The 46028-nt window shown below is 37.5% G+C and carries 45 protein-coding genes, 2 tRNA genes and 2 pseudogenes (1 of these 49 only partly in view); 35 read left to right on the forward strand and 14 right to left on the reverse strand.

All coding sequences use genetic code 11. The annotated features are described in order from the left end of the window. The 5 genes from MP477_RS15415 to MP477_RS15435 form a co-directional block, all read left to right on the forward strand. Nucleotides 1-806: the 3' portion of a hypothetical protein gene (locus tag MP477_RS15415; protein ID WP_257191091.1), read on the forward strand. The gene continues 67 nt to the left of window position 1, outside the view; 806 of the gene's 873 nt are visible here — the last part of the coding sequence; its start codon lies beyond the left edge, outside the window; its stop codon occupies nucleotides 804-806. Nucleotides 807-1080: 274 nt separating this feature from the next. Beyond that, nucleotides 1081-2022, forward strand: coding sequence for a thioredoxin-disulfide reductase (gene trxB, locus MP477_RS15420; protein ID WP_230034832.1), 942 nt, complete (start codon nucleotides 1081-1083; stop codon nucleotides 2020-2022). A gap of 566 nt (nucleotides 2023-2588) precedes the next feature. Beyond that, the gene (locus MP477_RS15425; RefSeq protein ID WP_230034834.1) at nucleotides 2589-2966 is read left to right on the forward strand and encodes a VOC family protein; all 378 of its coding nucleotides are present in this window, start codon (nucleotides 2589-2591) and stop codon (nucleotides 2964-2966) included. 215 nt (nucleotides 2967-3181) lie between these two features. Next, nucleotides 3182-3394 (forward strand): glyceraldehyde-3-phosphate dehydrogenase, encoded by a 213-nt coding sequence (locus MP477_RS15430; RefSeq protein ID WP_230034836.1) that lies wholly within the window; start codon nucleotides 3182-3184, stop codon nucleotides 3392-3394. Nucleotides 3395-3620: 226 nt separating this feature from the next. Next, nucleotides 3621-3705, forward strand: a tRNA-Ser gene (locus MP477_RS15435). Nucleotides 3706-4002: 297 nt separating this feature from the next. On the opposite strand, the pseudogene MP477_RS15440 reads toward MP477_RS15435, so the two are convergent. Beyond that, nucleotides 4003-4257, reverse strand: a pseudogene (locus MP477_RS15440) (alkene reductase); the annotation flags it as partial. A gap of 188 nt (nucleotides 4258-4445) precedes the next feature. Here MP477_RS15440 and MP477_RS15445 point away from each other — a divergent pair. The 13 genes and pseudogenes from MP477_RS15445 to MP477_RS15505 all read left to right on the forward strand — a co-directional run bounded on the left by MP477_RS15445 (nucleotide 4446) and on the right by MP477_RS15505 (nucleotide 13318). Further along, the gene (locus MP477_RS15445; RefSeq protein ID WP_257191129.1) at nucleotides 4446-4727 is read left to right on the forward strand and encodes a helix-turn-helix domain-containing protein; all 282 of its coding nucleotides are present in this window, start codon (nucleotides 4446-4448) and stop codon (nucleotides 4725-4727) included. Between the two features lie 24 nt (nucleotides 4728-4751). Next, nucleotides 4752-5561 (forward strand): AraC family transcriptional regulator, encoded by an 810-nt coding sequence (locus MP477_RS15450; protein WP_257191092.1) that lies wholly within the window; start codon nucleotides 4752-4754, stop codon nucleotides 5559-5561. Between the two features lie 43 nt (nucleotides 5562-5604). Continuing rightward, the gene (locus MP477_RS15455; protein WP_257191093.1) at nucleotides 5605-6060 is read left to right on the forward strand and encodes a hypothetical protein; all 456 of its coding nucleotides are present in this window, start codon (nucleotides 5605-5607) and stop codon (nucleotides 6058-6060) included. Between the two features lie 30 nt (nucleotides 6061-6090). Beyond that, a complete protein-coding gene (locus tag MP477_RS15460) occupies nucleotides 6091-6960 on the forward strand; it encodes an SDR family oxidoreductase (protein WP_257191094.1) in 870 nt (289 codons plus the stop codon). 7 nt (nucleotides 6961-6967) lie between these two features. After that, nucleotides 6968-7921, forward strand: coding sequence for a zinc-binding dehydrogenase (locus MP477_RS15465; RefSeq protein WP_257191095.1), 954 nt, complete (start codon nucleotides 6968-6970; stop codon nucleotides 7919-7921). Further along, nucleotides 7922-8151: pseudogene (locus MP477_RS22845) on the forward strand (cupin domain-containing protein). It abuts the gene before it with no gap. A gap of 309 nt (nucleotides 8152-8460) precedes the next feature. After that, the gene (locus tag MP477_RS15475) at nucleotides 8461-9324 is read left to right on the forward strand and encodes an AraC family transcriptional regulator (RefSeq protein ID WP_257191097.1); all 864 of its coding nucleotides are present in this window, start codon (nucleotides 8461-8463) and stop codon (nucleotides 9322-9324) included. Nucleotides 9325-9336: 12 nt separating this feature from the next. Further along, on the forward strand, nucleotides 9337-9972 hold the full coding sequence (locus MP477_RS15480; RefSeq protein ID WP_257191098.1) for an SDR family oxidoreductase: 636 nt from the start codon (nucleotides 9337-9339) through the stop codon (nucleotides 9970-9972). 220 nt (nucleotides 9973-10192) lie between these two features. Beyond that, nucleotides 10193-10651: a nuclear transport factor 2 family protein gene (locus MP477_RS15485; RefSeq protein WP_257191099.1), complete on the forward strand. Its 459-nt coding sequence runs from the start codon at nucleotides 10193-10195 to the stop codon at nucleotides 10649-10651. Between the two features lie 5 nt (nucleotides 10652-10656). Then, nucleotides 10657-11043, forward strand: coding sequence for a nuclear transport factor 2 family protein (locus MP477_RS15490; RefSeq protein WP_257191100.1), 387 nt, complete (start codon nucleotides 10657-10659; stop codon nucleotides 11041-11043). An 81-nt stretch (nucleotides 11044-11124) separates the two neighbouring features. Further along, nucleotides 11125-12204 carry an NADH:flavin oxidoreductase/NADH oxidase gene (locus tag MP477_RS15495; protein ID WP_257191101.1) on the forward strand — a complete coding sequence of 360 codons (1080 nt, stop codon included), beginning with the start codon at nucleotides 11125-11127 and terminating at the stop codon, nucleotides 12202-12204. A 50-nt stretch (nucleotides 12205-12254) separates the two neighbouring features. Beyond that, nucleotides 12255-12533 (forward strand): putative quinol monooxygenase, encoded by a 279-nt coding sequence (locus MP477_RS15500; RefSeq protein WP_257191102.1) that lies wholly within the window; start codon nucleotides 12255-12257, stop codon nucleotides 12531-12533. 41 nt (nucleotides 12534-12574) lie between these two features. Further along, a complete protein-coding gene (locus MP477_RS15505) occupies nucleotides 12575-13318 on the forward strand; it encodes an SDR family oxidoreductase (protein WP_257191103.1) in 744 nt (247 codons plus the stop codon). 739 nt (nucleotides 13319-14057) lie between these two features. Here MP477_RS15505 and MP477_RS15510 read toward each other — a convergent pair. Then, nucleotides 14058-14627, reverse strand: coding sequence for a cytochrome b (locus MP477_RS15510; RefSeq protein ID WP_257191104.1), 570 nt, complete (start codon nucleotides 14625-14627; stop codon nucleotides 14058-14060). Between the two features lies 1 nt (nucleotide 14628). Beyond that, nucleotides 14629-15711: a catalase family peroxidase gene (locus tag MP477_RS15515; protein ID WP_257191105.1), complete on the reverse strand. Its 1083-nt coding sequence runs from the start codon at nucleotides 15709-15711 to the stop codon at nucleotides 14629-14631. A gap of 194 nt (nucleotides 15712-15905) precedes the next feature. On the opposite strand from MP477_RS15515, the gene MP477_RS15520 reads away from it, so the two are divergent. After that, on the forward strand, nucleotides 15906-16262 hold the full coding sequence (locus MP477_RS15520) for a helix-turn-helix domain-containing protein (protein WP_257191106.1): 357 nt from the start codon (nucleotides 15906-15908) through the stop codon (nucleotides 16260-16262). 771 nt (nucleotides 16263-17033) lie between these two features. Here the strand turns inward: MP477_RS15520 and MP477_RS15525 are convergent. Next, nucleotides 17034-17900, reverse strand: coding sequence for an AraC family transcriptional regulator (locus MP477_RS15525; protein ID WP_257191107.1), 867 nt, complete (start codon nucleotides 17898-17900; stop codon nucleotides 17034-17036). Nucleotides 17901-18054: 154 nt separating this feature from the next. On the opposite strand from MP477_RS15525, the gene MP477_RS15530 reads away from it, so the two are divergent. The 10 genes from MP477_RS15530 (at nucleotide 18055) to MP477_RS15575 (ending at nucleotide 27342) form a co-directional block, all read left to right on the forward strand. Continuing rightward, on the forward strand, nucleotides 18055-18798 hold the full coding sequence (locus MP477_RS15530; protein WP_257191108.1) for a (Fe-S)-binding protein: 744 nt from the start codon (nucleotides 18055-18057) through the stop codon (nucleotides 18796-18798). Further along, on the forward strand, nucleotides 18795-20165 hold the full coding sequence (locus MP477_RS15535) for a lactate utilization protein B (protein WP_257191109.1): 1371 nt from the start codon (nucleotides 18795-18797) through the stop codon (nucleotides 20163-20165). Before MP477_RS15530 ends, MP477_RS15535 begins: the two co-directional genes overlap by 4 nt. Continuing rightward, a complete protein-coding gene (locus MP477_RS15540; RefSeq protein WP_257191110.1) occupies nucleotides 20155-20757 on the forward strand; it encodes an LUD domain-containing protein in 603 nt (200 codons plus the stop codon). Before MP477_RS15535 ends, MP477_RS15540 begins: the two co-directional genes overlap by 11 nt. 78 nt (nucleotides 20758-20835) lie before the next feature. Beyond that, nucleotides 20836-22131 (forward strand): L-fucose:H+ symporter permease, encoded by a 1296-nt coding sequence (fucP, locus tag MP477_RS15545; RefSeq protein WP_373567432.1) that lies wholly within the window; start codon nucleotides 20836-20838, stop codon nucleotides 22129-22131. Continuing rightward, on the forward strand, nucleotides 22128-23765 hold the full coding sequence (locus MP477_RS15550; RefSeq protein WP_257191112.1) for a UxaA family hydrolase: 1638 nt from the start codon (nucleotides 22128-22130) through the stop codon (nucleotides 23763-23765). The genes fucP and MP477_RS15550 overlap by 4 nt, the downstream gene beginning before the upstream one ends. A gap of 18 nt (nucleotides 23766-23783) precedes the next feature. Continuing rightward, nucleotides 23784-24548, forward strand: coding sequence for an SDR family NAD(P)-dependent oxidoreductase (locus MP477_RS15555; RefSeq protein WP_257191113.1), 765 nt, complete (start codon nucleotides 23784-23786; stop codon nucleotides 24546-24548). Nucleotides 24549-24557: 9 nt separating this feature from the next. Beyond that, nucleotides 24558-25406 carry a fumarylacetoacetate hydrolase family protein gene (locus MP477_RS15560; protein WP_257191114.1) on the forward strand — a complete coding sequence of 283 codons (849 nt, stop codon included), beginning with the start codon at nucleotides 24558-24560 and terminating at the stop codon, nucleotides 25404-25406. Beyond that, nucleotides 25406-25735, forward strand: coding sequence for an L-rhamnose mutarotase (locus MP477_RS15565; protein ID WP_230041273.1), 330 nt, complete (start codon nucleotides 25406-25408; stop codon nucleotides 25733-25735). Before MP477_RS15560 ends, MP477_RS15565 begins: the two co-directional genes overlap by 1 nt. A 2-nt stretch (nucleotides 25736-25737) precedes the next feature. After that, nucleotides 25738-26559, forward strand: a complete 822-nt coding sequence (locus MP477_RS15570) for an amidohydrolase (protein ID WP_230041272.1) — start codon at nucleotides 25738-25740, stop codon at nucleotides 26557-26559. 3 nt (nucleotides 26560-26562) lie between these two features. Beyond that, nucleotides 26563-27342 (forward strand): SDR family oxidoreductase, encoded by a 780-nt coding sequence (locus MP477_RS15575; protein WP_257191115.1) that lies wholly within the window; start codon nucleotides 26563-26565, stop codon nucleotides 27340-27342. A 71-nt stretch (nucleotides 27343-27413) separates the two neighbouring features. Here the strand turns inward: MP477_RS15575 and arsB are convergent, their stop codons facing one another. The 7 genes from arsB to MP477_RS15610 all read right to left on the reverse strand — a co-directional run bounded on the left by arsB (nucleotide 27414) and on the right by MP477_RS15610 (nucleotide 31274). Beyond that, complete coding sequence (gene arsB, locus MP477_RS15580) at nucleotides 27414-28445, reverse strand: ACR3 family arsenite efflux transporter (RefSeq protein ID WP_230041270.1); 1032 nt, start codon at nucleotides 28443-28445, stop codon at nucleotides 27414-27416. A 6-nt stretch (nucleotides 28446-28451) separates the two neighbouring features. After that, a complete protein-coding gene (locus MP477_RS15585) occupies nucleotides 28452-28943 on the reverse strand; it encodes a GNAT family N-acetyltransferase (protein WP_257191116.1) in 492 nt (163 codons plus the stop codon). Nucleotide 28944: 1 nt separating this feature from the next. Continuing rightward, nucleotides 28945-29556: a low molecular weight phosphatase family protein gene (locus MP477_RS15590; RefSeq protein WP_257191117.1), complete on the reverse strand. Its 612-nt coding sequence runs from the start codon at nucleotides 29554-29556 to the stop codon at nucleotides 28945-28947. A 65-nt stretch (nucleotides 29557-29621) separates the two neighbouring features. Continuing rightward, a complete protein-coding gene (locus tag MP477_RS15595; protein ID WP_230041267.1) occupies nucleotides 29622-30095 on the reverse strand; it encodes a DUF6428 family protein in 474 nt (157 codons plus the stop codon). A gap of 62 nt (nucleotides 30096-30157) precedes the next feature. Beyond that, a complete protein-coding gene (locus MP477_RS15600; RefSeq protein WP_230041266.1) occupies nucleotides 30158-30490 on the reverse strand; it encodes a helix-turn-helix transcriptional regulator in 333 nt (110 codons plus the stop codon). 182 nt (nucleotides 30491-30672) lie between these two features. Then, nucleotides 30673-31014: a nuclear transport factor 2 family protein gene (locus MP477_RS15605; RefSeq protein ID WP_257191118.1), complete on the reverse strand. Its 342-nt coding sequence runs from the start codon at nucleotides 31012-31014 to the stop codon at nucleotides 30673-30675. Between the two features lie 89 nt (nucleotides 31015-31103). Then, on the reverse strand, nucleotides 31104-31274 hold the full coding sequence (locus tag MP477_RS15610; protein WP_230041264.1) for a hypothetical protein: 171 nt from the start codon (nucleotides 31272-31274) through the stop codon (nucleotides 31104-31106). A 197-nt stretch (nucleotides 31275-31471) separates the two neighbouring features. On the opposite strand from MP477_RS15610, the gene MP477_RS15615 reads away from it, so the two are divergent. From MP477_RS15615 to pelA, 6 genes are all read left to right on the forward strand, one after another. Further along, nucleotides 31472-31921 (forward strand): GNAT family N-acetyltransferase, encoded by a 450-nt coding sequence (locus MP477_RS15615; protein WP_230041263.1) that lies wholly within the window; start codon nucleotides 31472-31474, stop codon nucleotides 31919-31921. Nucleotides 31922-32088: 167 nt separating this feature from the next. Then, nucleotides 32089-32173 (forward strand) — tRNA-Ser (locus MP477_RS15620). A 548-nt stretch (nucleotides 32174-32721) separates the two neighbouring features. Further along, nucleotides 32722-34224 carry a serine hydrolase gene (locus MP477_RS15625; RefSeq protein ID WP_257191119.1) on the forward strand — a complete coding sequence of 501 codons (1503 nt, stop codon included), beginning with the start codon at nucleotides 32722-32724 and terminating at the stop codon, nucleotides 34222-34224. Between the two features lie 240 nt (nucleotides 34225-34464). Beyond that, nucleotides 34465-37470, forward strand: coding sequence for a LamG-like jellyroll fold domain-containing protein (locus MP477_RS15630; protein WP_257191120.1), 3006 nt, complete (start codon nucleotides 34465-34467; stop codon nucleotides 37468-37470). Between the two features lie 181 nt (nucleotides 37471-37651). Continuing rightward, nucleotides 37652-38833 (forward strand): DUF4861 domain-containing protein, encoded by a 1182-nt coding sequence (locus tag MP477_RS15635; RefSeq protein ID WP_257191121.1) that lies wholly within the window; start codon nucleotides 37652-37654, stop codon nucleotides 38831-38833. 7 nt (nucleotides 38834-38840) lie between these two features. After that, on the forward strand, nucleotides 38841-39863 hold the full coding sequence (pelA, locus tag MP477_RS15640; protein ID WP_257191122.1) for a pectate lyase: 1023 nt from the start codon (nucleotides 38841-38843) through the stop codon (nucleotides 39861-39863). A 503-nt stretch (nucleotides 39864-40366) separates the two neighbouring features. Here the strand turns inward: pelA and MP477_RS15645 are convergent. The 3 genes from MP477_RS15645 to MP477_RS15655 all read right to left on the reverse strand — a co-directional run bounded on the left by MP477_RS15645 (nucleotide 40367) and on the right by MP477_RS15655 (nucleotide 45347). Beyond that, on the reverse strand, nucleotides 40367-41485 hold the full coding sequence (locus tag MP477_RS15645) for a polysaccharide lyase family 1 protein (RefSeq protein WP_257191123.1): 1119 nt from the start codon (nucleotides 41483-41485) through the stop codon (nucleotides 40367-40369). A 251-nt stretch (nucleotides 41486-41736) separates the two neighbouring features. After that, a complete protein-coding gene (locus MP477_RS15650; protein ID WP_257191124.1) occupies nucleotides 41737-44226 on the reverse strand; it encodes a glycoside hydrolase family 95 protein in 2490 nt (829 codons plus the stop codon). Between the two features lie 305 nt (nucleotides 44227-44531). Then, on the reverse strand, nucleotides 44532-45347 hold the full coding sequence (locus tag MP477_RS15655; RefSeq protein ID WP_257191125.1) for an alpha/beta hydrolase: 816 nt from the start codon (nucleotides 45345-45347) through the stop codon (nucleotides 44532-44534). Between the last annotated feature and the right edge of the window lie 681 nt (nucleotides 45348-46028).

Genomic DNA, 46028 nt, shown 5'->3' on the forward strand with positions numbered 1-46028 from the left:
GAGATCATTATGAATTGAAAAAATCTGAAAATCAAAAAGCGGTTCTGGTTTTATTTCCTTGTTTTCCTTGTGATATTGAGCATACAAAGATGGAAGCAGGCTTCCTGAAAGATATAGAGAAAGATGGAATTACAACGCTGCTTTTAGACTATAATCAGAAGCTCTTTTTAACGGAAGCTGAAAAAGAAGAATACTCAGAAACTTTACTTTCTATATTGGATCGACATAACGTTGATAAGAAAAATGTTTTCATCGGTGGTTTTTCCGGTGGAGGTAATATCGCGTTTTTACTTTCAGGTTATTTAATAAAAAATAATAATTCTGTTCAGCCCAAAGGGATGTTCGTAATAGATTCTCCTATTGATCTGGAACAGCTGTATTATAATGCTCAAAAGGATATTTCAGCTAATATAGATGCTGATGCCGCTGAAGAAGGGAAATTTCTGGTTGAGCTTTTTGAAAAAGAACTGGGGAAACCATCTGAAAATCAAGGGAAATATAAAACAGCTTTACCTTACCTGATTTCGTCTAATTCAATTGAAAATATTCAATATTTAAAAGGAATTAAAACAAGGTTCTACTGTGAACCGGACCTGGAATGGCAACAGCAAAATAAAGGTAGAAAATGGGAAGATCTTAATGCGTTTGTGCTTAAAAAAGCTAATGAGTCATTACTCAATCTTGGAAGTCAAAAGTCAGAATATATAGAAACCAAAAACCGTGGAATAAGAGCTAACGGAAAAAAACACCCTCATTCCTGGAATCTTGTGGAGCGTGGAGAACTGGTGAGATGGATGCTACTGTGAGTTGGAAAACAGAACGTTGAAAAAATAGAGAATGAAATTTAACCAATAATTTTTTTAATTAAATAAATACCGGACATTCTGTATTTTAATTTTGCACTATCAACTATCAACTATCAACTATCAACTATCAACTATCAACTATCAACTATCAACTATCAATTGACAGCCGATATATCTGTTATTGACAAGTATCATTAAAATAACTTTAAAAAGACCATAAAAATTCCGAAATTAGCAGTCTTAATTTAATTAAATCTTTTCGAACAAGTAAATTATGGAGCAAAACATTTTAGATTGTGTGATCGTTGGATCTGGGCCTTCTGGCTTCACCGCTGCTATCTATGCAGCAAGAGCAGACTTGAAACCTGAATTATATACAGGTTTGGAGCCGGGCGGACAATTAACAACCACTACAGAAGTTGATAACTTTCCAGGGTATCCAGCCGGGATTACAGGTCCTGAAATGATGATGGATCTGCAAAAACAGGCAGAAAGATTTGATACCAAAGTTCATTATGAAATGATCACTAAGGCTGAGTTTTCTAAGGAAGTAGGCGGTGTTCACAAATTATATGCAGGAAACAAAGAAATTCTTGCCAAAACAGTAATTATCTCTACAGGAGCTACAGCAAAATATTTAGGTCTTGATGACGAGAAAAAATATGCAGGAGGCGGGGTTTCCGCTTGTGCTACATGCGACGGATTCTTCTACAGAGGAAAAGATGTAGTAGTAGTAGGAGCAGGAGATACAGCCGCTGAAGAAGCTACTTATCTGGCTAAATTATGCAGAAAGGTAACCCTATTGGTGAGAAAAGATGTTTTCAGAGCTTCAAAAGCAATGATCCACAGAGTGGAAAGCACTCCTAATATCGAAGTGAAGTTCCACCATGAGTTAATCGGGATAGAAGGAGAGAACAGCTTGGTAGAAAGAGCCGTAATCATTAATAACCAAACTCAGGAAATTTCTAAAGTAGAGGTTGAAGGAATTTTCATTGCTATTGGTCATAAACCCAATACAGATATCTTTGCAGGTCAGGTAGATCTTGACGAAAACGGATATATCTTAACTGAAAAAGGTTCTTCAAGAACGAATCTTCCGGGAGTATTTGCTGCAGGAGATGTTCAGGACCATATCTACAGACAGGCTATCACAGCTGCAGGAAGTGGATGTATGTCTGCAATGGATGCTGAGAAATATTTAGCTGAATTACATTAATAGTATTCAGTTTATAAAATACAAAGCGTACCAGAAGGTGCGCTTTTTGTTTGTCATATGGATTCTTAATATAGAGCGTTTACAATATAATACAGCGTTTATGTTTTTGTTGGAAAATCGCAAAGACGCAAAGTTTTTAATTTTTTATGTATGGTTGTAAGACGCAAGAAAATCAAAGATTTTTCAGCAATATATTTAGTTTATAAAATACAAAGCGTGCCTGAAGGTGCGCTTTTTGTTTTCATATGGATTCTTAATATAGAGCGTTTACAATATAATACAGCGTTCATGTTTTTGTTGGAAAATCGCAAGGGCGCAAAGTTTTTAATTTTTATGTATGGTTGTAAGACGCAAGAAAATCAGAAATTTTCAGTAAAAATATAGCATTATCAATTGTATCTGAGATACAACCTTTGCGCCTTTGCGTATTCCAACAATCACTTCGTGATTAATATCAAAAAATCAATTGAATAATGAAATGGGTAATAAAACATTGATATATTTGTGAAACTACAAAACGATATGAATTTTGCATTCCATTTAAAAGAACTTAACAAAAACTAAAAATGAAAAGAGTAACAGCCATCGGAGGAATTTTCTTTAAATGTAAAGAGCCGGAACAAATCAATGAATGGTATAAGACCCATCTGGGATTGGAAACCAGCCCTTACGGAACCAAATTCGACTGGAAAGAAGTGGATTCGGATAAGAAAGGGTATACGCTGTGGAGTCCTTTTAAAGAGTCTACCCAATATTTTGAGCCTTCAACAAAAGAATTTATGATCAATTACCATGTGGAAAATATTGAAGCATTGGTAGAAGAGCTGAAAAAAGAAGGGGTAACTGTTCTGGATGAGGTGGTCACCTATGAATATGGAAAATTTGTACACATCCTGGATCCTGAAGGAAATAAAATTGAATTGTTCGAACCAGCAGGAGAGTAGACTGCTTATAGACAAACTTTCCTGATTTGTCATTTGTTAGGAATCCAGCCTGATTGGTTAGGATTTTGAGCTTGATGCTGTTTTTATTAAATAAGTAATAGAATTGTTTAGATTCCTGCAGAATGACAGAATGGAAATGTTGATTTTGTACATACAAACACCTCTCACGTAGAGTAAAATACCTAGATTTGGATTTCAAACTTTAAAAAAATAATATGGACAAAAAGATTATAAAAATCACCCATGTCACAGGGACGTATACTATTAAGATTGCAGAAGGTAGGCTTAATGAAATGAAAGCCCAGTTGGATAAATGCCTGAACGATGAGCAGGCAGCCATTGTAGTGAAGGGAGACGATGGAGATCAGTTTGTATATCCGTCGGATTTTATCAAAAATAGTTTCATTGCCATCGTAGACGGTGAATAGGGTGGATAAACTCTATACGAAATAAGGCCTGAAGACTTTTAAAGACTACGTTTTTAGTTGTAGAATATAATGACAGAGGTTTTACGGACACAATGAGTGAAAATAATTCACCTGATTTTAAGCTCCTTATTGATTTTTGTTAGAATTTGCGTGGTAAAAGTTTTGCAGAAATTAAAAATCGTTCTATATTTGCACCACTGAAAACAACGGTATAGCCGGGGTTTAAGGAGAGATGGCAGAGTGGTCGATTGCGATAGTCTTGAAAACTATTGACTGTAACAGGTCCGGGGGTTCGAATCCCTCTCTCTCCGCAATCGCGAGAATGATAAATCTTCTAAAGTGCGAAAAAGCTTTTAAAGCCTTCAATTTTTATAATTGGAGGCTTTTTGTTTTTGGAAAAATCGTTCGAAATCTTCAAAAACACTCTAAACTTTTGTGGCAAAATCGTGGCAATTTTTATTTGGAAAAAAAATGCCGCAGAATACCACATAGCATACTGATAGTCAACATGTAAAATACATTTACGACTTGACTTGAGGGTACTTTAACTTGACATTTATTAACTTAAAAATGTTGAATCATGTTAGAAAAGCAGCTACGGACTAACCTTCAGTGATCTTCTGCCAGCCGGCGACCTGTTCCTGCGAAAAAATGCCGGGGATACGGGGATAGCCCAATGCTTCCGGACTTGGAGCGGTTCCTTCGGTTACGATCAGTCCCGCTGAGCTGCGTTGTTCGTAATAGGCTGCCAATAGCTCGTTGGGGATATTGCCTATTGCGCGGCTACGAGTCATGGGAGCCATTACGATATGGTTCTTTAATTTAAATTTTCCTTTCATATAAGGCTGTAAAAGCTTTTTCATTTTGATCGTATATATTATTTTGTTAATACCACAAATGTAGCGTACATTTGCTAACCTATAGTAAGCGCTATACTATTAGTTAGTATATAACCAATTTGAATAAATAAGATTAAGCTTCGCTTGCCCCCGGATGACGGGGAAGATTGCCCTCTCAATGAACTGATGGCAAAAAGGATGCGCTATATGCACTGAATAGAACATGGAAGCTACCCATCATCGTTGCCATTCTGGATGGCAATAGCAGGTTCAAAGAGATAGCCCGTGTTGTAGAAGGCATCAGCGACCGGATGCTATCCAAGGAGCTGAAAGACCTGGAGGTGAATAAACTGGTGAAACGCACCATTTATGATACGTTTCCTCCAACAGTGAAATATTCCGTAACGGAGCACACCAAGACGCTACGCCCGGTCATTACCGCATTGAGGCAAGATACACCGGGCCATGATCACTTCATCGGTCGATTAAAATGATAGAAGCACAACCAGGAATTTGCTATGGATGAATACATATCTACAAGGAGGCCCTATAATGCATTCTTAGCAAGTATTGTTGAGGATTACTTTTTTATGGACATTCCTGTGGAAGCACTTTCCGGCAAAACGGAATTTATTGTGCCATTTCCAAGGATCACTTTTTGCTACTATTTTGACAGACCTTTTTCCTTGACCAACCACAATACGCAGGAAACAGTTATTGAAAAGATCATTATCACCAAAGTTTCCACCACCCAAATCAGTATTCTGCCAACAACCGATCGTGTTAAAATACTGGGAACCCACATCAAGCCCTTTGCATTGGCCTATTTTACCAAACAGCCCATTCATAAATTGCCCTGGCTCATCAATACAGAGGATCTGTTTGGTGATATAGCCGTTAAATTTCAAAATAAGATCAATGTATGTACAGACCCGGAACAGATGTTTGATGTGATTGAAGACATATTTCTGGATAATGTCCTGGTAAGAGACCTATCGCTGATAACAAGAGCGGTCGAACTGATCGAAACCTCAGATACAAACCTCAGCATTGAAGAACTGTCAAGCCAGTTAAATACGACTGAAAGGACGCTACGCAATCATTTTTATGAACATATCGGATGTTCGCCCAAGGAATATTTGCAGATCGTAAAGATCAAGAAGGTTGCCTATCAACTTAAATATTCCGACCAATCCTTGACGGACATCGCCTTCGATAATCATTATTTTGACCAGGCACATTTTATCAATGACCTGAAAAAAATTACTGGGTATTCCCCCGGCGAGCTTCGCAAGCTCATACCGAATTTCCGATTTTTACAATTTTAAGGCTACACTTATCACTTCCTTTGTATTACCAATTCAGAGGAATATGAAACGAAAGTCATTAGTCAAAATTCACGTTGCAGCTACCATTGTTGCAGCACTTACTATTGTAGCCTTTTTTACAACTTCAGTGATAGCCGAGATCAAGGCTGACCCAGGCTTTATCAGGGAGGTGAAATTTTTCATTCTCTGTGCAATGCCGATAATGATTATTGCAATGCCTGCGCTGAATATTACAGGTACAAAACTGGCAGGCAAATCCCAAAATAAAATAATACTGGTCAAGAAAAAGAGAATGAAGCTGATGATGCTAAACGGCATTGGGCTAATGTCATTGGCGATCTTCCTGTTTTACCGATCGCATTACGGTAACATAGATGGTGTGTTTTTGGGAGCACAGATTGTAGAATTTATTCTTGGGCTAACCAACCTAACGCTGATTGGATTGAACGCAAGAAGTGGTTTTGAGTTGTCGGGAAGACTGAAAAGAGTTAAAAATTAGAAATTAAAAAAAATAATTAAACAATAAACGATGATATTAATAACAGGGGCAACTGGAAATTTTGGAAAGGCTACCATAGACTTTCTATTGAAAAAAGGAATTGCGGCAAACAAAATCGCGGCATTGGTTAGGGATGAGGCAAAAGCCGAAGATCTAAAAGATAGAGGTATCAACCTGAGAATTGGCGAGTACGATAACTATGTCTCGCTAACAGCAGCTTTCGATGGCGTCGAAAAACTATTGTTAGTTTCCGGTTCCGACACCGACAGCCGTGCAAAACAACAGGAAAATGTGGTCAATGCAGCCAGGGAAGCCGGTGTAAAACATATTTTCTATACCAGCTTCGAGCGAAAAAATGAAACGGAGTCATCACCAATTTCGTTTATTGCAAAATCGCATATTGATACAGAGCAGCATATCAAAGCGAGCGGCTTGCATTATACCATTTTCAGAAACAACCTTTACCTCGACGTATTGCCCATGTTAATGGGTGAAAAAGTGCTAGAAACCGGTATTTTTTTACCGGCAGGGGAAACAAAATTCGCATTTGCGTTACGTGCAGAGATGGCTGAGGCAATGGCCAATGTAATGACAACGAAGGAGCACGAAAGTAAAGAGTATGCTATCAGCAATACCGAAAATGTATCCTTAAAAGACATTGCTCTGGATTTAAGTAAAATAACAGGAAAAGAGGTGAAGTATGTCAGCCCTACGGTAGAAATCTACAAAGAGACTTTAACCAAAGCTCATGTTCCTGCGGAATATGTGGAAATGTTTGCAGGCTTTGCCGAAGCGATCAGGAAGGGTGAATTTCAAACTGAAAAAACAGATCTGGAATTTCTGCTGGGAAGAAGACCAACGACCACAAAAGATTTTTTGACCCAACTTTACAGTAAATAATAATAAAATGAAAGCAGCAATATTAAAAGAAATAGGCACAATACCCTTCTATGGAGAGCATGCAGAGCCTATCGTGGAAAGTAACGATCAGGTTTTAGTTAAGGTGAAGGCATCTTCGATCAAACATTTAGATTTGGCGAGAGCTTCCGGTAAACATTATACGACCTATGACAATTTACCCGCAGTTGTGGGTATGGACGGTGTAGCTGTATTAGAAAACGGACAACGGATCTATGCCATGGGCATTACGGGAATGATGGCGAAAAAAGCAATCGTGCAAAAAGACAATTGGGTCATTGTGCCTGAGGGGTTAGATGATTGCACTGCCGCAGCATTGCCTAATTTTTTGGTAGGATCAGATGCCGCATTACGGCTTAAGGGAAGCATAAAAGTCGGCGATATTATACTGATAAATGGCGCAACGGGTTCTACGGGAATGATGGCCGTGCAAATGGCAAAATTCCACCATGCAGGTTTCATCATTGCAACAGGACGTAATCCTGAAGTCCTTGAAAAATTAAAGGAATTGGGTGCCGATCTCATCATTTCGCTCAATCAACCGGAAGAACAAGTCATTAATGACTTTAAGGAAGCATACAGTACCCATCCTTTCGACATTGTTGTTGATTATCTGTGGGGAAGGCCTTCTGAAATGCTGTTGGAAGCCCTGTCAATGCTGCCGTCTCAAAAAGAAACAAAAATCATTACCGTAGGCGGAATGGCAGGACCAGCCATCAATTTAAATTCGGCTAACCTACGTAGCAAAAATATTGTGCTGATGGGATCAGGAATTGGTAGTATTTCAAAGCAGGAACTTTCAGGATACCTGCTGAATTCCTTACCCGAGATATTCGAATATGCTGCAACCGGTAAACTATATGTTGACCTGAAAATATTTCCATTGGAAGAGGTAACCAATGCATGGAGTTTGAACGAGAGTGGCATTGTGATTAAAATATAGATGAAGTTCAACGTGACTTTCGGTATTTGGGAAGGCACAGAAGGGAAATGGAAGTTTTCGGTGGACAACTGGGAATTTTGCCGTATTCTCTTCGGTGAATCCATTATTTCAGATGCCACAACGGGAAAAACCTTAAGGTGAAAGCGGGTGATAGTTTTATTCTTCAACCGGGTTTTTCCGGTACTTGGGAAGCAGTAGAAACCACGCGAAAAGAATTCATTGTGAAATAGCTTAATATTGTTATTTCCGAAAAGTAACGACGGGCATTTGTCCGGTCTTTTTTGCCCGGAACTCCTTGACAATTCTATTATATCTGGAATTTTCCGTAAAAACAGCAACCACTTAAAAAATTTCAAAAAGATTATTTTCTTTAAATATTATCGGTTTGCTCGAAAGTTGTTTCTGTTTGGACTTTAAAGAAAAAATAAATGGACTTTTAAGAAGTATTGTCGTCATTTAAATTGCTTATTTTTGTATAACAAGGGCATGCAGATAAACAAGTGTTATAAATGTTTGCCTTATAGGTTCTAATGTAGCATATGAAAAAAATAGTAAAGGTTCCAACATCACTGATCAGCGGGCCTGTTTCGCAGAATGTACTGATGCTCGATGGCTGTGCTGTCATTGAACAGTGCATTCACAGCATGGAGGCCAAGGGAACTATGTATCTCGAAGAACACCTGCTGCTTATTGTGCTAGATGGAACAGTTGCTTTGACCTATGGAAAGCAGGAATATAACGTTGGAAAGAATGAAATGATCCTTCTAAAGAAAGCAATGTTCGTGAAATATGACAAGGTTGGTAATCCTGATAATGACAATATCTATGACAGTCTGATGTTCAGTATAAAGGATGACCTTTTGAAATCCTTTTTGGCAACATCCGGTATAAAAATTCCGAAGATCGAGGGGGAGGTCAAAGCAGGTGTCTATCCTATGAACGAATGCCTGGTTGCTTTTGCCAATTCCATGAAGCCTTATTTTTTTGACCATTCGACTGTGCACCAGGGTCAGTTACGCCTGAAAATAATGGAGCTTCTGTATGATATTGCTGAGGGAAACCGCAATATGTTTTTACAAATACTGCAGTTGCATGAGCCCGTACGGGCAGATATCCGTCATGTGGTGGAACAGCATTATGCTTCACCGGTATCACTATCGGAACTGGCCTATCTTTCGGGCAGGAGCCTGTCCAGTTTTAAGCGGGATTTTCAGGGAATCTATAACATGACTCCCGCGACTTGGATACGGGAAAAAAGACTTGAAAAAGCCAAAGAGATCCTGGAGACTACGCATATGCCAGTCGCTGACATCTGCTATTCCCTCGGGTTTGAGAATGTATCGCATTTCTCAAGGATTTTCAAAGAACATTACGGACAGGCGCCAAGCGTCTTTCGAAACTAAAATAGATCTGACATGAAGGTATTGGTTATTGGCGCGAACGGGCGCGTGGGTTCTGCCCTGGTAAAAAAGCTGGCAGATAAGGATTATGAAGTGCTGGCAGGCTCTAGAAAAACAGAGACAGCTATTGCTCATCCTAATATTATGCTGGTCCACATTGATCTGTTGAGTGATGTTGAAACACTCTCAGCAGGTTTTAGGGGAGCTGATGCCATTTATTTTGTTTCGGGGTCACGAGGCAAAAACCTTCTGCAGATTGATCTGCACGGAGCGGTAAAAACAATGCAGGCGGCGGAAAGGGCCGGAATTAAAAGATATATCATGCTCAGTTCGGTCTTCGCATTACAGCCGGAACATTGGAATGAGCCGGGATTGGTAAATATTACCGACTACAATATTGCCAAGCACTATGCAGACCTCTATCTTTCCACCCAGACCCAACTGGATTATACCATATTACAGCCAGGGACATTAACGGATGAACCGGGAACAGGAAAAATCTCCCTTCAGGTCGAAAAACCGATGCCCAACTCAATATCAAATGTTGTTGATACCTTAGTAGCCATTCTTGAAAATAGTTCTACCATCGGGAAAGTAATCCTGATGAAGGATGGTGAAACTCCAATTTCAGCAGCATTCGAAACATTATAGTTCCTATTCATTTCCCACACTATTTTTTCCGCTGACGCCTCATACCAATTGCGTTAGCGATGGTATTCCTATATCCTGTTTTCAGAAGCAGCTATTCAGCAGATTATCAGATAGTCTTCTGATACCTTGAGGAATAAAGAACATCAAAAAGAGCTTTATAGTAAAAATACTTGGACGTATTAGAAAAATACTGCTCTGATTATCGCTGTAATTTTGTCTTATGAAAACAACGGTTACCTTTCTTGTAGTGATTTCCTTATTGACAGTGATTTCCTGCGGGAACAGTAATGAAACAAGAATTAAAGATAATAATAACATTATGCAAAGTACAGAAGAACAAAAAACTGGAATACTGCAAGCCATAGACCTGTATGTAGAATCCGGGCGTAGCGGGGATAGCAGTTCGGCAAAAGAAGCTTTTGCCAAGACGGCTACGATGTCATGGACAGAAAACGGCGAATTAAAAAGTGTTCCCATACAGACATTGTATGACATTTTTGACACTAACGGCCCGGGTGAAGCAAGCTATGAGCTAACCACTTTAGACGTTGAAGAAGATGTGGCAATCGTCAGAATTGAATCGCAGTTTGGGGCGACCAGATTCGCCGATTTGTTTACCCTGGTAAAGGAAGGAAACAAATGGAAAATCATCAGTAAAATTTATCATACTAAAAAATAAAAATTATGTCATTAAATAAGAATATCAATACCGTTCAGGATTACCAGGATGTATTGGACGTTGTAGAAGGTTATGTGCAGGGATTGAAAACAGGTAATGTGGAACAGCTGCGTAAAACATTCTATAAGGATGCTGTGATGTATGGACATCTTGGGAGTGACCTATCGCAAGGCAGCATAGAAAACCTGTATACCTACGTTGAAAAATACGGCGCTGCACCCAATATTGTTACGAATGTAACTGTGTTGCACAAAACACCGACCACAGCCACCGTGCGCGTAGAGATGGAGCACGATGCCGCAGATGAGGATTTTACGGATTACCATTCACTCATCAAGATCAACGGCGAATGGAAGGTGGTTGCCAAACTGTTCCATCTTTATAACAAGTAATAATAAATGTATAGTCTTAGGTAATATCGAAAGGCTCTGAGCCCAATCCGATGTTACCTTTCTATTTTAGAAAATTATTTTATGTCAAAATTATTTAGCCCGTTGACTGTAAGATCAGTCACGTTCAGAAACAGAATTTTTACCTCACCAATGTGCATGTATTCATCAGTAGATGGATTTGCCACAGACTGGCATCTGGTACATTATGGATCGAGGGCAATGGGTGGTGCCGGAGCAGTGATGCTTGAAGCTACAGCCGTTATGGAAAATGGTCGGATCGGCGTAGGCGACCTGGGCATCTGGAAAGATGAACATATTGTGCCATTGGGCAAGGTCGCAGATTTTATTAAAAACAATGGCAGTGTTCCAGGTATCCAGCTTGCGCATTCAGGCCGTAAAGGGAGCCAGCTGGTTGCAGGAAAAGATAGCAAGCCTCTGATGCCCGGCGATGCACAAGGCTGGGAAGTGATAGCACCTTCATCAATTCCCTTTTCTGCAGAAATGCAGACACCAAGAGCAATGAGTGCCGACGATATTGCTACCGTTAAACAGGCTTTTGTCGATGCGACTATCAGAGCCTTGAAGGCAGGTTTCGAACTGATCGAAATCCATAGTGCACACGGCTACCTTTTAAATGAATTCCTTTCACCTATTACCAATAAAAGAACAGACGGTTACGGTGGAAGTCTGGAAAGCCGTTCGAAGCTCCTTTTTGAAGTTATCGCGGAGGTGAAAAAAGTATGGCCTGTTGATCTTCCTATCGCCGTACGTATTTCGGCAACTGATTGGATGGAAGAAGGCTGGAAAATTGAGGATTCTGTCTGGCTGAGCAGGAAACTGGTCGACGCCGGTATAGACATTGTGGATGTGTCAACAGGAGGTACGGTTCCCAATGCTAAAATTACAGTGGGCTCGGGTTACCAGTTACCCTATGCAAGTGCAATCAAACGCGAAGTTAAAGAGCAACTATTGGTCGGAACGGTAGGTATGATCACCAATGCGCATCAAGCTGAAACGATTTTAACAAATGGTGATGCCGATCTTATTTATATGGCCCGTGAACTTTTAAGAGATCCTTATTTTCCTTTAAAAGCGGCGAAAGAACTCCGGTCAGAAATTCCGGCACCTAAACCATATGAACTGGCTTTTGGCAGTAAATAATACTAAAGTCAAAAAAACAGCCGGTCAATTAACATCAAAAGCATATATCTATGAGCATTTTTTTAACGGCTATCGTGAAAGCGAAGCCTGAACACCTTGAAGAAATTAAGTCAATGCTGGAAGCTCTTCCCAGCGCTTCAAGACAGGAGGAAGCCTGTATCCGGTACGATGTACATCAGAGCATAGACGATGAAAATGTTTTCATCCTCAATGAAGAATGGACAAATGCCGAGGGGTTGGCAGTCCACAATGAACAGCCTTATTCAAAAGCTTTTTTTGCTTCGTTTGATAGATTGCAGGAAAACCCTATAATCTATCTTTCAAAATAAAGAATTCTACTAACAATACTCATTCAATAAAATAGAACGAAATGGAAAATTTAAAAGATTCTGTAACGATCATCACCGGTGCCTCATCGGGTATCGGAGCAGCAACAGCACTGAAACTTGCGCAAGCAGGCAGTAAAATCCTATTGGTATCAAGGGCTGATGACAAAATATCAAAAGTGAAACAGGAAATCGAAAAGGCGGGCGGACAGGCAGAAGTGTTTGTTGCAGATGTCACAGATGCTGAGCAGATGAAGGCGATGGCAGATTTTGCCATTGCTACTTATGGAAGGATTGACAATCTCGTGAACAATGCGGGTCTTATGCTTTTTTCGCAATGGAAAGATGTGGCCGTTGACGAATGGAATAAGATGATCGATACCAATATCAAAGGATATCTGAATGCAATAGCAGCTGTTCTTCCTGGATTATTAGAGCAGAAATCAGGTCATATCCTCAATATGGGCTCTGTCGCAGGGATCAATATCAATGTGGGTGCAGGAATATACCACGGAACCAAATTCTTTGTAAGAGCGATAACAGAAAGTCTCCGAAAAGAAGTATCAGTACATAATGGCATTAAGATAAGCCTGATCAGCCCCGGTGTCATCAATACCGGATGGGCGGATAAAGTGACCAATAAAGAGGGGGCTTTGATTGCAGCTGAACTCAACAAACAGGCAATAGAGTCTGAAGATGTTGCCAATGCGGTCTTATTTGCATTGAGCCAACCTGCCAATGTCAACGTCAATGATATTGTGGTTAGCCCAACCTCTCAGGACTGGTAGCAATGTCAGAATCTTGAACAAAGTATAATCGAGGCCGTCTCACAACTCATGAAAACGGCCTTTTTTATGGAATTTTCCCGTACCCCTATATGAGAAGGGTTTTCGTTTAAACGATTCTCAACCCACTTCGTCTAGTTGTGATACACCTTCGATTTAAAGTTATATACTTTAAATCTATTTGTAAATCTCATGTTTCAGTGATTTAATCTCATTAAACAGGTCGAAATTGAATTAAGAATTCATTTTAGTCCGCTAAAGAATGTATTTATATTTATTTGGATTGTATATGTAATTGTTTAATTATTATAAGAATTGGCACCTGCTAAGATATAAATGTATTATAAAAAGCATTTAGTTTTCTTAAATCCTCCAAAAAAGAGTTCGAGTTTTTTTAATCCGTACTCTAATATTAGAAAGCAAACCACATTTATTTTATTGGCAGTTCAATTAAAAATTATCCAATTTGGAGTTGTTTACTATAATTTTAAAGAACAAAATGTGTACAAAGTTACTTCTGGTTGACCCTACAGATTGAAGATAATTAAGTTGTTTTAAATCAACTATTTAATATTGTTTAAGAATGTTAATAATGGTATTAAGAGTTCGACAGGACTCCCTCTCTCTCCGCTGAGAGGGTCTTTTATTAAAAGATCCTCTTTTTTGTTGTATATAAGCAAACCCCGATCCTAATTTTTAATAACAGTCATTTTCTTTGATCAAAATAGTTCAGAATTTAATCTTATTTTTTTATTTTCCTACCGCCCCAAGTCATGCTTGAAAATATCCCATCTTTTATTACCAATGCATGCAAAAATGCTATGGAAAGGTGCCCAACTACAATAAAAAAAAGTAACCAAGCCAAAACTCTGTGGATGTCATGAAGCCATGCATACAAAAGAGGACTTTGATTAAGGATTTCTGGAAGTATTATAGTGGGGGATAATTTGACTTGAAATCCACCTGCAGATAACTGTGCCCAACCAGTTAAAGGTAAAGCAATCATTAATGCATACATGACCCAATGTATACAGTGAGCCAACTTTTTTTCGAATTTTGGCATTTCATCCGGTAATTCAGGAATAGGATTAGCAATTCTGTTAATAAGGCGCAATACGCAAAGAACAAATATTGCAACACCTATTGGAATATGAAGATCAATCAACCAAGGACGGCTATCAAGAGATGTCATCATACCTAAACCTATAAAAATTGTTGATAATATCATGGTAGCCATCAGCCAATGAAGAATTCTTGCAACAATATTAAAATGCACAATAGTTTGGGGTTTTGGACTTTTACGTTGTACCATATTATTTGTTTTTACTGTTCTTCTTTTTACCAATGGCATCTGTAGCTTTTCCGTATCCTATCTCTCGTACCCGGGCATTATATGAATGAGCGTAGATACCTGCTCTTGCTGTTAATACAGGATCCTTGGATATTTCTATCCCCGATGGTACCTTTGTTGGATCAAAGTTAATATCCCTGCAGCCACCTTCAGTTTGATCAAAAACTCTTTTTATTTCCAGTACACCTGCAACTACTTGACGACGGTTTTTGGGCCAAGGTTTTGCTGAATTTTCAATTTCATCACCTGGCTCAGCAAAAGTTATGACCAAATCCCAATAAAGGGATTCTTTTGTAAGACGTCTTTTTAGCTCATCAAAAAGGTAATCATGACTGGCATGTTGACGTTCCTCCTTCGTCCAAGAATTAAACGAAGCATGTGGTCTCATGGACCAGCGAACAGCATGTTTATCACCATCTGAATCAACTAAAAAGAACGAATTAATAACATTATATTCAGCCCCTGCAAAACTATTTACCCACGGTGCGCTCTCTGCCCAATCATTAAATTTTTGAGCTTCGGGATAGTCTTTAAGAAATGCTGCAACTAGCTCTGGATTTGGCTTGCCGGTCGTGCTGTCGATTTTGTAAGCATCTGAGCGTCTAATAACACCTTCAACATCATGCGTTACAAAAAATGGCTGATTATTAAGTTTCATTCTCCATTGTTGATTATCTTCTGATGATATCATCAAAGCCATGCTAACTGTTCGTGTTGAATTGTCCGCAGCAAAAGGATCAACACTTCCGAGTGAAAAGCGACCTATTACGGAAGAGGAGTCCTGTGAGAATACTCTTGCTTTTGAAAAAGGAGATAGTTTTCCTGTTGGACGAAAAGTACCTTCAAAGCAAATTCCTTTTGAATGTGCCCGCCGGTAGCCGGCAGGGAAGGATTCTGGTGTATCTTTAAGAAAACTTTTTGTAGTAGTTCGGTTTCCAATCAAATCTGCCGACCAAGCAAAGATTAACACTAGCCCTCCCGCAATAATCAGGATAAAAACTAACGGTATAAGTACTTTCTTTGATTTAAAATTCTTTTTATCCATGTGATTTATTTAATATACTAAGACTTTATTCAACAATTTAAGTTGAGATACTTTTGTTGATTTAACAATATTTTCAAAGTTATTGTTTAAGTGACAATGCTTCACTATAGATTACCTTATGGTAATTAGTTACTTTTAAGTAAGCTGCTATACTTTTTAAGAATATTACTTATATTTATATAAAAAAACAACAAGTGAAGAAAGCAAAATTTGAACTCGGTGAAAAATGTTTAAGACAAATTCGAGGAATTAAAGATACAAACCAGTTACTAAGTGGTAAATGGAAGAGTTTGATTATAAGCCATTTGTACTATGACGAAACTTTGCGTTTTATGGATTTAAAAAGAAAAACTGAAGATATTGCTCCGAAAGTCCTTTCGAAGGAGCTCAAAGAGCTGGAATTAAATAAACTTATAAAACGTACCGTTAAAGATACAATGCCTATAACAGTAGAATATGAACTTACTGAATTTGGAATAGGGCTTCATTCAGTAATCAAAGTGATGAGTGAATGGGGAATAAATTATAGAGAACAATTGTATAATAAATAGATTTTGCTTCGATATTAATAAACCTTAAGAAATTTAATTCATAATAATCGACTTTTTACATATAAACTTATAAGATTAATAAGTATAATCGAAAAAAGAGAGAAATTGGAATATGTCTTTATCCTATCCAATTTTTCATTTTTTTTTGAAAACCTTTGTCAATGTAACTTCAATTTTTACTTTTGAGATGTGTAAGTGCAGGAATTGTAACTGATAAATTATCAAATGCTTATCTTTCAATATTGCAAAAAATAGATAAAAATTATTTTTAAGTTTGTATTTCAAATTAAAGAGTTTTTTAAATCAAGGGAGCTTATATTTTACAAATTATCAAAATATAAGAATTGTGGTAATTTGGTGGCAATGTTCTAAAAGTAAGTTGTAAATTTTATGTTTTCAGTTATTTAATGTTAAGTTCGAATCCCTCTCTCCGCAAGATGCGAAAACGGAAGTTTTCAAAAAGCATCAAAAATAGATAAATCCTGCAAATCACTGATTTTGCAGGATTTTTTATTTATAGCAGTTGCTGTAATTTTCAAAAATACTCCAAAAGCTTGTGGCACTTTTTAAATCGCTTAAAAATTGCCACAAAAAGAATCAGTCTCAAAAGTTGTGGACTCAGCAAAATAACGGTATTAAGTGCTCGATTATAATCCCTATTTTCGTGCAGCTATTCAATCAACATAGAACAAAAAGCTGTAAAACACCTATTTTAGCTTTTTGTTGTATGCCGGGTTTTATCAGATTATTGTAAATAGGGTTGATTAAGCCTTATTTTCTATAGAGTTGTTGATATTTGAGAGGGCTTTTACCGGTAATATTTTTAAAGCATTCATGGAAGCTGGTGAAATTGTTGAAACCACTGGCAAAACAAATTTCTTTTACAGACATTTGGTCTTCTATTAATTTTTGGCAGGCATCTCCTATGCGTATTTCATTCACAAACTGGGTGTAGGTTTTCCCGGTTTTAGACTTAAAGAATTTACAAAAAGAATTAGGACTGAGGCTGGCGATTTCTGAAATTTCTTCCAAACTGATTTTTTCCATATATCTGGATAAGGTATAATTGTAGATTTCCTGGATCCGTCGTTTTTCATCCTCATTAAAGTGGTATTTGAAATGAGAGGAAGCCAAAAAATCATATTCTAAAGAATTACTGATACAGGATAATGCTTCTAATAATTTGATGATTTTCATCGTACCGTCACTGTTGATGACCTCCGGAATTAATTGAGTTAACGTTTCCCGGGATCCACCTTTGACTTGCAGTCCCCTTGAGCTCAGAATAAGCATTTTTTTAAGGTCATGATTTTCGGGAAGTTGTAAAAATTCTTCACCCCAGAAATTTTCATCAAAATGAACCACAAAAACCTCTACCTTATTTCTTTTGGAGCTTTCAAAATATTTGGTATCAAATTGCCAGTAATGAGGCAGGTTTTTCCCGATGAGTACTACATCCCCTTCCTTAAACCTTTCAATAGTATTTCCTACATATTGAGTTCCCGATCCCTTTCGAAAATAGATAAGTTCCAGAACTGTATGATAATGCCATTTATTATTCACATCAGGCATTACATCCTTTCTTGCACTGAAAGAATGTAAAGTGTCAGATGATATTTCCAGAAACTGAGGTTTCATTACTTAGTTATTTCGTCATAAAAAAGTAAAAATAGAATTTTTTTGGATAATATACCTTAATAATTGGATAAAATGAGAGAATTTTGTTTTCGATATAAAGTCTAATTTGGTTGAATAAATTTTAATACTTTGTTTAAATATTTGTTGAATTGATATGAAAGTTGGATTATTTATACCATGTTATGTAGATATGCTGTATCCTAAAGTTGGAATAGCTACTTATTCTCTGCTGAAAAAATTAGGTGTAAATGTGACTTATCCAATGGGGCAAACATGTTGTGGACAGCCAATGGCTAACTCCGGTTACGAGAATCTCACCTGTGAAACCAATAAAAATTTTATTGAACAGTTCAAAGACTTTGATATAATAGTTGCTCCTTCAGGGAGCTGCGTTTTACATATAAAGGAACATCTGAAGGGAGATAAGGAGAATCAGGCTGTACCTATTCAGGAAAATATCTATGAGCTGACAGAATTTTTGACAGATGTATTAAAGATTAACAATCTGAAGGCATCTTTTCCCCATAAAGTTGGTTTTCATCAAAGCTGTCATGGGCAGAGAGGCTTGCATCTTTCAGGAATGAGCGAGTTGACCGCGGCTTACTTTTCGAAACCAGAACAATTATTACAGCAGGTGGAAAATATTGAGCTGATTCGGCTGGATAAGCAGGATGAATGTTGTGGTTTTGGCGGAACTTTCTGCATTACAGAAGAAGCTGTTTCTTCCAAAATGGGTAAAGACAGGCTGGCAGACCATATTAAGAACGGTGCAGAATATATTACGGCTTGTGATATGTCCTGTCTGATGCATCTGGAGGGTATTGCAAACAGAGAAAAAAAAGAGGTGAAAATAATTCACATCGCTGAAATTTTAAATACTGAAAATGTAAACAGATGAAAAGCCATGCCTCTTTAGCAGAACAATTTAACCGGGATGAAAATCGTGTGGACTGGCATAATGAAACGCTATGGTTTATCCGTGAGAAAAGAGATAAGCAGAGTCATCAGATACCCGATTGGGAAAAGCTAAGGGAAACGGCTTCAAAGATAAAACTGAATGTTCTTTCAAACCTCGATACCTATTTAATGGAATTTGAGCGAAATGCTTTGATTAATGGCATAAAAGTACATTGGGCTGAAGATGCTGAAGAGCATAATAAGATCGTACTTTCAATTCTTCAGGAACATCAGGTAAGATATATGGTAAAGAGCAAATCTATGCTGACAGAGGAATGCCACCTGAATGATTATCTGGAAAAAAATGACATTGAAGTAACTGATACTGATCTTGGCGAAAGGATCGTTCAGCTGGCTAAAGAACAGCCAAGTCATATTGTGCTTCCTTGTATTCATAAAAAGAAAGAAGAGATAGGAGATATTTTTCACGAAAATCTCAGTAGCCCTAAAGGACTTTCGGACCCTCGGCAGCTTACTGAAATAGCACGCCAGGATTTAAGGAAAAAATTTTTGCAAAGCCATGCAGCATTGACGGGAGTTAATTTTGCCGTGGCAGAAACAGGTGAGTTTATAGTATGTACCAACGAGGGAAATGCAGATATGGGTGCTCACCTGGCCAAGGTACATATCGCCTGCATGGGATTGGAAAAAATAATCCCCAGGCGGGAACATTTAGGAGTTTTTCTTCGCCTACTCGCAAGAAGTGCTACCGGGCAGCCAATGACAACCTATACCAGTCATTTCAGGAAACCAAGAGGCGGGCAGGAAATGCATATAGTTATTGTTGATAACGGCAGATCAGAACAATTGAGTAAAGAAAAATTTAGAAATTCATTAAAATGTATACGTTGTGGAGCTTGCTTCAATACCTGTCCTGTGTACAGACGGAGTGGCGGGCATAGCTATCATACAGCTGTAGCAGGCCCAATCGGGTCTGTTCTGAATCCGGTACGGAATATTGCAGACTATAAAGACCTGCCCTTCGCATCTACCTTATGTGGTTCCTGTACCCATGTATGCCCGGTAAAGATTGATCTGCATAATCAGCTTTATGAATTAAGACAGGAAATAATCAATTCCGGCATGGGACAACCCGTGAAAAGTTTCTCAATGAAGCTTCTGGCGAGAGCTTTAAGCAATGCGAAAAAATATGAGAAGCTGAAAAAAACAATAAAATTAGGCTATCGGTATGTTCCATTTCTTCTTAAAAACAGTGCTAATCCCTGGTATAAACATCGGGAAATGCCGGAAATGCCAGAAGAAAGTTTTAAAGAATGGTATCAAAAGAATATAGGAAATGGGAAGTAGAGAAGATATCTTATCAAGAATAGCAAAGGTTAAACCTATAGGAAATGAGTTATCATCAGATGTATCATTTATTTCCATATCTGAAAATCTTTTGGAGACCTTTGCGCTGGCAGCTCAGAATAATGGCTCACAAGTAACATTGATAGAAGATAGTACAGAAGTTCTGGCCTACATCAATAAAAATATCGCTCCTGATAAGAGAGTGATTTATAATATCAGAGAATGGCAGGAAAAAAATGAAGAGATAACGGATCAGGAAATAAATGATCCACATACGTTGGAAGATGTAGAGGTAGCAGTAATAGAAGGTAGCATAGGCGTAGCAGAAAATGCAGCTGTCTGGATTACGGAAAGCCAGATGAAGTACAGGGCTCTGCCATTCATTACCCAGCATCTAATGGTGATATTGAAGGCGGATAAAATAGTTCCTTTATTACATGACGCCTACAAATTCTTAACGGTAGAAGAAGGATTCTCATGTTTTATTTCAGGACCTTCTAAAACAGCTGATATTGAACAGTCGTTAGTGATTGGTGCACATGGGGCAAGAAGCCATCACTTATTTATAATAACACAAAATAACGCAACATAACAGAAAATAATATAACATAAAAATGATAAAGCTTACTTATAGCAATAATGAAGAGGGTAACTTACAGATTATCAGACTATGCAAAACATGACACCAGGACCATCAACGAAAGTTTCATCAGAAAGAAAAAGTTATCTCTTTCCACTGATTCTTGTTACCAGCCTCTTCTTTTTTTGGGGCTTTGTTCATAATTTGGACCCTGTGCTTATTCCCCATTTGCGGAAAGCATTTCAATTGACTGATTTAGAGTCATCACTGGTAGATTTTTCTATATTTATTGCCTATTTTCTAATGGCTATTCCTGCCGGGAATGTGATGCGTAAATATGGCTATAAAAGTGGAATTATTTTGGGATTATGCCTCTTTGCATTGGGCGCTTTTCTTTTTATTCCGGCGGCTAATACAAGGATGTATATTTTCTTTTTGGGAGCGCTCTTTATCATCGCCTGCGGACTGACATTTCTGGAAACCGCGGCCAACCCTTATGTGACCATACTGGGACCACCGGAAACAGCAACACGCAGGCTTAATTTTTCACAGTCTTTCAATGGGCTGGCAGCATTTATAGCACCTATTGTAGGAGGTCAATATATATTAAGTGGAGAACCGCTTACTGATGCGCAGATAAAGGCACTTTCTCCGCAAGATCTTAATATGTATATCACACAGGAATCTGCCAGTGTGAAAGGACCTTATCTTGTATTGGGAATTATAATTGTAGTGGTAATGCTGCTGTTCGTTTTTACAAAGCTACCGGACATTAAACAGGAAGATGATGGTGATCCATCCAAAATTTCCAATGCCTGGAAACATAAACATTTAAGATGGGCCATAGCAGCGCAGTTTTTTTATGTAGGTGCTCAGGTTTGTGTACTCAGTTTTTTTATCCGGTTTATTGTTGTTTCTGCAGGAATTACAGAAAAAAATGCAGTTTTCTATTCCGGATTGGCGGGACTGGCTTTTATGTTGGGACGCTTTGTAGGAACTTTCTTTATGAAATTTATAAAACCCAACAGGTTATTAATGATATATGCTGCTCTGAGTATGCTGCTCACCTTAATAGCCATATTCGGGAAAGGAAGTATTACCATTTATGCATTAATTGGAGTGGCTTTTTTTATGTCCATTATGTTTCCAACTATCTTTTCACTGGGCATTGCAGGTTTGGGTAAAGATACTAAAATAGCTTCTTCACTTATTGTAATGTCTATTGTTGGTGGAGCTATTTTACCATTGGGATTAGGGTATATATCAGATCTTACCCATACTATACAATATGGTTATTTGGTACCATTACTCTGTTTTATTGTTGTATTTGTATTCGGTATGTATGGCTGGAAGCCCACCGGTAACACTTTAGAAAAAAGACCATGAAAAATAAAGTTTTAAAAATTAATCAAAAGGATAACGTTTTAGTAGCGTTACAGGATATTAAGACCGGAGAAAAAATCCACTTCGAAGGGCAGGAGTATAATGTATTGGAAAATATTCTGGCAAAGCATAAATTTTTTACGCAGGATCTTCCACAGGGAAGTGATGTATTGATGTATGGTGTATTGGTTGGCAAAACACAGGTGGAGGTGAAGAAGGGGGAGCGTATGAATGTAGAAAATACCAAACATGCCGCAGAGCCATATGCTTACAGGGCAGCAGAATACCATTGGATAGCTCCTGAGGCATCTAGATTCAAAAACAGAACATTTGATGGCTACCATAGAAGTAATGGTGAAGTGGGAACGGCCAATTACTGGCTTTTTATTCCTACTGTTTTTTGTGAAAACAGAAATCTTGATGTCATTAAAGAAGCGTTGCATAATGAATTGGGCTATGCAATAGGAGATAAATATAAAGAATATACGCGTCATTTGCTGGAAGCGTACCAGAAAGAAGAAGATTTGGAAAATATCTCTTTAAATCCAGTTATAGAGCCTAAAAAGAGGGTTTTTAAAAATGTAGATGGTATTAAGTTTCTGAACCATAGTGGAGGTTGTGGCGGGACGAGACAAGATTCTGCTACTTTGAGCAAGTTACTGGCTTCATACGCAGACCATCCTAATGTAGCGGGGGTTACGGTATTAAGCCTGGGCTGCCAGCATCTTCAGGTGGAAGATTTTAAAAGAGACCTGCGGGAAAGAAATCCGAAGTTTGATAAACCACTATTTATATTTGAACAACAAGGATCACAAAGTGAAGAAGCTTTGATTAAACAGGCTATTCATGATACTTTTATAGGATTGACTGAAATCAATACAATAGAACGGAAACCTGCTGGACTGGATAAGCTGGTATTGGGAGTAAAATGTGGAGGCAGTGATGGATTCAGTGGTATTTCTGCAAATCCGGCAGTAGGCTATACTGCAGATTTATTGGTAAGCCTCGGAGGTAAGGTATTGCTGGCCGAATTCCCGGAACTTTGTGGTGCCGAACAGGAAATGATCGACCGGGCCGTAAATAAAGAAACAGCTGAAAAATTCATCAGGTTGATGACGGAATATGATGCACTGGCCCATCAGGCAGGTTCAGGGTTTTATATGAATCCTTCACCCGGAAATATTAAGGATGGGCTGATTACAGATGCCATAAAATCTGTAGGAGCTGCCAGAAAAGGTGGGCATTCCCCTGTTACGGATGTGTTGGATTATACTGAAAAAGCTACTAAACCCGGGTTGAACCTGGTGTGTACTCCTGGGAATGATGTAGAAGCAACAACTGGAAAGACTGCTTCAGGAGCAACGCTGATACTCTTTACAACAGGACTCGGAACACCAACCGGAAATCCGGTTTGTCCCACCATAAAAGTAGCAACCAATTCAGCGCTGGCGATGAGGATGCCTGATATTATTGATATTGATACAGGCCCCATCATTGAAGGTGAAAAAACAATAGCCGAAATGGGAGAGGATATATTAGACTACTGTATAGAAGTAGCAAGTGGAAGGATAACACCTAAAGCAGTGCTGCTGAATCAGGATGATTTTATTCCCTGGAAAAAAGGGGTTAGTTTGTAATTTTAAAAATAAAATAAAATGTTTTCATTAAAAAATAAAAAAGCAATTGTTACCGGAGGTGGAAGTGGTATAGGAAAAGCCATTTCTGAACTGTTTGCAGAACAGGGAGCGGAAGTTCATATCCTGGAACTCAATGAAGCCAATGGAGCAGAAGTTTTATCCCGTATAGAAGCTAAAGGTGGTAAAGCATATATACATGCCTGTGATGTTTCTGACCATCAGCAGATTCAAAATGTATTTACCCATATCGGGGCTATTCATATTCTGGTGAACAATGCCGGTATAGCCCATGTAGGAAAAGCAGACAATACCTCAGAAGAAGATTTTGATAAAGTGGTTTCTGTGAATATAAAAGGAGTATACAATTGCCTGCATGCCGCAATCCCCCAGCTGAAAGCATCCGGTAATGGAGTCGTTCTTAATATGGCTTCCATTGCAGCTTTGGTAGGAATTCCCGACAGATTTGCCTACAGTACGGCAAAAGGAGCCGTAAAAGCGATGACGATGAGCGTTGCCAAAGATTACATCCATGATAATATCCGTTGTAATTCTATTTCCCCGGCCAGGGTTCACACCCCTTTTGTAGACGGGTTCCTGCAAAAAAACTATCCCGACAGGGTGGAAGAGATGTTTCAGAACCTATCTAAAACCCAGCCTATAGGAAGAATGGCAGCCCCTAAAGAAATTGCAGCATTGGCATTATATTTATGCAGTGATGAAGCCTCCTTTATTACAGGATGCGATTACCCTATTGATGGAGGTTTTACAACATTAAATAACTAATTTGGACATATGAAATTAATAAGATACGGAGCCGCTGGCCAGGAAAAACCGGGCATAATCATTGATGAAAAATACTATGATGTTTCTCATCTGGTGAATGACTATGATGAAAAATTTTTCTCCGGTAATGCTATTGATGAGCTGAAAGAGAAAATTGCTACAGGAGGACTTACAGAAATTGATAAAACGGTAAGGTTGGGAGCACCACTGGCAAGACCCTCAAAAATTGTCTGTGTAGGTCTGAACTATAAAGACCACGCCGCAGAAACCAATATGCCCATTCCTTCAGAACCTATTTTGTTTTTTAAATCAACTTCGGCCATAGTAGGCCCTAATGATGATCTGATTATTCCTAAAAACAGCACAAAAACAGACTGGGAAGTAGAACTGGCGATTATAATCGGTAAAAAAGCCAGCTATGTAGAGCCTGAGGATGCTTTTGACCATATTGCAGGATATGCTCTTCACAACGACTACAGTGAAAGGGCTTTTCAGATCGAAAGAAACGGACAATGGGTAAAGGGAAAAAGTGCAGATACTTTTGCACCTATAGGACCTTTTATAGCAACAAAAGATGAAATAAGCAATATCAATAATCTCCAGCTTTGGCTAAAAGTGAATGATAAAATGATGCAGAATGGAAATACTTCAAACTTTATTTTCGATGTGGCCTATATGGTAAGCTATATCAGCCAGTTTATGACCCTATTGCCGGGAGATGTTATTTCAACCGGTACACCGGCCGGAGTGGGAATGGGGCAGAAGCCTGAAGCCTGGTATCTGAAGCCTGGAGATGTTGTGGAATTAGGCATCGAAGGGTTGGGAACCAGTAAACAAAATGTGAAATCTTATTTTTAATGAAGAGATATACACTGGCTTTGGACCTTAAGGATGATGAAAATCTGATCCGTCAATATGAGGAATACCATCAGGAAGTATGGCCGGAAGTTCTGGAAAGTATAAAATCTTCCGGAATACGGAATATGGAAATATACCGCACCGGAAACCGCCTCTTTATGATTATGGAAGCTGAAGATCATTTCTCTTTTGAAATGAAAGCTCAGGCTGACAAAGCAGACCCTAAAGTTCAGGAATGGGAAACTTTAATGTGGAATTATCAGCAGGCATTGCCCAATTCCAGGCCGGGAGAAAAGTGGATCGTAATGGATAAAATTTTTAGCTTATAAAAATGATTGATACCCATGTGCACTTCTGGAGATATGATGAGGTTCGGGACTCCTGGATCGATAGCAGTATGTCCACTATTCGGAAGGATTTTTTACCTTCAGATATTGATGAATTGCTGATCCATAATAAGATAGATGGAATTGTTGCTGTTCAGGCAGATCAAAGCCTGGCAGAAACCCGGTTTCTACTGGAACTCGCAGAAGAATATCCTAAGATCCTGGGTATTGTAGGATGGATTGATTTTTTGAGCGGTAATTTCGAAGATCAGTTGAAAGAATTTAAAGGATACCCTAAAATAAAAGGCTGGCGCCATATTGTTCAGGCAGAAGCTAAAGGCTTTCTTACCCACCCTGAATTTGTGGATAATATCAGAAAATTGAAAGTGTATGATTATACCTATGATATTTTAATCCACCATTCGCAGATGGAAGAAGCCATAAGCTTTGTGAGAAAACTTGAGGATCAGAAGTTGATTCTGGATCATATCGGAAAACCTGATATCAAGAATTCAGAGATTAAAAACTGGAAAAGGAATATTTCCATTTTGGCTCAGTCAGAGAACGTTTACTGTAAGCTTTCCGGATTAGTGACTGAAGCCGAACGGGGAAAATGGACAAAAGAAATGCTGGAACCTTATCTGGATATTGTTTTTAAATATTTTGGAACATCCAGAATAGTATTTGGGAGCGATTGGCCGGTAATGCTTTTAAATACAAATTATTCCGAATGGCTGCAGTGTATAAAAGATTATTTACAACAGTTTAACAAAAAAGAACAAAAACAGATACTTGAGGGAAATGCTATTCATTTTTACAATTTATAAAGTATGGATTTACAACTCGAAAATAAAATAATTGTCGTAAGCGGCGGCGCCAAAGGAATTGGAGAAGGAATTGTTCGATTGTTGGCTCAGGAAAAAGCTATTCCTGTTATTATAGGTAGAAATGCAGAAGACAACCAGCAGTTAATCGATGCGCTGGCTGCTGAAAATCTTATAGCCCATGCTGTGGAGGCCGAGCTTACACAACCTGTAGAATGCCAAAGAGCAATTGGTGAAGTCATATCAGGATTTAGCAGAATAGACGGTCTTGTCAACAATGCAGGAGAAAATGACGGCGTTGGATTAGAAAACGGAAGCTATGAAGCCTTTATGCAGTCATTACATAAAAACCTTGTTCATTACTATCTTTTGGCCCACTATGCTCTTCCTGCTTTGAAATTAACTAAAGGAAGTATTGTAAATATAGGAAGTAAAACAGCAGAAACCGGTCAGGGAGGAACATCTGCTTATGCCGCTGCTAATGGCGGACGAAATGCGCTGACAAGGGAATGGGCCGTGGAATTATTGCCCTATCATATCCGGGTAAATGCTGTGATTGTAGCAGAAGCTTATACTCCATTGTATGAAAAGTGGATCAAAAGCTTTGATGACCCGCAGGCAAAGCTTAAGACAATAACAGATAAAATCCCCTTTGAAAAAAGAATGACCACTACTGAAGAGATCGCCGGTATGGTAGCATTTTTACTGTCTGAAAAGTCCAGCCATACTACAGGTCAGCTGATCCATGTGGATGGCGGCTATGTACATCTGGACAGAGCATTATAAAAAAACAAACGATCAGCAAGTAACTAAACAATAATCTTTAAATAATAAAAGGGAACAATTCAGTTGGTTGTTTAGTTGTAATATTTCTTTTTCAACCAAAGACTGGCTCTAACCAGTAGGATAAGTACAGGGACCTCTACAAGTGGGCCTATAACTCCTACAAACGCTTGTGGTGAGCTGATTCCAAAGACTGCAATAGCTACAGCAATAGCCAGTTCAAAATTGTTTCCTGTGGCAGTAAAAGCAATAGAGGCATTTTTGTCGTAAGGTACTTTCAACGATTTGTTTACAAAGAAACTTACGAAGAACATAAGGATAAAATAGATTACCAGTGGAATAGCTACTTTTAATACATCCATTGGCAACTCTACAATTTTTTCACCTTTGAGACTGAACATCAGGACAATCGTAAATAAAAGCGCGTAAAGGGTGATTGGTGAAATTCTGGGTACAAATTTTCGGTTATACCATTCTATACCTTTTGATTTTACTAAAAAGTATCGGCTTAAAAAGCCAGCTAGAAAAGGAATACCAAGATAGATAAGTACACTCTCCGTAACATCCTTCATGGATACACTGACATTGAAATTTGCTAAACCTAATCTACCCGGAAGTATATTGATGAATAACCATACAAAGAAGCTGTATGTGAATACCTGAAAGATACTGTTTAAAGCAACCAGTAGAGCTGCATATTCTCTATTTCCTTTTGCTAAATCATTCCATACAATTACCATGGCAATACATCGGGCCAAACCGATAAGGATTAGCCCAATCATATAATCAGGCTCATCTCTCAAAAATAAAATAGCGAGCACAAACATTAAAATAGGCCCTATTACCCAATTTAACAATAGTGATATACTGATTACTTTTTTATCTTTAAATGCCGTTGGTAAAAGGGAATAGTCTACTTTAGCAAGAGGAGGATACATCATTAAGATCAATCCAATTGCTAATGGTATATTGGTTGTACCTACGGATAAGGAGTCTGTGACCTTTGAAATGCCCGGAAATAAAAATCCTAAGCCTACTCCGATTGCCATAGCAAGAAATATCCATAAGGTAAGGTATCGATCAAGAAATTTTAATTTTGGTTGCATGCTGTTTTAATTTATTCCTATTGTTTTGCTTCTTCTTTCCATAATTATGGTGTCACGCCAAGTATTTCCAAGTTTTCCAATTTTTTCTCGATGGCCGATGATCCTAAAATCTAAACTTGTATGAAGCGCTACCGTTTCCTTATTCTCTGGAAACATTCCACTCTGCAGTGTCCAGATTCCATTTATTTCACTTTCAGAAATCAACTTCGTCATCAGCATTTTTCCTATTCCCTTACCTTTATGGTCATTAGCGACGTAAATACTAATTTCTGCCACACCGCCATATACACCGCGATCACTAACTGCTGATAGTGCAGCCCATCCCACGACGACATTGTCAATGATAGCTGCTAATCGGCTATGCTTTAATTTACTTTTGTCCCAATCTTCCCATGTTGGAACTGTGGTTTCAAAAGTTGCATTTCTAGTTTCAAGGCCTTGCCTATAGATTTCTACGATTTCCAGAAATTGTTCTTTACCAATAAAAACTATGTCCATTCTATTTCTTTATTTGTGAAAAAACATAAAGCATCTCTGTCGCTATCTGTGAACTTCTTTCTGTGTAAACCTGAGTCTGTTCCGGGGTATTGTCAGAAGCTTTAGGATCGTCATATTTTATAGGAAATCTGGCTTCTGCTCCAAATATTATGGGACAGCCTACATCCGCATTGTTGCAGGTCATTATAGCGCCAAATTCATTTTTAGGATTGAATTCGTTATTATATTCTTTAGAAAAACAAATGATAGCTGATTCATTTTGTGCGTATTTTACAGCGTAGACAGGATTTTCAGTTTCGCTAAGTTTTTGGATCTGAAAGCCTTGGTTATTCAGTGTTTCTGCTACTTTTGGGAACATAGCCGTTGCCTCTGTACCTCCTGAATAGCAATACACATTTTTAATGCCAAAATGATGAGACATTGTTTGGGCCCAGATCTGAGACAGGTGGCTTCTTCGGCTATTATGTGTACAGATGAAATTTAACCGGATAGTCTGGTTAGTCTCCACTTTGCTTTGTATGTAATTAACTAATGGCTGTAAAATTGTTTTTCTTTCCTCTGAAATTGTGTCAATTGAAAGAGCCTCAATACTTTCTAAGATTATTTGGTTCATTTTTAGTATTTTAATTTAGACTTCTCTTACTATGTTATATGCACTTTGATAAATAGCCTGTCTTCTTAGCAGCATCCACCTCCAGGTGTACAAGAGTTACTTTGGTTTACCGTAAGCTCAGAAAGATTTTTCTTTTGTTTTTCAGGAGGAATACCACAAGCATCCTGAGCAAGACAGGCTGTAGTTTTGCTTTTCAGCACAAAAGTCTTTCCATTAAACTCCAGATCGTATTTTCCGATGGTGTCACTCTGATATTCCACTTCAATCTCCCTATCTTCAATTCCCAGTTTTTCTTCGGAAATCTTGATAATATGCAGTAACTTTCCGGGTTTTAGACGGTGATCATAATCATTTGCATTCCATAGCTGAAAGTTGACCACTTTCTCATTACGGATGACACCCCCGCAATCAATAAAGTTTTTAGTGACCTGACCTACTTCTGTTACATGAAAGTGTTCAGGAACAAATCTCCCGTTTTCCAATTGAAATTCAACATTTTCCAATGTTGGCAAAATTTCTTTGATTTCTGATAATTTCATTTTATTTAATGTAAATATTTAAATTATATATTGCAATATAACGATGTTAAAAAGTAAAAAAGCTATGAACAACAGCTCGATACTGTAACTTCCTGGTTGAAAAAGCCGTTAAACTCATATTGAAACTGTTTCCAGATCTTCTCATTGATACAGTAGCAAACTGATTTACCCTCGATGGTTCCCTGAATAATACCTGTATTTTTCAGCTCTTTAAGATGCTGCGAAATGGTAGCTTGTGCCAAACCTAATTCTTCCACCAGATCATTACAGATACAGGCTTTTTTGTCAATAATATATTGGAGTATAGCGACTCGTGCGGGATGTCCTAACACCTTAAATGCTATAGCAAGTTTGTTGTGCTGATCTGCAAAAATTTCGGTCTTGGTAAGTCCCATACTACAGTAATTTTAATATTGCAATATTACGATATATTTTAATATACTCTTATATCATCAAAATAATTTTATTGAAGTTCTTGCAGTTAGCTGTAAAGTATATTGATTTGTAATTTGTGGCAGAGGTTATAAAACCTTTTCTATAAGAATAATGCTTGCCCCCCAAAAGTCTAAGCTATAAATTAGCCGGGGACTACAAAGGCCGTTAACTCGGCCATTTTTTTATTTTCAAATCTCCAGATATCACAATAAGAGTGGTCAGAAGATTGCCCGTTTTTATTTTTTACACGTATTTTCCCAACAGCTGTTACAAATTCACTCTCCGCAACTATAATTTCCACACTGAAATTTGGAGGTTTAAGGTATGTTTTTGCCATGTACTGCCGTACTTCTTCTTTGCCACGTAAAATCTGATCTCCCACAAAAGTCCATATAACGTCATCAGTACAAAAAGCCAGAAAATCTTCATAATCTCCTTTAGAGATAGCAGAATTTGCCTTTTCTAAAATTTCCTTATTGGTCATAGGTATTGATGTTATTCATTTCTAAATAAACTTGACAGAATTTTTACCAAGGGTAGCCGCACATTAGGGTAATCCGAAAATATATCAAATTACTTTTTGTATTGTCCCGGTGCATATTGTTTTGCTGACTTAGCGCCTGTAACCTTTTTTACCTGTCCCGGAGGAAGACCATGATTTCCATTGGGCTTCAGTCTGGGTGCACAGGAAAAAACAAACGATCCGAGAAGAACAGCAAGGCCTAATTTTTTAATTGCATTCATAATGTTTTTTCTTAGTTCATTAAAATATTATGCCAAGTTATAATTAATAGACATTCTTCGAAGATGATAAATGTTGCCAGTATTGCTGATAACCTATAGTAAATGGTAATTAACATAGATTCGATATATAAAAAGCTGGTTTCTAATTATTTATTGGAGTTATTTTTGTTGTAACTTAGTGACAGTTATGAATCGCTATGCAAATCACAAAATACATACCATCTTTCAGAGAGAATTGTATCGAAATCTTTAAAAGTAATCAACCCCAATATTTTGCTGTTGAAGAGCTTCGTCTGTTTGAAAATTTTTTGGATTATGAAATTGAAGAAAACTACTATGTAATTAAGAATAATGGTCTGTTAGTAGGCTGTGGCGGAATTTTTTTCGACGCAAAGAATAATGAGGCAGGGCTGTCCTGGGGAATGGTACATGCTGACTACCATGGGCAGGGCATTGGTAAGTTATTAACTCAATTTAGGCTGGATCTATTGAAAAACATGTACCCTGATAAAAGTCTCAGAATCGAAACCTCACAACATACGGCAGAATTTTATAAAAAAAATGGTTTTAGCATTGCGGATATTGTTCCGGATGGTTTTGCTGAAGGAATTGATAAATATAGTATGAAAATGGAATTCAAAAGCTAGCCCAACAACTGATAGGAGAAGAGCTTTATGCTATTTCTAAAAATTGAAATTCAATTCACTACAGAGGAAATAATAGCTATAGACAGTGCTTTGTTTTTTATTTGGTGAATTAATATAAATTTTTCTATATTTGCACCACTGAAAACAACGGTATAGCCGGAGTTTAAGGAGAGTTGGCAGAGTGGTCGATTGCGGCAGTCTTGAAAACTGTTGACTGTAACAGGTCCGGGGGTTCGAATCCCTCACTCTCCGCAAGAAAAGTGTAAAAACCGATGAATAGAGAAAATATTCATCGGTTTTTTATTTTAACTCCAAAAAACTGCACAAAATGTTTTTCACTATCATTCAAAAATAAAAGTCTTTTGATATTCTGTATGATTATATGACACCTATGAAAAATGAATATATAAAAGATATTATTAATAAAAAATAATTGTACCAGGTTAGTATTATTGTTGACAAAAATAAATACTTATAAACTTTGCAATACTTATAAAAATACAAAAGCATCCTATTATTGGAAGCTTTTAGTTTATTTAGCCTTGTTAATCAAAAATCCCGGAAGAGCTCCGGGATAATAAATTATTGTTTGGTATGAAGATTTTCCCTTTTTCAAACAGTTAATAAATATAAAAGACTGATGGTTAAAACAAAATGAAGGTCATAATGCTTTTTTGAAAGAGGGAAAAAAGCGGAAGCAATTGAGAGTTGGAGTATTATCATTGAAATGTAACAGAAAGGTTGTATGAGTTGTCATTATATCAACAGAGAAAAGAAACCATACATTCAATTATTGACCTATGAGAAAAATACAAGCAATCATCATACTGTTTTTGTCGCTGAACATTTTTGCACAAAATGTCAACGATAAAATCAAATTATTTGAAAACGATTTCTACCATTGGGACCAATCAAAAAAGAAGACCTCTTTAAAAGATAGAATGTCTTTTTATAATGTCAACGCAGTAAGTATTGCAGTGATTAAAGATTACAAAATAGAATGGTCGAAAGCGTACGGTTTTGCGGATGCATCTGAAAAAAGAGTAGCGACTCCCCAAACGCTGTTTCAAGCAGGGTCTATTAGTAAGACTATTAATAGTTTAGGTATTTTAAAGTTAGTTCAGGAAGGAAAATTAGGTTTGGATGATGATATTAACAATGATCTGAAAACCTGGAAATTCCCTTATGATGATGTTTCAAAAGGCAAGAAAATCACTATAGCCAATTTATTGAATCATACCGCAGGTTTGTCGGTTCATGGTTTCGGAGGATATGAAAAAGGGGCAGCTTTACCTACGATAATTCAAATCCTTGAAGGTCTGAAGCCTTCCAATTCCGGTCCCGTCAGGTCTGTGTTTGAGCCAGGTTTGAAGCTTCAGTATTCTGGTGGCGGAACGACGATTACTCAATTAATTCTCGAAAATACAACCGGCGAAAAGTATGAAGACTACATGCTGAAAAATGTTTTGACTCCATTGGGAATGAATAACAGTTCTTTCAGCCAACCTCCTGTAAAAGATAAAGAAAATTTGTTGGCAACGGGCTATAATTATGATAAAGAGGTGAAAGGGAAGTATCATATTTACCCTGAAAAAGCGGCTGCCGGTTTATGGACAAACCCAACAGATTTAGCAAAATATGTTATTGAAACCCAATTGTCATTATTAGGAAAATCAAATAAAATTTTGTCTAAAGAAATGTCGGAAAAAAGATTGAAAAAAGATTTTGGAACATTTTCAGATGATTTTAGTGGCGTGAGATATTTTAGGCATGGTGGCGGAACTGACGGATTTATTTGCTTCTATTTGGGAAGTGTCGAAGATGGAAATGGAATTGTTGTAATGACCAATGGCAATAGCAATAAGATGGTAGAAGAAATTGTGGCAAGTATTGCAGGATTGAATCAATTTAAAAATTACCCTTTACAATCAAGTAAAGAGTCAATTTCTGCAACAATAAGAAAAGAGTTGTCAAAAAGTGTAGACAAAGGAATTGAATTGTACAAAAATCTGAAGAAAACTAACCCTAATGATTACAATTTCTCGGATGAAAGTGAACTTAATATGTTGGGGTATGAATATTTGAATAATGGTCAAATAGATTCTGCCATCAAAATTTTAACTTTGAATATGAATGAATTTCCAAATTCAGCAAATGTTTACGACAGCCGTGGTGAAGCTTACTTCAATAAAAAAGAATATCAGCTATCAAAAAAAGATTATCAAAAAGTTTTAGAATTGGAACCAACAAATCCAAATGCAAAAGAAATGCTCCTGAAAATAGAAAAAGAGATAGGAAAGTAATGGATGATTATAGAATTCCTAAGGCTACATTATACAAATAGATATCCCCAGTATAAAATGGCAAAACAGAATAGGTGAGAAATACTTTTGCGGCAATTTTGATTTTAAGCATAAACAGGCATATAAGCTATCCGGTTGAAATTGTATTTTTGTAATTGACTGATATAGAGATCGGCAGGACGGGACAGGATACTAATTATTGGTTTTGTGAATAGATTAGTTAACACAAAATTAATATGTATGAAAAACAAATCTTTACTGTTTAAGCCAACTCTTAAATCTTTACTTTTTTGTGGATTAGCATTATCCACTATTGATTTCAGTGCTCAGACATTAGCATTTCCGGAAGCTACCGGGTTTGGAAGATATACTACGGGAGCAAGAGGTGCTGCAAACCCTCAAATTTATTTAGTGACAAATTTAAATGACAGTGGACCCGGTTCATTTCGTGATGCCGTGAGCCAGCCGGGGCGGTTTGTCATTTTTAAAGTAGGAGGTATTGTTAATTTACAGTCGATTGTTGCTGTGGCTGCTAATACAACGATTGCCGGACAGACTGCTCCCGGAGAAGGAATCGTATTTTTGGGCCCCAGAGTATCATTTACAGGAGCCAATAATACGATTGCCCGATATCTTCGTATCCGTTATGGCGGAACATCTCAAAATCAGGATGCATCAGGAATCGCCAATGGAGCAAATATCATCTTGGATCATATGACTTTTACATGGGGTACAGACGAAGTATTTTCAGTTAACTGGGATAATAACGGTACGAGTCCTGATAATATAACGATTCAGAATTCTATTATAGGACAGGGAATGCACCGCCACAATCATTCTGCAGGAGGATTAATGCAGCCGCCGCCAGGAGGTAAGATCAGTTTAATCGGAAATTTATATATCTGTAATAAAACCCGTAACAATAAAATAAAAGGAATTAATGAATTTGTCAACAATGTGGTTTACAATTGGGGAAATTACGGGAACACCTACGGTCACACTCAATCCGGGGAGGCATACATCATGGGAGGAGATTCGGCAGGAAGTTCTTTTGCCAATATCATCAACAATTATTTCATCGGAGGTCCCAATACAAGCAGCACGGTTACAACACCTTTCAGTGTAGGAAATGCCAATTTTAATTTATACGGTTCCGGAAATTATTTTGACAATAATAAAAACGGAGTACTAGATGGAATTGCGGTTCCTCAAAACTTAACGGGATACCCTGTAGGAGATCCGGCAGCAATAATGGCTGGTCCCTACGATTATCCGATGAAACCCCCGGCATTAACCGCTCAGGAAGCATACAATAAAATTGTTACCAGTGTGGGGGCATCTTATCCGAGACGGGATCAGGTAGATGGTTTAATGATTTCAGATTTACTGTCAAAAGGGACAACGGCTACTTATGTTTATGTACAAACGGATTTAACGACTCAATTTGGCTTTACTAATGGCGGTGCAGGACACGTTTATGGGGCACCGGCTCCTTTGGATACGGATAATGACGGAATGCCGGATGCATGGGAAACAGCCAATGGACTGAATCCTAATGTTTTTGATGCTTTGGCAGTAAGCACAACCCATGCTCCGTATCTGAATATTGAGGTTTATATTAACAGTTTACCCAATACAACTCCTCCGGATTTTATTATTCCGCCAACAAATGTGAATTTTACCAATGCAGTGACAACAACAGGAACTTCACCTTCAAGCTCTTTAACTGTTAATTGGAATGATAATGCTGCGAATGAAACTAACTACGTGGTAGAACGCTCTACCGATGGTACTAATTTTACTGTCATTGCAACATTGGCTGCGAATGTAACAAGTTATAATGAAGTCGGTTTAACGCCCAATACCCAATATTATTATAGAATTAAAGCAACGAATGCCTTAGAATCTTCGGTTTACACCTCAAATACCTCAGTAACCACGCCGCCAGTCCCGTCAGCTCCCACAAAAGCAATTAACCCAATTCCGGCAACCGGCAATAATAATGTTGATCTGAACGGTGGAAACCTGCTTTTAAAATGGAATGGCAGCTCAAATACAATAACGTACACCGTTTATTTCGGAACAAATCCTTTAAATTTAAGCAATATTGCTACCGTACCTTATTCTGCTACACCGTCGTATCAGCTTACTAATTTAAATACAGCAACCAATTATTATTGGAGAATTGATGCTTCTAATACCCTTGGTGTTACTACAGGAGATGTATGGAATTTCCGGGCATTGACGCCGGAGCTTGTCGGAAACTGGCCATTTGCTGAAGCTCCTTCCGCAGGGTCACAGATTACAGATGTAACATCTTTTGCTAATCATGGTATACTAGATACAGCTTATGATAATGCCAGTGTAAGAGTACCGGGAAAAGAGAACAATGCCCTCAATCTGGCAACTTCACCTGCTAATATGTACATCGCCAGTATTCCTCATCAGGATCATATTTTATTTGATAATCATTCTTTTACCGTTTCTTTCTGGATGAAAGCGCCAACCAGCATGATTCCATCATCTTCGGCTACAAGCCTTTATGTGTTGTGTAAAGGTTCTTTCACTAAAAATACGGCAACAGGAGCTACCGGCAAACGTTTCAATGTAGAAATCAAAGGAGGTCAGCTGCGATATGCTATTGATGATGATGTTACGAAAAAGGAAATCACATCACCTGTTGCGAATTATTTTACCGATAGCTGGGTACATGTTGTGATCCAGAGAGATATTGCTGCGCATAAAATGAGAATTTATACTAATGGTGTTTTAAGCACTGAAGGAGACGAAACGGCAGTTACAGGTATCGGTGAAGCAAGTGATCTGATCATCGGGAATATTGGTGAACTTGAATTTTTATCAACGGCCAATGCTCCGGCTTCTTACAAAGGTGCTTTCGACGAACTTAAAATGTACAATTATGCATTATCTCCGGCGGAAATTTTTGCTTTGTACAATCAGGCAGTATTGAGTAATGATGAATTCAGTATCAGCAAAAATGCAGGGACAGTATATCCAAATCCAGCAAAAGACCAGATTTCCATTAAGCTTCCTGAGTATAAAAAATCGAGTTTAACAGCGACAATTATTGACCTGACAGGAAAAATCGTTGTCAAAGAGAAGATTAATACGGATGGAAACGGATTATTTAAATTAAATATTGACGACAAAAAAGTCTCAGGCAATTATCTCCTCAATGTTTCAGGAGAAAATCTGAATAGTAATTTTAAAATTATTATTAAATAAAATCATCAAAGCTTAATTTTGTTCATATTTAAAAAGAAGTCCTTTCAAACCATTTGGAAGGACTTCTTCTTTTAACATTATTTTGAATTTTTCTAACCTTTAGATTTAAAATTATTATTTTTTTTTACGTTCATAAGAAAGTTATCATTATTTTTGAGTTTTTACAATTCAAATGAATAATATGCTTAGGACAAAATTTTTAATTTCCGGCTTCATTTGTGCAATCGTTTGCATTGATTCTTCTCTGAAGGCACAAAATTCTATTCAGATAAAAAATACGTTGAGTTTTTCAAGGAATGAAGTTGTTTCAATACCCGTTTCTCAATTAGCTTCTTTTTTAAAAACGAGCAGCGAATCTGACCTCAGAATAAAAGACGGCAGTAATAAGATACTGCCAATTCAATGGATCGATTATAATGGAGACGGAAAAAACGATGAACTGCTTTTTCAGGCCAATATTGAAGCGGAAAAAACAAATTTCTATACCATTATTGCAGACGGAAAAATTCCAATTCCTGAAAGCAAAATTTCAACGTATTCAAGATTGGTTCCCGAAAGAGTAGATGATTATGCCTGGGAGAATGATAAAATAGCATTTCGTGTCTATGGCCCGAAAGGTCAGAAAGAAGCCTTGGAAGGGATAAAAGGAAGCACACTTTCCAGCGGAGTTGATATCTGGCTCAAAAGAACCGACCAACCCGTGATCAACAAATGGTATAAAGGATACCTGACCGATCCTTTGTACTACCACAAAGACACAAGAGGTGAAGGCTACGATCCTTACCACGTTGGCGATAGTCGCGGAACGGGTGGAATTGGGATTTGGGTAAATGAAAAACTTCAGGTGTCACAAAATTTTGTTAGCTCCAAAACTATTGCTGAAGGTCCGTTGAGAACGGTTTTTGAATTAACATACAATTCCTGGAGTGAATTCGGAGTGAAAGAAACAAAACGGATTTCTTTAGATCTTGGTTCCAATTTTTCGAAATTTGAATCTAATTTTCAGTCTGAAAAGCCAGTTCCAAACTACACAATCGGGATAACTCTCCATAAAAACGAAGGCGAAACAAAACTCAATGATAAAAACGGATATTATCTTCATTGGGAAAAAATAGATGATGCTTTTGTAGGGGAAGGAGTAGTGGTAGATCCTGAAATTGTTGAAAAATCCTTAGCCTTTAAATCCGAGGTCCCGGATCAGAGCAACCTGTTAATTGTGACAAAACCTCAAAATAAGCTCACTTATTATGCCGGATTTGCATGGCAGAAAAGCGGACAGATTCAAACACAAAAAGACTGGGAAACTGTATTGCAAAAACAATCTCAGATTATTGCCAACCCATTAATTATTAAGGTTAAATAAAAATTTAATGATAAAATTAAAACTTTCTATAGCCGCTTTTTCTTTAATAAGTTTGAGTTTTTCTGCTCAGGTTAAAGATACATTGGCGGAAAAAATACTTGTTTATCAGCTTCCAAACGGAGGTTGGGGAAAACAGCTTAATGATAAATCTGTGGTGAACTATAATTCACCTTTAGATAAAAATCTTTTAAAAAAGATCAAAGAAACGGGTGATGATCACGCAACAATCGATAATAATGCGACATCAAGAGAAATTAACGCATTAATAAAAGCCTACAAATCCACAAAAAATACAGAATATTTAAAGTCTGCCGAAAAGGGAATTCAATATCTTCTTTTGATGCAGTATAAAAATGGTGGCTTTCCTCAGTATTATCCTAATTCCGCTATTTACAGGAAGCAAATCACTTACAATGATAATGCAATGATCAACGCATTGACAGTTTTATATAACGTGGCGGAAGGTAAAAATGATTTTGATGTGGTTGATTCAAAATTAAAGGAAAAATCGAAAACAGCTGTTCAAAAAGGAATAGAATGTATCTTAAAAACTCAGGTTTTACAAAAAGGAATGCCAACAATATGGGCAGATCAATACAATGAAATTACCCTTCAACCCGACAAAGCCAGAGCTTTTGAGCCTATTTCTCTGGCCACTGCAGAATCCGTGGGAATTGTAAGATTTTTAATGATGCAACCAGTAACTCCCGAAATTGAAAAGTCGATAAAATCTGCCGTCAATTGGTTTAAACAGAATAAAATCGAAGGCTACAGCTATAATGTTTCAAAAGTAAACGGAAAAGCAGTCCGCACATTGGCTGAAGATAAAAATTCAGTGATTTGGGCGAGATTTTATGATATAAATACCAATAAACCTCTTTTTGGCGACCGCGACGGAAGTGTAAAATATGATTATAACGAAGTTTCTGAGGAAAGAAGAAACGGCTACAGCTGGTTTGGTGATTTTGCGGATAAACTGATCAATAAAGAGTTTCCAAAGTGGGCGCAGAAGAATAATGTGATGCCTTAGTTTGAAGGTTGGAGTGTTTGAGTATGGGAGAGTTTTAGGGTTTTAGAGTGAGAGTGTTTGAGAGTAGAGAGTTGTAGTATTTTTGGTGTCATTAAGAGGAGCGAAGCGACGAGGCAATCTATTTGTAGAACCTATCGTCTTTCGAAGTAAAGACATTTCATAAGTAACATAAAAAAGAGCTTAACCATAAAGTTTTTCATCCTAGAAGGATCTCAACACTTGAAATAACATATAAAAATAACATAATGAGATTGCTTCGTCGTTCCACTCCTCGCAATGACGGAGCGCACCAGGTGGCTGAGGTTCTCGAAGTAACCATTCCTAATACTCTAGCCCCGATTGAGTGAAAATCCTTTTTTGAAAAAAAGATTGCAATACTTCGACTCAACTCAGCATAAACTTCAAGTGGTAAAAAGCTCCTAAAATAAAAGGAAATATGACTGTAAATAGAAAATGACTGAGTACTACGCTCAGTCATTTTCGTTTCTAATTCTAATTTTTATTTATAAAGTATTGCAAATATTGCCTCCTAAAGTTGCTCCAGCTTTTGCCGTCACATCAGATTTTACGGAAGATAAAGACAACGTTGGAATTGCATAAGGTGGAGTAAAAGCTGTTCCGCTTCCTGCCGTATTTCCGGTAACATTCGTAAACGTATTGTTTGAAGTAACGGTTACAGCAGTATATCCGGTCATTAAATTGATGGGCTCTTTTACATTTTCAAACACGTTTCCGTCTACACGAATATTTGCCTGAACGCCTGCAGCAATACATTTATTGCTCACAGAACTGTTGAAATAGCTGTTAACGATATGGATTTTTCCAAATCTCACTCTAGGCATACGCTCCCTGCAGCCCGGTGCCCACCAGCAGCGAACGAATGTCACATTCAGTTTTCCGGCATCTGTTGTTGAAGTGTCACTTGAACCGATAAGGTTTGAAAATCTGTGATCAGCAGTTCCACCTGAACCACCGGCTTTTGGAGGCTTTAAATAGTGAAATTTCGTGTAGGAAACCGTGATGAAATCTGATTTGTTTTTAATGTCAAAATTTCCATCAACGCCGTCTCTAAACTCACAGTGATCAATCCATACATTTCGGCAATCGTCTACAATAGCGTTATCCCAACCGTCTGTATCATACGCTCCGGGACCTTCGAAAATCAGGTTTCGGATGATGATATTGTTACATCTTTTAATATTGATAATTCCAGAACCGTCTTTTGTCTGATCCGTTGAAACCAATTTGGCACCGCTCGTTCCGTAGATTGTTTTTCCGGTTTGATCCTGAAATGATAAACGGGCAGTAATCGTAATTGTTCCGGTTACTTTGATGACTTTTATGGCAGTGTTTTCGATAGCGGCTTTTAATTGAGCGTAGGTGGTAACCGTAGTTTCAGTTGCGGTTCCGCCACCGGTTGTTCCGCCGTTTTGAGAAGCCCATCCCGGAGCGAGACAATCAGCCAAAGGAGCCACTGCGTTCGTCATAAGGGTGCTTTTCAGGGCAAAATCGTTTGGGTTTTCCGTCAGATCTGTTTTGAGGTCTTCCTGTCCGCAGCCCGTCAGGGTAAAAGCCGAACATAGAGCTGCCGTCAGAAAGGCAACTTTAAATGTTGTTTTCATAGTTTATAATTTTTTTTTGATTTTTAAAATTATTAAATATATAATTAATTGTTTTATATTTTAATGTATTAATATTTATATAATTATAATGTTATTTATTTTGTTTGTTCAATCGGTTGCATTTTGATGTATGTTTATTTTAATTTAAATAACTTCTAATTAAAATAAAACTCCTGCAAATTCCAAATGTTTTACAGAAAAAGATCTGCGCAATCCGTGAAATCTGCGGGAGATTTATTATTTATTGAAGACTATTGTACTTCAAAAATATAGGTTTTGCCTTTCTCAGTATCAAAATCAAAAACCTGAGTTTCAGGAACGGGAAAACCTTTCAATTCAGCTTGATCAGAAACCAAAGGAGTTTTAATGGTATTAATCTGATAATATTCATTCGGGTTTTCTCCTGTTGCAGGTTTCAATTGAGCTTTGGTGGCTGAAGTTCTAGAAGCCACCATCACATCTTTAGCAATTCTAACCCTCGCATTTCCTCCTAAAGTAGATTTTATAACTAATTTCGTCAGCTTAGAATTTTTCCAATCCATATCAATTTCAAATCCACCTCTTGCTTTTAAACCTTTAACAGAACCGTTTGGCAAAGCATCAGGAAGAGCCGGTAAAATATAAAGATAGCCGTCATAGCTTTGAATCAACATTTCTGCAATTCCCGAAGTACATCCAAAATTTCCATCAATCTGAAACGGCGGATGGGCGTCCAGAAGATTCGGATAAGTTCCGCCGGATTGCCCTTTTGTTTCCATCGGAGCAGGCGTTAATTGGTCTGAAATTAATTTAAAAGCACGATTTCCATCCAATAATCTTGCCCACCAATTCACTTTCCAGCCCATCGACCAGCCTGTAGATTTATCGCCACGATACATCATTGAATTTTTAGCTGCTTCCGTTAATTCAGGATTTCTGAAAGGCGAAATCTGCCCCGAAGGAAATAGTCCGTACAAATGTGAGATATGTCTGTGTTTATCATCAGTTCGGTCCATATCTTTCAGCCATTCCTGCAACTGGGCATGTTGCCCGATCTGCATGGGTGGAAGTTTTTGTAAGGCAGTTTTTACTTCATCCGAAAGATTTTTATCTTCATTAAGAACCTTTGAAGCATTAATAAAATTATTAAAAACATCAAAGACCAACTGATTATCCATCGTTGTTCCCGCAGTAATTCCGACACTTTTCATATAGGTGTTTTCCGGCGACATGGAAGGCGAAACAACCAGATATTTTTTGGAAGGATCTTGCTGCAAAACATCCAGATAAAACAAAGCCGAACCTTTTAAAGCAGGATAATATTTCTTCAAAAATTCTTTGTTTCCGGTGTACAAATAGTGATTCCAAAGATGCTGTGTAAGCCACGCACCGCCCATCGGCCACATTCCGTAGAAACCGCCGTCCACAATGCCTGTGATCCTCCATAAATCGGTGTTATGGTGCATATTCCAGCCTCTGGCGTGATACATTTCTTTGGCAGATTCCTGTCCTGTAACCGACAAATCCTGAACCATGTCGAATAACGGTTCGTGCATTTCACTTAAATTCGTATTTTCCGCAGGCCAGTAATTCATTTCTGTATTGATATTGACTGTGTACTTGCTGTCCCAAGCGGGATTGAGTTGATAATTCCAGATTCCCTGTAGATTGGCGGGCTGAGTTCCCGGTTGTGAAGATGAAATCAAAAGATAACGGCCAAACTGGAAATATAAAGCCACCAGATCAGGATCTTTTGAATGGGCAAATTCTTTAATTCTGACATCGGTTGTTTTTTTTGCCTGATCTGTTGTTCCCAAATTTAGGCTTACCCGATTAAAATAGTTCTGATATTTTTCTATGTGAGCTTTTAATTCAGCATCATATTTTTTGCTTAAAGCTGATTTTAAGTATTCCGAAATTTTTTGATCCGGATTTCCTGAAAGATCATTGTATTTTTTAAAATTCGTAGCGATTGAAATATAAATTACCACTTTATCTGCTCCTGAAATAGTCAATTGACTTTGATTTGAGGTTAATCGCCCACCTTTTAAAACAGGAACAGCAACCGTTTTGAAATTGATTCTTCCTACTTTATTATCAACTGAGCCGCTCGTTCCAGTAATCACCAATTGATTTTTCTCTGTAAAAATTGATTTTTTCACATGTGGAGTAGTAGCGTTTATGGAAAAATTCAAGCTTCCTTTTTTATTGGAGGATAATTTGATCACAACCACATTATCAGCAAAAGAAGTGAAAATTTCACGCTTGAAAGTCACGTTATTCACTTCATAAGAAACGGTGCTTAAAGCTTTTTCAATATCTAAAGTCCGGTTGTAATGTTGAAAGTTTTCATGACCTTTAAAATCCAGAAACAAATCGCCCATCGTCTGATAAGGCATTCCGTAATTCAGGTCTTTTGGTGCGGCTCTCGGATATGTTTTGTTGGAAAGATTTTGCGCTTTTCCAAATTGACCCTCATTCAACAGTTTCCTTATTTTTTGAATACTGTCAAACGTGTTTTTCGGAACGTTATTTCCGGGTTCTCCTGCCCAGATCGTCTCTTCATTAAGCTGAAGATGTTCCTGTGAAACACCGCCAAAAACCATTGCTCCTAGTTTTCCGTTTCCAATAGGAAGTGCTTCGTTCCAGTTTTCTGCAGGTTTACTATAGGTTAGCTTTAAATTCTGCTGTGCCTGAACAGAAATAGAAATAAAAGTTCCAAAAGCCAGCAAAGATATTTTATGTTGAATGATTTTTAGCATAGTTTAAAGTGTTAAATTGTTTGTTGGTTAATCGCAAAGGCGCAAAGTTTTTTTTAATTTTAATAATGCTTTAAGGCGCAAGGATTTTATCTCCGATAAAATTGATTATGGTAAAACTTGTTGAAAATATTATGTTATTGATGTTTGAACAAAATCAGCATGACAGTATTGAAATCAACAGTTAGTATTAGGAATGTCACACTGAGCTCGTCGAAGTGTTCTTGCGTCTTAAAAAATAAATATGTTTAAAATCTTTGCGCCTTTGCGAAAACCAACAAAAGATTATTTTAATTACTCATTACCAATTATTTATTGCCAATAGTTTTCAGCCAGTCTGAGCATAATTTTTTCCAGTTATCCGTCAATTCGGTTTTATTCATAATTCCGATTTTATGTTCACCTTCAGGAAAAATGAACAACGCGCCTTTCACTTTATTTTTTATCATTGCCTGATAATACAGAATGCTGTTCGTTACAGGAACCGTTTTATCATTTTGTGCATGAATCAACAGGGTAGGCGGTGTTTTTTCTGTCACTCGGTTTTGCATAGAATACTCGCTAATCTTTTCAGGAGAAGCATTTTCACCAAGCAGACTGTTTCGACTTCCTACGTGTGCAAATTCGCCCAAGTCGATAACGGGAGAAACCAAAACTGCAAAATTCGGGATGGTAGAAATATTCTCCCAATCGCCTTTTAATTCTGTATAATCTGTAGGAATATTACTTGCCATTGCAGCCAAATGTCCACCTGCGGAAGTTCCTATCACACCAACCTGATCTGGCGAAATACCATATTGCCCGGCATTTTTTCTAAGATATTTTATAGCCGCCTGAATATCCTGCAATGGAGCAAGTTCTCTTTGCTTAACATCGGGAGAAATCGGTAATCTGTAATTCAAAACGAAAGCAGAAATTCCCAATGTATTAAACCATTTTGCAATTTGGAAACCATTCAGATCGTAGGTAAGTTTGTAATATCCGCCACCGGGAATGATGATGACAGCCATCTGTTTTCTGTCTTCTTTGGGAGGTAAAAAAGCAAAAAGTTCGGTTTCTTTTATCTGTACAATTCTGCCGTCTTTTTCTTCGGTTTTTAATGATAATCCTTTAGAATTTGGCATCTGACCTTTTGGCCAAATATTTATTTTTTCCTGTGCGGATATTTGATTAAAAAGTATAATTATTAAGATGAAAACAGATTTCTTCATAGCTTATTAATTTTTTTAATTACTGTAAAGTATATTTGCTAAACCTAACAGGTTTTTAAATTGGTTTAATTTTAAAGAATCTATATTTTTGGTTAATCGCAAAGGCGCAAGGATTTAAGTGTATTTAAATTTTTAGGGCGCAAGAAAATCATAGATTTTCAACAAGTTTTTACGGTAATCAATTTTATCGAAGATAAAATCCTTGCGTCTTAAAGCATTATAAAAATTAAAAAAACTTTGCGCCTTTGCGATTAGCCAACATTCCATATTAAGAATTAAGAAAATCTTCTCTAAATGGCATAAATGCTTCATTCAACTGTCCCTCTTCCAGACATTTTACCCTATAAAAATATCAGGCTGCGCAAAAAAACCGTCACCTTTCCGTAAAATTTTAACCACTCCATCAACGGTAACCAATTTAATTTTATCTTCGATAAAATCCTTGCGTCTTAAAGCATTATTAAAAATTAGAAAAACTTTGCTCCTTTGCGATTAGCCAACATTCCATATTAAGAATTAAGAAAATCTTCTCTAAATGGCATAAATGCTTCATTCAACTGTCCCTCTTCCAGACATTTTACCCTATAAAAATAT

This window comes from Chryseobacterium sp. WG23 (genome assembly GCF_024586575.1).
GTDB lineage: Bacteria > Bacteroidota > Bacteroidia > Flavobacteriales > Weeksellaceae > Chryseobacterium.

Bases quoted from the DNA above. Each gene is read 5' to 3' on its own strand.
- trxB (WP_230034832.1), top strand. From the start codon at position 1,081: ATGGAGCAAAACATTTTAGATTGTGTGATCGTTGGATCTGGGCCTTCT.
- MP477_RS15425 (WP_230034834.1), top strand. From the start codon at position 2,589: ATGAAAAGAGTAACAGCCATCGGAGGAATTTTCTTTAAATGTAAAGAG.
- MP477_RS15430 (WP_230034836.1), top strand. From the start codon at position 3,182: ATGGACAAAAAGATTATAAAAATCACCCATGTCACAGGGACGTATACT.
- MP477_RS15450 (WP_257191092.1), top strand. From the start codon at position 4,752: ATGGATGAATACATATCTACAAGGAGGCCCTATAATGCATTCTTAGCA.
- MP477_RS15455 (WP_257191093.1), top strand. From the start codon at position 5,605: ATGAAACGAAAGTCATTAGTCAAAATTCACGTTGCAGCTACCATTGTT.
- MP477_RS15460 (WP_257191094.1), top strand. From the start codon at position 6,091: ATGATATTAATAACAGGGGCAACTGGAAATTTTGGAAAGGCTACCATA.
- MP477_RS15465 (WP_257191095.1), top strand. From the start codon at position 6,968: ATGAAAGCAGCAATATTAAAAGAAATAGGCACAATACCCTTCTATGGA.
- MP477_RS15475 (WP_257191097.1), top strand. From the start codon at position 8,461: ATGAAAAAAATAGTAAAGGTTCCAACATCACTGATCAGCGGGCCTGTT.
- MP477_RS15480 (WP_257191098.1), top strand. From the start codon at position 9,337: ATGAAGGTATTGGTTATTGGCGCGAACGGGCGCGTGGGTTCTGCCCTG.
- MP477_RS15485 (WP_257191099.1), top strand. From the start codon at position 10,193: ATGAAAACAACGGTTACCTTTCTTGTAGTGATTTCCTTATTGACAGTG.
- MP477_RS15490 (WP_257191100.1), top strand. From the start codon at position 10,657: ATGTCATTAAATAAGAATATCAATACCGTTCAGGATTACCAGGATGTA.
- MP477_RS15495 (WP_257191101.1), top strand. From the start codon at position 11,125: ATGTCAAAATTATTTAGCCCGTTGACTGTAAGATCAGTCACGTTCAGA.
- MP477_RS15500 (WP_257191102.1), top strand. From the start codon at position 12,255: ATGAGCATTTTTTTAACGGCTATCGTGAAAGCGAAGCCTGAACACCTT.
- MP477_RS15505 (WP_257191103.1), top strand. From the start codon at position 12,575: ATGGAAAATTTAAAAGATTCTGTAACGATCATCACCGGTGCCTCATCG.
- MP477_RS15510 (WP_257191104.1), bottom strand. From the start codon at position 14,627: ATGGTACAACGTAAAAGTCCAAAACCCCAAACTATTGTGCATTTTAAT.
- MP477_RS15515 (WP_257191105.1), bottom strand. From the start codon at position 15,711: ATGGATAAAAAGAATTTTAAATCAAAGAAAGTACTTATACCGTTAGTT.
- MP477_RS15525 (WP_257191107.1), bottom strand. From the start codon at position 17,900: ATGAAACCTCAGTTTCTGGAAATATCATCTGACACTTTACATTCTTTC.
- MP477_RS15530 (WP_257191108.1), top strand. From the start codon at position 18,055: ATGAAAGTTGGATTATTTATACCATGTTATGTAGATATGCTGTATCCT.
- MP477_RS15535 (WP_257191109.1), top strand. From the start codon at position 18,795: ATGAAAAGCCATGCCTCTTTAGCAGAACAATTTAACCGGGATGAAAAT.
- MP477_RS15540 (WP_257191110.1), top strand. From the start codon at position 20,155: ATGGGAAGTAGAGAAGATATCTTATCAAGAATAGCAAAGGTTAAACCT.
- fucP (WP_373567432.1), top strand. From the start codon at position 20,836: ATGCAAAACATGACACCAGGACCATCAACGAAAGTTTCATCAGAAAGA.
- MP477_RS15550 (WP_257191112.1), top strand. From the start codon at position 22,128: ATGAAAAATAAAGTTTTAAAAATTAATCAAAAGGATAACGTTTTAGTA.
- MP477_RS15555 (WP_257191113.1), top strand. From the start codon at position 23,784: ATGTTTTCATTAAAAAATAAAAAAGCAATTGTTACCGGAGGTGGAAGT.
- MP477_RS15560 (WP_257191114.1), top strand. From the start codon at position 24,558: ATGAAATTAATAAGATACGGAGCCGCTGGCCAGGAAAAACCGGGCATA.
- MP477_RS15565 (WP_230041273.1), top strand. From the start codon at position 25,406: ATGAAGAGATATACACTGGCTTTGGACCTTAAGGATGATGAAAATCTG.
- MP477_RS15570 (WP_230041272.1), top strand. From the start codon at position 25,738: ATGATTGATACCCATGTGCACTTCTGGAGATATGATGAGGTTCGGGAC.
- MP477_RS15575 (WP_257191115.1), top strand. From the start codon at position 26,563: ATGGATTTACAACTCGAAAATAAAATAATTGTCGTAAGCGGCGGCGCC.
- arsB (WP_230041270.1), bottom strand. From the start codon at position 28,445: ATGCAACCAAAATTAAAATTTCTTGATCGATACCTTACCTTATGGATA.
- MP477_RS15585 (WP_257191116.1), bottom strand. From the start codon at position 28,943: ATGGACATAGTTTTTATTGGTAAAGAACAATTTCTGGAAATCGTAGAA.
- MP477_RS15590 (WP_257191117.1), bottom strand. From the start codon at position 29,556: ATGAACCAAATAATCTTAGAAAGTATTGAGGCTCTTTCAATTGACACA.
- MP477_RS15595 (WP_230041267.1), bottom strand. From the start codon at position 30,095: ATGAAATTATCAGAAATCAAAGAAATTTTGCCAACATTGGAAAATGTT.
- MP477_RS15600 (WP_230041266.1), bottom strand. From the start codon at position 30,490: ATGGGACTTACCAAGACCGAAATTTTTGCAGATCAGCACAACAAACTT.
- MP477_RS15605 (WP_257191118.1), bottom strand. From the start codon at position 31,014: ATGACCAATAAGGAAATTTTAGAAAAGGCAAATTCTGCTATCTCTAAA.
- MP477_RS15610 (WP_230041264.1), bottom strand. From the start codon at position 31,274: ATGAATGCAATTAAAAAATTAGGCCTTGCTGTTCTTCTCGGATCGTTT.
- MP477_RS15615 (WP_230041263.1), top strand. From the start codon at position 31,472: ATGCAAATCACAAAATACATACCATCTTTCAGAGAGAATTGTATCGAA.
- MP477_RS15625 (WP_257191119.1), top strand. From the start codon at position 32,722: ATGAGAAAAATACAAGCAATCATCATACTGTTTTTGTCGCTGAACATT.
- MP477_RS15630 (WP_257191120.1), top strand. From the start codon at position 34,465: ATGAAAAACAAATCTTTACTGTTTAAGCCAACTCTTAAATCTTTACTT.
- MP477_RS15635 (WP_257191121.1), top strand. From the start codon at position 37,652: ATGCTTAGGACAAAATTTTTAATTTCCGGCTTCATTTGTGCAATCGTT.
- pelA (WP_257191122.1), top strand. From the start codon at position 38,841: ATGATAAAATTAAAACTTTCTATAGCCGCTTTTTCTTTAATAAGTTTG.
- MP477_RS15645 (WP_257191123.1), bottom strand. From the start codon at position 41,485: ATGAAAACAACATTTAAAGTTGCCTTTCTGACGGCAGCTCTATGTTCG.
- MP477_RS15650 (WP_257191124.1), bottom strand. From the start codon at position 44,226: ATGCTAAAAATCATTCAACATAAAATATCTTTGCTGGCTTTTGGAACT.
- MP477_RS15655 (WP_257191125.1), bottom strand. From the start codon at position 45,347: ATGCCAAATTCTAAAGGATTATCATTAAAAACCGAAGAAAAAGACGGC.